A 57124-nucleotide genomic window follows, 5' to 3' on the forward strand; every position below is an offset into this window, starting at 1 on the left:
TCGCACCGCACCGGCTGGGCGTCACCGTCAGCATTCTCGGACGCATGCGGCAGCTCCCGGGCGGGTCGGCGTGGATCGACTCGACGCCCGGGCACGGCACCACCGTGTGTCTCGACTGGGACGCAGCATGATTCCCGCAGTCGATCGTGGCAGTGACGTGCGGGAACTTCTCGGGTTCCGCACCTTCGCCGCACGAGTTCTCATCGGCGCCTACGTGGCGACGTTCCTCCTGCTGGCCCTCGTGACCGCTCCGGGACGCGACCCGTGGTGGGCCGAACTGCTGGCGTGGGCGATCGTCAGTGCCGGGGCCGTCACGCTGGTCTTCCATCCATCGGATCCGCTTCCCCTCGGGGTGAGCCTCGCCCTGGTCCTGACGGGTCCCCTGGCCGTGAACCTCGTGTTCGCCGTCATCCCCGCCCCGATCGACGGCCTCCTGCAAACCTGGCCCCTGGGGGCGTCGACCGCCATCTACACGTACATGTGTGTTCGCGGACGAACCCCGCTGGCGTGGCTCGGCATGGTCGCCACCCTGGTCAGTTGTGTGCTGTGGGCGCATCGAACCGGGCAGGGAGCCGGCTACGGCCTCGGCATGTCCGTCATCAATCTGGCTCCGCTGGTGATGTCGACCTTCTTCGCGTGGACCATCCGTCCCGCCGCCCGCGACATCTACGATCTGCGCGAGCAGGCCACGCTCCGCGTCGCCGCCGACGCCGCCGACCTCGCGGTGCTCGAGGAGCGCGACCGGCAGGTCCGGCGACTCGACGAACTCGCCCGCCCGCTCCTCGAACGGATCGCCGCGAGCGAGGACCTCTCCGACGCGGACTGCACCGAATGCCGCCTGCTCGAGGCGTATCTCCGCGACACCCTGCGCGCGCCGATACTCTCCGAACCGATCGTGGTGACCGCCGCGCGAGCAGCGCGGGCCCGGGGTGTGGAAGTCATCCTGCTCGACGACCGCGGCATGGACCACGTACCCGAGGCCACTCGGCGCGGCATCCTCGAGTCGGTTGCGACCCTCCTCGACACCGCGTCGAGTGGCACCCTCACCGTGCGGGTTCTCCCGCCGCTGCGCGGCACCCTCGTCACGGTTCTCCACGACGATGCCGACGAGGTGACGCGAGTCGAGCTCGGACCGGACGGCGAACCGGTGGCCCTGCCCGTTCGCCTCGGGTGACGGCCGGGGCCGGCCGTCGGGTACGACCTGGCGTCACCGACGCAGCTTCCAGCGGGAGGCCCGCCGGCAACTCGTCGGAGTCCGGCGGGCCTCCCGTGCCGAGTAGGCGGTCTCACTCGGAGGGATACTTGTAGAACCCCTCGCCGGTCGCGGCTCCGAGCTTGCCCTTGTCGATGTAGTTCTCCTTGATGTACTCGGCGAACCGCCGCTGGCCCTCGTCACCGGCCGCGGAGATGTTGTACGCGGTGGTCAGGCCGACGACGTCGTAGATCTGGAAGGGCCCCATCGGCGCTCCGGTGCCGATACGCCAGGTCTTGTCGATCATCTCCGGCTCCGCGATCCCGTCCACCACCAGCTGCCCGGCCGCGGAAAGGAACGGCACCAGAAGGGAATTCAGAAGGTAGCCGGCCTTCTCCTTCTTGATCTCGATCGGAACCATGCCGATCGCGGCCGCGAAGTCCACCACCCGCCGGTACACCTCGGGGTCGGTGCTGTCGGTGCCCATCACCTCGGCGGTGTTCTGCGCCCACACGTGATTCGCGAAGTGCAGCGCCAGGAACTTCTCGGGGCGGCCGGTGAAGCCCTTCAGGTCGCTCGGCAACAGGGTCGAGGAGTTCGTCGCGAAGATCGTCTTCGCGGGGGCCACCTCACCGAGTTTGGTGTAGGTGTCGCGCTTGAGGTCCAGGTTCTCGGGGATGGCCTCGATGACCAGGTCCGCGTCCTCGACGGCGTCCGCGAGGTCGGCGGAGTAGCGAATCCGGTCCAACGCTGCGTCGGCCGCACCGTCGGCGGCACCGTCGACTTCCGCCTTGTAGGTCTGCGCCAGTCCGGCGAACCGGGCCTTCGCCTTGTCCAGAACCTCGTCGCTGATGTCGTACGCGACGACATCGACTCCGTGATAGGCAGTCTGGTAAGCGATTTGGGATCCGAGGACACCCGTCCCCAGTACGGTGACCTTGTTGATGGCGGTCATGACTCTTCCTTTCCCTGACTTGTGATCAGTGGCTTTCGCGGCGCGGCGTGGTATCCGGCCACGATCAGTTCGATCTGTCGATGCAGCACGTCGGATGCCATCCCGGGCGTGCGCGTCCGAGCGACAGGTGCGGCGATCTCCATGTGCAGCACCGCGAAAACGGCTCGTGCTGCAGCGATCTCGTCGGCACCGGCCCGTTCGCCGTCTGCGAGACAGTCGGCGATCAGCTCCTCGAACCGGGTGACGATCGCGAGGCCCGCGATCCGGAACGGCGCATCGGCCGGACCGAACAGCAACTCCCGTTGGTAGGCGACGAGGTTCTCGTCGCCCGCGCGCCCCGAGTAGAGGACCGGCGCGACGAGCGCGAGCACCCGCTGAACGGGATCGGCGATACCCGCCGAGTCGACCTCGCCTTGCGCGACGGCTGCCGCGAACTCCTCGTTGCGGACCATCAGGAGCAACTCGGCCTTTGTCGACGCGTACCGGAACAGCGTCCCGATCGCGATGTCGGCACGGTCCGCGACCTGCTGTGTCGTGACGGCCTCGAAGCCGTTTTCGGCGAACAACGTCCGAGCGGCGTCGGCGATGCGGGCATGCTTCTCGGCCTTGCCCCGCTCGCGGCGTCCGCCTGCGACCTCGGCCATCGGACTCACCTCCGAACAAATAATGAAATTCACTCATAAATGAGTGTACTCCGTTATTTGCGGAGACGCCTCTCCCGGTGTCGATCACCACATGGGCCGAGCCGGCGATCCCGGAGACTCACCGGGCTCGCAGGGTCAGTCGGGCAGACCACCGTCGGACGAGTCGCCACCAGGCCGGTCCGCGACCGGCCACGGGCGTCGACCGTCACCCTCGACGAGATGCCGGAACGGCTCGAGGTTCTTCAGCGACTCGCCGCGCGAGACCCGCCAATCCCATTCCCGCCGAATCGAACTCGCGAAACCCAACTCGAGCAGGAGGTTGAAGTCGCCGTCCGCGGCCTCCAACACCTGCCCGAGCACGCGATCCAACTCGTCACCCGTCACGGCATGCGTACTGATCCTGCCGACGAGGTAGATGTCGCCAACCTTGTCGATCGTGTAATGCACCCCGTACAGCCGCCGGTTGCGGCGCAGCAGGTACTTGTAGACACCCTCGAAGTTCTCGTCCGGCTTGCGGCACACGAACGCCTCCACCCGCACCCCGTGGTTGCCCACGGTCAACAGGCAGCTCGTCTTCAACTTGTGCTCGCCCGGCAGTTCGACCACGAACTGGTGCGCCGCCGGACGGGAGAAATCGAGTTCCCGCTCGGTCAGCGCGGCCTCGATCGACGTCGCCGTCTCGGTGGTGCTCACGCTCGTACCCCTCCCAGTCTGCGCAGTTTCCACAAGCCTCGGCTGCCGCGGCGCGACGCGAGGTCCGGATTGCGGCGGTATCCGGCCACCGCCCGGTGATAGCTCTCCAGCAATCCGTCCGCCGTCCGCGCCCACGAGAAGTTGGCTGCGTGGATCGGCGCGTTGCGTGCCAACTTCGTGCGCAGGTCGTCGTCGACGAGGATCGTGCGCAACGTGTCGGCCCAGTCCCGCGCATCGTGGCCGGACACCAGCAGTCCGCTGTGTCCACCGCTCACCGCGACGCCCAGCCCGCCGACGTCCGCCGCGACGACAGGGGTGCCACTGGCCTGCGCTTCGAGCGCGACGAGCCCGAACGACTCGGAGTAGCTCGGCACCGCCACGACGTCGGACGCCCGGTACACCTGCACCAGACGGTCCGGCGGTTGCGGTGGCAGGAACGTCACCCGCGCGGAGATCCCCAGCTGCGCCGCCAGTTCGATCAGGGAATCGGGGCGGTCGAGACCGGTCCCGGACGGACCTCCGACGATCAGCACCCGCAGTGGCAGCGCGGAATCGCGCTTCTGCAGTTCGGCGGCAGCCTTGAGCAGCACGTCCGGGGCCTTCAACGGCTGGATCCGCCCGACGAAGGTGACGACCAGTTCGTCTCGGGCGAGCCCGAGTTCGGTTCGGGCGGCGGCGCGGTCCCCGGGCCGGTAGCGGGTCAGGTCGGCACCGGGTGCGACGACGTCGACACGGTCGCGGTCGGCGCCGTAGATGTCGACCAGCTGGTCGGCCTCGGCCGAGGTGTTGGTGACGAGGCGGTCGGCCTCGGCGACAACCTGCTGCTCGCCGATCTGCCTCGCCGCGGGCTCCGGCGTGTCCCCTTCCGCGAGTGACGCGTTCTTCACCGCGGCGAGGGTGTGCGCGGTGTGCACGAGCGGCACACCCCACCGGTCCCTGGCCAGCCAGCCGACCTGGCCGGACAACCAGTAGTGCGAATGGATCAGGTCGTAGTGGCCGGGCTCGTGATGCGCTTCCTCCCGCAGCACCCCGGCCGTGAACGCACACAACTGCGTCGGCAGGTCGTGCTTGTCGAGGCCCTCGAACGGTCCCGCGACGACGTTGCGCACCAGCACACCGGGCGCCGCCTCGACGACCGGCTCGTCGGCCGACGACGTCGCGCGGGTGAAGATCTCCACCTCGACGCCCCGCCGCGCCAGTTCGACCGCGCTCTGCAGGACGTACACGTTCATCCCGCCCGCGTCACCGGTCCCCGGCTGAGCCAAGGGCGAGGTGTGGACCGACAGGACGGCGACCCGCCGCAGTCGGTGGTTCAGTGCTGGCGTCACCCCTCCATCTTGCCTTGCTGTCGGTCGGGCGATCGACGCAGGACCCGCCGCGAAGTGATCCAGCACGTGAGTGACCCAACGCACTGTCACGAATCCGGCGCGGGCGGTGTCCAAGGGTCGACAGTTCGTTTTCACGTGATCGAGAGGAGCGGAAGCACCATGAACAGCACACCCCACGTGGTGATCGTCGGAGCCGGGTACGCGGGAGTCACGGCGGCGAACCGGATCCGCGCCGGCGCACATCCCGACGTGACGGTCACCGTCGTCAACCCGGTCCCCGACTTCGTCGAACGGATCCGGCTGCACCAGTACGCGGCGGGCAGTGGCACCGCCACCGTCCCCCTGACCGACGTCCTGCATCCCGATGTCCGACTGCTGGTCGATGCGGTCGAACGCATCGGCGACCGATCGCTGACCCTCGTTGGCGGCACCGTCCTCGACTTCGACCACCTCGTCTACGCCGTGGGCAGCGGCCCTGGAAGTGGCGTGCCCGGCATGGATAACGCGCACACCGTCGCGTCCCTCGACGACGCCAGGCGGCTGCGGGGCCGGCTCGACGCGACCTCCCCGGGTGCCGTCGTGACCGTGGTCGGCGGCGGCCTGACCGGGGTCGAAAGCGCCGCGGAGATCGCCGAACAGCACCCCGGCCTACGGGTGCGACTGCTGACGTCGGGGCGGGTCGCGACCGGGCTCTCGGAGTCGGGCAGGAAGTCGGTCGTCCGAACCCTGAGCCGGCTCGGCGTCGAGGTCGACGAGGTCGCCACCGTCGCCGCGATCGACCGCGGCGCCGTCGTCCTCGCGGACGGCACCACCGCACCCACCGACGTGACCGTCTGGGCCGGACCGTTCGCCGTCCCCGACCTGGCGCGCCGCAGCGGACTTCCCGTCGACGACCTCGGACGCCTTCGCACCGACGACACCCTCGCCGCCCTCGGACACCCGAACGTGGTCGGCGTCGGGGACGCCGTCGCACCCCCGGAGCGGGTCGCGCGACACCTGCGCATGAGCTGCCAGGCCGCGATCCCCCTCGGCGCGACCGGCGCCGACACCGTCCTCGCCCAGCTCACGGACACGGAGCCCGCACCGCTCTCGATCGGCATGGCACTGCAGTGCATCAGTCTCGGCCGTCACGCGGGCGTCGTGCAGGTGGTGCGCACCGACGACAGCCCCCGCCGGCTCGTCCTGGGTGGGCGCATCGGCGCCTTCGTCAAGGAACGAGTGTGCCGGTCCACGGTGCGCTGGATCGCCCGCACGGGCACCTATCGTTGGCTGTCGGGACCGGCGGTGGCGCCGGAGGGAGCGGAGGTGTCCGCGTGAGTTCGGTCGAGGTGTTCACCGAGTACCGTCCGTTGCTGTTCACCATCGCCTACGAGATCCTCGGCAGTGCCGCCGACGCCGAGGACGCCCTGCAGGAGAGCTACCTGCGCTGGTCCACCGTCGACGAATCAGAGGTGGAGAACCCGCGTGCCTACCTCGCGCAGATCGTCACCCGGCAGGCCCTCAACCAGCTCCGCTCAGCCCGTCGGCGACGCGAGGAGTACGTCGGGAGCTGGCTGCCCGAACCGATCCGCACGCAGCCCGACGCGTCCGAGGACGCGGTTCTCGCCGAGTCCGTGACGATGGCGATGCTGCTGGTCCTCGAAACCCTCGGCCCCGACGAGCGCGCCGTGTTCGTGCTGCGGGAAGTGTTCGGCTTCAGCCATCGCGAGGTCGCCGAGTCCGTCGGCAAGACCGAGGACGCGGTGCGTCAGATCGCGCACCGCGCCCGGTCCCATGTGCACGCACGACGGCGGCGGTTCACGCCGCCCAGCGACGAGGCGCAGGCGGTGGTGGGGAAATTCCTGACCGCTGCGGTGACCGGTGACGTGCAGGCGTTGATGGACCTGATGGCACCGGATGTCGTGGAAATCTCCGACGGCGGCGGCAAGGTCAGCGCCGCGCGGCGGCCGATCGTGGGCCGGGAGCAGGTGGCGCGATTCATGGCCGGGCTCACGCGGTTGGCGCCCGCAGGTCTGCGGTTCGAGCCGGCGGTGTTCAACAACGTGCCGTCGATGATCGTCCACACGGCCGACGGTCTCGACCTCGTCGCGATGTTCGAACTGACCACGTCGGGCAGCGACTCGGCCGGGTTGATCTCGGGGATCTACCTCGTCCGCAACCCCGACAAGCTGGAGGCGGTGGACCGGGCGCGGACGCTGGCCCGCTGAGCGGGGTCTGCGTCGTCGCCCCACATCGACGTCGAACGCCAGGTGGTCGAGTGCGGGCCTCGTCGGCCCGCACCTCGACACGGCCCTGTGCCGCGCCGGTCGCAGCCGGTGTAGGTCATTCGTACGCATTTGTGTGCATGTTTTTCGAGATTTGCTCTTCCGTTGCCAACCGTGCCCTTATCGTGACCTCGAACCTCGCCGACTCGGACACAAGTCCCGGTCCGAGGCAGCGATCTTGAGCAACGAAAGGTTCAGCGAGTTGAGGAAGAAGAACACTCGTCGGCTGGTCGCCGGCGCGAGCACAGCAGCATTGGCGGTGGGTTTCGCCGCGTCCTTCGGCGTGGGGGCGGCATCAGCTGCGCCCGTGAATCAGTCGACGAACTCCGGCAGTTGGACGTTCAACCGGACCATCAGCAACGGCACGCCGGCGCCGGGCGAGACGATCACCGTCACCAACGCCATTCGATGGAACGGGGGCCTCGCGCCTACCATCAGCGCCTTCAGGGACTTCCACCCGAGTTGCCTGACCTACGTCGCGGGTTCGTCGCGAGTGGCAGGCAGCACCGTCACCACCAACGCCGCTGACCCCAACTTTGTCAGCATGACGGGATCGTGGATTCGCAGTGCCGTCAACCGGAACATCGACTACACCCTCAACTACACCGTCGGCGCGAACTGCGGCCGTGACCTCGCCCTGACCACGGGCACCGGCATCTCCGCGAACCAGAGCACCGGCAGCGAAAACCAAACCGCGGGTCCGTCCCTCACTGTTCCCAAGTCCGCCTCGACTGCCAGCGTCGCGGTGTCCCCGGCCCCGCAGGTCGGCGCCGCCACCACGCTGACGGCGACCGTCACCGCGGGCGCCACCGGCACCGTCGAGTTCGCCGACAACGGCACCGTGCTCGGCACCGGCACCGTCAACAACGGCACCGCCACCTACAGCTGGACGCCCGGCGCCGCCCAGCCGTACTCCATCACCGCGAAGTACCTCGGCGATGCCACCTTCGCGCAGTCCACCTCGGCCGCGAAGACCGGTACCGTCACCCCGGCCCCGACGGCACCCGCAGCCCCGACCGACCTCGCCGCCAACCCGGCCACGGTCACCGCGGGCGGCACCGTCTCCGTCTCCGGCAAGGCCGAGGCCAACTCGAACGTCACCGTCACCGCAGGCGGCAAGACCTGCACCGCCACCGCTGACGGCGCCGGAAACTTCGCCTGCGACATCGTCACCGACGCCGTCGGCACCCTGACCGTGACCGCGGTCGCCGCCAACAACGTCGGCACCAGCCCGGTCTCGGCCCCGATCTCCGTCGAGGTCAACGCCACGGCCACCACCACCGATCTCGCGGTCGCCCCGGCCCCGCAGGTCGACGCCGCGACCACGCTGACGGCGACCGTCAGCGCGGGCGCCACCGGTGACGTCGAGTTCGCCAACAACGGCACCGTGCTCGGCACCGGCACAGTCAACAACGGCACCGCCACCTACAGCTGGACCCCCGGCGCCGCCGACTCCGACCAGGCGTACTCCATCACCGCGAAGTACCTCGGCGACGCCACCCATGCGCAGTCCACCTCGGCGCCGCAGACCGGCACAGTGACCCCGGCCCCGACCGCACCCGGCGCACCGACCGACCTCGCCGCGAACCCGGCCACGGTCACCGTCGGCGGCACCGTCACCGTCTCCGGCAAGGCCGAGGCCAACTCGAACGTCACCGTCACCGCTGGCGGCAAGACCTGCACCGCCACCGCTGACGGCGCCGGAAACTTCTCCTGCGACATCGTCACCGACGCGGCCGGCACCCTCACCGTGACCGCGGTCGCCGCCAACAACATCGGCACCGGCCCGGTCTCGGCCCCGATCTCCGTCGAGGTCAACGCCACGGCCACCACCACGGATCTCGCGGTCGCCCCGGCCCCGCAGGTCGACGCCGCCTCCACGCTGACGGCGACCGTCAGCGCGGGCGCCACCGGCACCGTCGAATTCGCCGACAACGGCACCGTCCTCGGCACCGGAACCATCGACAACGGCACCGCCACCTACAGCTGGACCCCCACCGCCGCCCAGCCGTACTCCATCACCGCGAAGTACCTCGGCGACGCCACCCACGCGCAGTCCACCTCGGCTCCGCAGACCGGCACCGTGACCGCGGCACCTACCGCGCCCGGCGCACCGACCAACCTCGCCGCCAACCCGGCCACGGTCACCGCAGGCGGCACCGTCACCATCACCGGCAAGGCCGAAGCCGACTCCAACGTCACCGTCACCGCCGGCGACAAGACCTGCACCGCCACCGCTGACGGCACCGGCAACTTCGCCTGCGACATCACCACCGACGCAGCCGGCACCCTCACCGTGACCGCGGTCGCCGCCAACAACATCGGTAGCAGCCCGGCCTCCGCCCCGATCTCGGTCGACGTCACCGCGGCACCGACCGCACCCGGCGCACCGACCAACCTCGCCGCCAACCCGGCCACGGTCACCGCAGGCGGCACCGTCACCATCACCGGCAAGGCCGAAGCCGACTCCAACGTCACCGTCACCGCCGGCAGCAAGACCTGCACCGCCACCGCTGACGCTGCCGGAAACTTCGCCTGCGACATCACCACCGACGCAGCCGGCACCCTCACCGTGACCGCGGTCGCCGCCAACAACATCGGTAGCAGCCCGGCCTCCGCCCCGATCTCGGTCGACGTCACCGCGGCACCGACCGCACCCGGCGCACCGACCAACCTCGCCGCCAACCCGGCCACGGTCACCGTCGGCAGCACCGTCACCATCACCGGCAAGGCCGAAGCCGACTCCAACGTCACCGTCACCGCCGGCAGCAAGACCTGCACCGCCACCACTGACGGCGCCGGAAACTTCGCCTGCGACATCGTCACCGACGCAGCCGGCACCCTCACCGTGACCGCGGTCGCCGCCAACAACATCGGCACCAGCCCGGCCTCCGCCCCGATCTCGGTCGAGGTCACCGAGGTTCAGTCCGGGACTGCGGTCATCTCCGTTACCCCGGCCGCGCTGACCGCGGGAACCGAGGCGACCATCACGGTCACCGGCGCCGATGCGGGAACCCCCGTGACGGTCAAGGTCGGCACCACGACGGTGTGCACCACCACCGTCGCCGCTGACGGAACGGCATCCTGCCAGTGGATCCCGGCCGCGGGCGCCCAGACGCTGACCGCCGAGGTCGTCGTCGACGGCACCGCGACCACCGTCACCAAGGCCGTCACCGTCGCACCCGAGGGCAACCCGGGTGACGGCGCCGGATCGCTGTCCAACCTGTTCGGGTCGTAAGCCAGACCTGACCGGGCCGGATCAGGTCTGATCCCACGGCCCGCTCGACACGAAGAGCCCCACCGGAGTCATCCGGTGGGGCTCTTCCCGTGAACACGCGAGGGCGGCCGATCGAAGCCGGTGCGCCAGCCAGGCGTGGGTCAGCCGAGGCTGCTCACGAAGGCGATGATCTCGGCGACGAAGCGGTCCGGGTCCTCGACGAACGGGCCGTGGTCGCAGCCCTCCCAGAACGACGCGGTCGCGTTCGGGATCAGTTCGGCCGCGTGCCTGCCCGCGGACACGTCGACAACCCGGTCGGCGGTGCCGTGGACGATGAGCGCCGGGACGTCGAGGGCGGCGAGAAGATCGTCGTGCGCGACCTGGCGGCCGAACAGGGCGGCCCGCACCCGCGGCGGCGTCGACAGGCTCGCTCCGAACAGTGCCTGCGACTGCGGGCCGACGCCCTCGGTGTCACCGGTCAGCGCGGTCCCGAAACTGCCGAGGGCGCGGATCGCGTCCCCGGGGTTCTCCGACAGTGCCGCCGGCATCGCGTCCCGCATCGCCGTGCCGACCCGGCCGCCCTGCTGGCCACGGCCGATGCTCGTGATCGCGCCGACGAGAACGATGCCCGCGACGGCGTCGGTGCCGCACTCCGAGAGGTAGTCGGCGATCACGAGCCCGCCGTACGACCAGCCGACGAGAACGGCGTCACTGGTGATGTCTTCCGCGGCGAGGATCGCGGCGACGTCGCCTGCCCAGATCTTCGAATCGTCGTAGCCGATCTCCGGCGCACCCGAGTAGCCGTGACCCCGCAGGTCGACGGCGATCACCCGGTAGTTCGCGGCGAGGGCGTCGAGGACGCCCGATCCCCAGCAGTTCATCGACTGCGCCCAACCGTGCAGCAGCACGAGTGCACGCCCGTCCTCGATGCCGGTGACGCGGTAGGCGAGTGGGGTGCCGTCGATTCCGTACGCTTCGCGAAGAGCCATGCCGCCACCGTAACGCGACCGCAGCTCCGTCAGGTTCCGCCCCCTGTCGGGTGCGACACCGCATGCAGCATTCCGTCCCACACGTCGACGAACGTGGCGAGTTCGACGCCGTCCGGTGCGGTTCCGGCCCGGTCGTACCGGGAGAGGGTGCGCAGTGCGCTCTCGTACACCATGCGGATCCGGACACCGCGGACACGGTCCGGGAGGTCGGGAAGGGCGGCGCGCATAGCCTCGTCGACGGTCTTCGCGCTCGCCGTCAACGAGGGGTCCGCGGTCGCGAACGCATCCGCCAGGATCCCGGCGTCCATCAATCGGTCGAGCAGGCCGACGTAGTGGAACCCGTTCTCCAGACACGACACGAGCGGCCGCACCACCGCCCACAGGGCGTCGCGTGTGGACAGAGCACCGCCTGCCGCCCGCATCTCGCCGACGAGACCCATCCGTTCGGCGCTGATCGCGGGCAGCCGATGTTCGAAGATCGCGCGCAGCAGGTCTTCCTTCGAGCCGAAGTAGTAGCGGATCACCGATGCGTTTCCCTGCCCTGCAGCGCAGCGTATCTCGGCGAGGGTGACACTCTCGTAGCCGCTGCGCGCGAACAGTCGTTCCGCCGCCTCGATCAGCAGGATCCGGGTCTGTTCGCCCGCGTTGTAGCGGCCGCGCCGCGCGGACTGGAGAGTCACCATGACCGCTTCCCTACCGGACGGCACCGATGGGGGTCAACGAATCTACGCACGGCGATCGCATCGGTTCCCGAATTAACAGCGCGCAATTACTTTCGTCCGCATCGACACAGCGGCGTAGCACCTCCGCAACCGCGACCCCCAATCCTCCGAGGAGAAGCCTTGACCACCACCGAGATTCGACCGGAAACATCGCACGACATCTACGCCGCAGGCGGTATCACCGTCACCAAGCTGGGCGAGAACATCGGCGCCCTGATCGAGGGAGTCCACGTCGACGGGGACATTTCCACCGAGACCGCGTTCGCGATCCGCTACGCCCTCGCCGCGAACAAGGTCGTCGTGTTCCGCGGCCAGCACCACCTCACCGACGACATCCAGTACGAGTTCGCCCGCACTCTGGGCTCGCCGACCACCACGCACCCCACCCTGACGTCCGAGGACAACCGCACCCTGGTCATCGAGGGCGCCGCCAACAGCTGGCACACCGACGTCACCTTCATCGATCGCATCCCCAAGGCCTCGATCCTGCGGGCCGTCAACATCCCGCCCTACGGCGGCGCCACCACCTGGGCCTCCACCACCGCCGCCTACGACCAGCTCCCGGCACCGCTCAAGGCACTCGTCGACAACCTCTGGGCCGTGCACAGCAACGAGTACGACTACGCGGGAGTCCACGCCGATCGCGGCGGACCGGAGCGGGACGAGCGGATGAAGGAGTTCACCCGCACCGTCTTCGAGACCGAGCACCCCGTGGTCCGCGTCCACCCCGAGACCGGCGAGAAGAGCCTCCTTGTCGGACATTTCGTGAAGAACTTCATCGGACTCAAGAACGACGAGTCCGCGGCACTGTTCCAGCTGCTGCAGAACCGCATCATCCGGCTCGAGAACACCCTGCGCTGGGCCTGGACCCCCGGCGACCTGGTCATCTGGGACAACCGCGCCACCCAGCACTACGGCATCGCCGACTACGGCACGCACAAGCGCAGCGTGCACCGGGTCACCCTCGCGGGCGACGTTCCCGTCTCCGTGGACGGCGCCACCAGCCGCATCCGCACGGGCGACGCCTCGCACTTCTCGGTGATCGACACCCCCGACCGCTTCCCCGGCTTCGACGCCTGACGAAAGCGGACACGGTGGGCGTCCCGCGTGCGCGGGGCGCCCACCGTGTCCATTTTCGGATGTGCGGCCGTTCCAGGGTCTTTCGCTCCGGCCCGGCCGGAAACAGAGCCTGAGACCCGTGGATCGGGGACACCCCCGGAAGGTGACCCCCTTTGTCCCGGTGCGCATCCCGCGCATCACCGGTCCCCGCCGACCACGTACGCCTACACTCGCGTGCCATGGAGCTCCAGACGCGCCAACTCCGCTACTTCGTCGCCGTTGCCGAGGAGCTGAGCTTCACCCGCGCCGCGCAGAAGCTTCACATCGCGCAGCAGGCACTGAGCGCGCAGATCAAGCAGTTGGAGCAGACCCTCGGCGTCGTGCTGCTGACGCGCACCACCCGCAGCGTGACGCTCACCGCTCCCGGTGCCGCGTTCTTCGAGGACGCGGCCGCGCTGCTGGCGGCGATGGACGCCGCCGCCGAACGCGCACGCTCGCTCCAGCGCAGCGAGAACGCACGCCTCGTGCTGGGATTCCTGGAGGGTGCGGCGCTGATCCTGACCGAGCCGATCATGTCGGCGTTCCGCGATCGACACCCCGGGGTGACGATCGAGATGCGGCAGTTCAACTACGACGACCCGTCCGCCGGCCTGAACGACCGGTCCGTCGACGTGGCGTTCGTGCGGCGGCCACTCACGACCGACGGCGTCGAGTTCGTGCACCTGTTCACCGAGCCGCGGGTCGCGATGGTGCGCGCCGATCATCCTCTCGCCGATCGCGACAGCGTCGACGTGGCAGACCTGATCGACGAACTCATGTTCGGGGCGGTGTCCACCGATCCGTTGTGGAATGCCTTCTGGGAGTTCGAGGCGCATCGGGACGGAAAGCCCGGACGGGTCGTCTCGCGCTCGACGACGCTGCTCGAGGAGTACCAGAAAGTGGCGGCAGGCGTCGGCATCGTGGTGACGGTCGCGGCCGCGCGCTGGGTCCCCTATCCGGGGGTGACGATCCTGCCGATCGCCGATGCGGCACCGAGCGAGGTCGCGGTCGCGTGGTCCCGCGACACCGACTCGGCGCTGGTGCACTCGTTCGTCGAGGTCGCCCGGCAGGTGCGAGAGGCGCGCCCGGACCTGGTCAATCGCTTGGAGGATCCCGACCTCACCGAGCGCACGATGCCCACCCTCATCCCGTACTGACAACGAATTCTTGTCAATGCGTCCGGAAAGGGGTGTTTCTGTTCCCGGCGGCGCCAACCTAGGCTCCTTTCGTACGGACATCCGATAGGGACATCCCCCTGACGTACGCGCCGGTCACACCAGGCCGCGCGCCTGGTGACCCAGCGCCGACCTGCGCGAACCCGACCCGACACTCGCGATCACCGACACTTCCACCAACGCCGCTCGGCGCCGGCCAGACCCGGCTGGGCCGGAATTGTCGACGCCCCGTCCTGCCGTGAACGCCGCCGCGGAATCGGCAGGCTGTCACTCCCACTCGCAGCCAGTCGACGTCGTCCACCTCTTCTCGTCGCATCGGTCGGGAATCGCGACGGAAGCACTCTGCGGCGGATCCTCCACCGCGGCAATCGAATCGGAAGAAATCAAGGAGCCCTCATGGCCACGTTGTCCGCCACGATCAGCACGATCGGAACCATTCTCGACATCGTCAAGATCCTGCAGGCCCTCAGCTGACGGCTCGACCACACCCTACGAGAAGTCAGGAAATCCCATGCAGACGAAGCTCGCTCGTCGTATCGCCGCACTCGCGGCGGCGGCCACCCTGCCGACCGTCCTCCTCGGATTCGGCGCCGGCACCGCGAACGCCGCGAACCCGGACTGCAAGCAGTCCAGCCAGTCGTGGAAGCAGGACTGGAGCACCGTCGGAGTCACCCACACGTACGACAAGAGCACCGTGGCCGAGGCCGCCGCCGGGACCGACATCACCTACAAGATCGTCGTCGGCACCACCGGCATCGGGAATCCGTACGTCAACTCCATCTGGGACTACCCGCCGGCAGGCTTCGGTAAGCCGACGGCCAAGGTCACCGCCTATCACTTCCCCGGCGGACAGCAGACCGAGGACGTCACCCCGGTCCAGAACGACGACGGCAGCTGGAGCGTCAACAGCACCGGATGGTTCGTCAATTCCGGCAACCCGGTGACCGCCGAGTTCACCTACCGGATCCCGGCCGGAGCCCAGACCGGTGTGTCCATCCTCAGCGGCGGCGCCGCTGTCGGTGGCACCGTCGGTGTCGGGACGACCATCACCGACCTGACCGCCTGCTTCACCGTCCGAGAGAAGAACGCGGGTGAGTCCACGCTCGGAAGCATGGACGGCGCCGGCCTCGGCTCCACCGAAGGCCAGCTCAGCTCGACCGGTTCCCTGTCGGACTTCACCGCCGACACCATCACCAAGATCATTCGGAACCTCGGTGGCAGCTAGCGCGGTCCTCCCACTCCGCCCCTGAAAACAAACCCGTAGGCGTGGTCGCGCCGCGCCACCGAAAGGGAACACCCATGGCACATCGAGCACACCTCCGCGGCGTCGCCGCTTGTGCGGCAAGCATATTCGCGGCCGGAGCACTGGCCGCCCTCGGCACGGGCATTGCGGGCGCCGCCACCGCCTCTGTCACCTGGGACGACTGGTACACCCGCTTCACCCGAACCGCCAGCAACGCCACCCCCAACGCGGGCGACACCATCACGGTGACGACGAAGTTCGAGCGAACGAATTCGACCGACGAACGACTGATCTGGGTGAAGGACCTGCACAACGCCTGCCTGACGTACGTCCCGGGCTCGGCGAAGATGAACGACCGCGCCGTCGAGCCGTATCTCGAGATCAAGCCAGGCTTCGTGGCGGGCGACTTCAATGCCACGGACTACCAGGTGTTCGTCAAGCAGACGGAAACCCCCATCTTCAGCGTCCAGTACAAGGTCGGCGCCGACTGTCTCCGCGGTGCAAGCCTGACTGCAGGCATGGAGTACCTCGGGACTCTCGGCCCAGGAAGCTACGGCGACAAGGGCCCCAACGTGACCGTCGGCTATCTCGGAACCGGCGGCACCGGCAGCCTCGACTCCCTCCTCGGCGGCTTCGGCTCCTGACACGAAGGAACACCCATGACATACAGAGCACCCACCCGCATCGTCGCCGCAGGCGCCACCGCCGCATTCGCTGCCGGAATCGTCGCCCTGCTGGGCACCGGCACCGCGACCGCGGACCCCCGGACACTCGACTGGTGGGACGGAAACTCCCATTTCACTCGTACCATCGACAACGAAACCCCCGCCGTCGGCGACACCGTCACCGTCACGACGACATTCGAACGAGGTAACTCCACCGACGAGAAACTCGACTGGGTCAAGGATCACCACCCCACCTGCCTGACCTACGTCCCGGGCTCGGCCACGATGAACGGCAACGCCGTCGAGCCTTTCCTCGAGGTCAAGCCGGGCTTCGTGGCAGGTGACTTCAACGCCACCAGCTACCGGGTCATCGTCAAGCAGTCCGAACCCGCCACTCTCACAACCCGGTACAAGGTCGGTGGCGACTGCTCTCGCGACATCGGCCTTCAAACCGGCATGAGCTACAGCGGATCTCTCGGCGCCGGCTACTACGACACCACCGGTCCCTCCCTCACCATCGCCAAGCTCGTCAGCAGCACCACGCTGAACCCGATCGTCGGCGCCACCATCGGCAAGTCCACCACGCTGACCGCGAAAGTCAGCCCGGCAGCGGCAGGCGGCACCGTCACGTTCAAGGACGACACGGCCGTCATCGGAACCGTCTACGTCGGCGCCGACGGCACCGCCACCACCGCATGGAGCCCCGCCACCCACGGGCAGCGCACCATCACTGCGGACTACTCCGGCACCGGCACGGCCAAGGGCTCCACCACCACTGCCACCGTCACCGTCGCGCCCGCAGGCGACACCGACGCCGGCGGCTCCGGCAGCCTCGGTTCCCTCCTCGGCTTCGGCTCCTAGGGCACCCCGATACCGGGCTTCGGCGCGCGCCTTCGCGGGCGCCGAAGCCCGGACCCATCGCTGTCGCGCGGATCGAAACCCCGAGGAACCCTCCACGATGGGCGCCACGGGGCGAAGGCGCCTACCGTGGACGCATGCCGCGTCTGCTGGACGCCTACCGCCGAACGGGAGCCGACCTCCCGTTCGGCGACCCGCGTCGCGCGCACGGCGTGGCGATGGAAGGCTACTTCTGGCGTTTCACCCGCCCCGACGGCACCGTCGTGATCGCACTGTGCGGCGTGAACCGCTCCCCCACCGGGCACTGGGCCACCCTCGGACTCGCCGGCCACCCGCACGGATTCCTCCGGACCACCGCCCACCCGATCGCCGACGCCGACAGCCACACGCTCGGCGCGAGCGCCGGTGGCGCGTTTCTCGGCGACAGCGGCAGCCTGCGCGTCGACCTGGGACCGGACGCCCGACTGGACGTGGTGGTCACCGATGCCGCACCGTGGCCGCACCGGATGTTCGGTGGCTCCAGCGTCTTTCACTCGATCCCCGCCCTCAACCAGTACTGGCATCCCTGGCTGCTCGGCGGCACAGCCGACGGGGTCGCGATCCTGGGCGACCGGCAGGTCGACCTGGACGGCGCGCAGGTGTACGCCGAGAAGAACTGGGGCAAGGGCGGATTCCCCGAATCCTGGTGGTGGGGCCAGGCACAGGCCTTCGATGAGCCGGTCGCCTGCGTCGCCTTCGCCGGGGGTGACGTGAACGTCGGACCCCTGCGGACCGAGGCGACGTCCGTCGTCGTCCGACTCCCCGACGGCCGGGTGCTGCGGCTGTGCCCACCGACATCGCGGGTGCGTACGACCGTCACCGACGAGACCTGGACCCTGCGGGCACGCAGCGCCCGATGGAGCGTCGACATCGACGGGAGCGGACCCCTACGCGGCGCGCATGTCCTTCCTGTCCCGCTACCCACCGAACACCGCAACGTCGCGGGCGCGATCGAGCACCTCGGCGCGCACATGACGGTGCGAGTCAGGCGCGACGGCCGCGAATTCTGGTCCGGTACAAGCCGTCTCGCGGGCCTCGAACACGGCGGCCTCGACCGCGCGCAGGCGGAGGTGCTGCGCCGGGGCCGACACCCCGACGCAGCCGATGCCCGTCCCGTCACACCTTGAAGTTCGGAGACTTCTTGATGTCTCGAATCAGGCGTGCGCCCTGCTTCCTCGATCGCTCCAACTCGGCGCGCAACCGCGCGTCGGTGCGGGAGGCAGCGTGCGCCTTCTCCCGTTGCAGCCGGTGGTAGCTGTCGAGGCGCCGCCGGGTGAGCCGCCCGGCCTCGACGGCGGCCAGGACCGCGCAACCCGGCTCGGCGGAGTGCGCACAGTCGGAGAACCGACACTCCCCCGCCAGTTCGGTGATCTCGGAGAAGGCCTGGTCCAGTCCCTCCTCGACCTCGTGCAGGCCAACGCCGCGCAGTCCCGGCGTGTCGAGTAGGACCCCACCGGCCGGCAGCGGCACGAGCTCACGCCACGCGGTGGTGTGCCTGCCCTTGCCGTCGCTCCCGCGCACCGCGCCGGTGGCCAGGCGATCCTCACCCAACAGGTGGTTGCCGAGGGTGGATTTGCCCGCGCCCGACGGACCGAGCAGGACGATCGTCCCGCAGAGAGCTCCGACGAGCGCCTCGAGGCCGACGCCGGTGGCGACGCTGGTGACCAGCACCTCGACCCCCGGGGCCACCGCGGTCACCTCGGCCGCCGCCGCATCGGGGTCGGCGCACCTGTCGGCCTTGGTGAGCACCACCACCGGGGTGGCGCCGCTCTCCCAGGCCAGAGCGAGCATTCGCTCGATCCGCCCGTGCCGGACCGGGTCGGCGAGGGAAACGACCACCGCGACGGTGTCGACGTTCGTGGCCAGGACCTGGCCGTCGGAGGTGCGCGACGCGCTGGAGCGAACCACGGCGGTCCGCCGCTCCAGAACCTCCTCGACGGCGGCGGAGTCGGTCGTGGTGGCCGGTCGGACCGCGACCCAGTCACCGGTGCACGGCGTCAGCCGGTCCTCGGTGTCAGACGGGCGACGAACCGTCGCCCGAATCGGGCCGGACCCGGTGACGACATCGCACAGGCCGCGCTCCGCCCGCACGATGCGGCCGGGCACCAGCCCGTCCGCGCGGAAGTGAGCGAAGGAGCGGTCACGTTCGGCGTCCCAGCCGTGATCGGCGAGAGTCGAGGCGCGCTCAGGAGTTGTGAAAGTGGTGTACTCGGAAGAAGATTCGTAAATCAAGACGGAGACCTTCGTGAAGGGGCCTCGCCGGACACACGCACACCCGAGAACTCCGCCGGGGCAGAGAACGGCAGGTGTGGATCAGGACGAGGCCCGGGAAGTGGGGATGATCCGGGCGCTGCACACGGCAGCCGTCACCACGACAGTCATCAACCCACCTCGATCGGTCTCGATAGCAGCGGACTCCAGCAGTCCCACTACAAACACGCTAACAGCCTCGGCAACCGCTTTTCGGGCGCCGGATCTTGGGGATCCGCATCCGAAAAGCCACCATTGCGGCGGAGCCGCCTCTACCGTGGAGACATGTGCCGGCTCTTCGCGATGTCCAGTGCACCGGCCCGGGTGCGGGCCACGTTCTGGCTACTCGACGCCTCCGACAGCCTCGCCGCGCAGAGCAGGCGCGAACCGGACGGCACCGGCCTCGGCACCTTCACCGAGAGCGGTGAGCCCCTGATCGAGAAGCAGCCACTTGCCGCCTACCAGGATCCGGCGTTCGCAACCGAGGCACGCGAACGGGAGTCGACGACCTTCGTCGCACACATCCGCTATGCGTCGACCGGCGGACTCACCGACGCCAACACGCACCCGTTCACCCAGCGCGACCGAATCTTCGCGCACAACGGCGTCCTCGAGGATCTGCCGAAGCTGGACGCCGAGCTCGGGCCGTACCTCTCGCTCGTCCGCGGCGACACCGACTCCGAACGCCTGTTCGCCCTGATCACCAAGCACGTCGATGCGTGCGGCGACGTCACCGCAGGCATCGGCGAGGCGCTGCGGTGGGTCGCCGACGAACTGCCGGTGCTCGCCGCGAACCTCGTACTGACCACCGCGTCCGAGATGTGGGCGGTGCGCTACCCCGACACCCACCAGCTGTTCGTCCTCGAGCGCGGCGGCGACGCCGGCCGTCACCTCGAACACGCGAGCGCGGCAGGCACCGTCCGCGTGCGGTCCGGGGACCTGGCCACCGCGCCCGCCGTGGTGGTGGCCAGCGAACCGATGGACGAGAACCCCGGCTGGAGTCCACTCGCACCGGGTGAACTACTGCACGTCGCCGCGGACCTGACCGTCACCCGCACGGTCGTCGTCGACCACCCGCCCGCGCATCCGCTGACGATGGCGGACCTGAATCCGACCGCCGCGGCCTCACAGGCGGGACACTGATCCCGCCCTACCATCGGACCCATGAACCTCGACGATCTGCTGGCCTCGATGCCGTTCGCCGTACACACCGGGGTCGCGCTCACCGCCGCCGGGCCCGAGGAGACGGTCGGGACCCTCGACTGGGACGACCACCGAACCACCGCAGGCGCCGCGCTGCACGGCGGCGCGGTGATGACACTGGCGGACAGCGTGGGCGCCGTCTGCGCGTTCCTCAACCTCCCGCCCGGCGCCATGACGTCGACGACGAGTTCGAACGCCGTGTTCACCCGCGGCGTTCGCGGCGGCACCGTCACTGCGACCGCGCGCCCACTGCACGTCGGACGCTCCACGATCGCGGTGTCCGTCGAGGTCCGCGACGACGAGGGGCGCCTCGTGGCGCAGGTGACCCAATCGCAGGCCGTGCTCGCGACCTGAACGCCCTGCGTCAGCCGACCGCGGACAAGGCCACCGCGTCCGGCGTCCGACGTCGGCGCTGCAGTTCCGGATCCGGCAGCGGCACTGCGTCGAGCAGTCCGCGGGTGTACTCGTCGCGAGGACTACCGAAAACCGTTGCGGTGAATCCGGTCTCGACCACCTCGCCGCGACGAAGCACCGCCACCCGGTCGGCGACCTGATGAACGACCGCGAGGTCGTGGCTGATGAACAGGCACGCGAAGCGGTACTCCTGCCGCAGGTCGGCGAACAGGTCCAGCACCTCCGCCTGCACCGAGACGTCCAGCGCACTCGTCGGTTCGTCGGCGACGAGCAGTCGCGGCGCCAACGCCAGTGCCCGGGCCAGCGCGACCCGCTGACGCTGACCACCGGACAGTTCCGACGGCCGGCGGTCGGCGAACGCCCGGGGCAGGCGCACCGAGTCGAGCAGTTCCTCGACCCGCGTGCGCAGCAACGCTCCGGACGCCGCCCGATGCACGACGAGTGGCTCCCCGATCGAGTCCGCGATGCTCCGCCTGGGATCGAGCGACGCCGCCGGATCCTGGTGCACGAGCGCGACACCACGCCGCAATGCCCGTAGTTCGCGCGCGGACACCGTCGTCAGGTCGACGCCATCCACGGTGACCGCCCCCGACGTCGCCGTGACGACGCCGAGCGCAGCCCTGCCGAGAGTGGTCTTGCCGGAACCGGATTCCCCCACCAGACCGAGCACCTCACCCGCCGCGACGTCGAGACTCACCGAGTGCAACGCGTGGAACTCCTTGTTGCCCAGCCTCGCCGGGTACACGACGTCGAGGTCGCGGATCGACAGCACCGGCGTCTCCGCCGACGCCGCGACCTCCGCCACCTCCACATTGCCGTCGGGCAGGCGAGGGACAGCGGCCAGCAATTGCCTCGTGTACCGCTCCCGTGGGGCGGTGAACAGATCGTGCACCGCACGCTCCTCGACCAGCTTCCCGCGGCGCAGCACCGCAACCCGCTCGGCGATGTCCGCCACCACCCCCATGTTGTGGGTGATCAGCAGGATCGCGGTGCCCCGCTCGTCGCGCAGGGAACGCAGCAGCGTGAGGATCTCGGCCTGCACCGTGACGTCGAGCGCGGTCGTCGGCTCGTCGGCGATCAGGAGGTCCGGGTTCCCCGACAAGGCGAGCGCGATAACTACGCGCTGCTTCTGCCCTCCGGACAGCTGATGCGGGTACCAGTCGACGCGCAGTTCGGGGTCGGGAATCTCGACCAACCGCAACAACTCGACCGCCCGGGCGCGGGCGTCGGCGCGCGAGATCTTCCCGCGCGCCTTCAGCGCCTGCGCGATCTGCCAGCCGACCTTCTGCACCGGGTTGAGCGCGGTCTGCGGTTCCTGGAAGACCATCGCCGCACGGGTGCCGCGCAGTCGGGCGAGGTCGGCCTCCGTGGTGCCGACGATCTCGTCGCCGCCGAGCCGGATGGAGCCGGTGGCTGCGGCGCCGTCGGGCAACAGACCGAGCACGGCCTTCGCCGTCATCGACTTGCCCGACCCCGACTCGCCCACCAGGGCGACGATCTCGCCCGCCCCGACGACGAGGTCGAGCTCGGTGACCACCGGATCGGTGTCCGGGCCGAACCGGATGGTGAGGTTCTCGATGTCGAGGATCTTCTCGGTCATCGTCGTGTACTCCTGTCGAGGGTTCTCCTGAATGGCCCATTCATTCAGTTGGATTGAATGGGTGGGCCATTCAGGAAGGTAGGCAGGGTCAGGTGCGCCGGGCGGAGCCGAGTGCCTGGGCGATCAACAGGAACCCCAGCACCAGTGCCGCGATGACGGCGAGGGGGCCGATCGCGAACATGGGGTTGGCATCGAGGTTCGGGACGGCGTCGGCGACGATCGACCCCAGTGACGGTTCGGGTGGGCGGACGCCGATGCCGATGAAGCTCATCGCGGACTCGACGAACACGGCCACCGACATCGACAGCGCGAGCTGCACCGCCAACGGTTCGGAGGCGTTGGGCAGCACATGGGTGCGCAGCGTCCACCAGCGTGACGCGCCGATCACCTCGGCCGCCTCCACGTACGGCAGCTCCCTGATCCTGAGTACCTGGGTTCGGACGGTGCGGCCGAACATCGGGATCTCCGCGACGACGATGACGATGCCGACGGTCAGTGCGCCGGGACCGACGATCGCCGCCAGCGCTATCGCCAGGATCAGCGCGGGGAACGCGAGCACCACGTCGAACAGCCGCTGCGCGACGACGTCGGTGACGGGATGCAGCGTGGAGATCAGGCCGAGCAGCGAGCCGACGAGTGCACCGATCGGCACTGCGATCAGAATGATCTGCAGGTTGATCCGGATCCCGTGCAGGACACGGGAGTACACGTCCCGATTGACCTCGTCGGTGCCGAACCAGTGTTCGGCGCTCGGCCCGAGGAGGTTCGCACCCGGGATCTGGGCGTTCGGATCGAACGGCGCGATCCAGTGCGCCAGCAGCCCCGCGATCACGACACCGGCAAGCAGCAGCACACCGACGAGCCCCTGACCTCGGGTCAGGGCGGTGACGACGGGCCGTCGGCGTCGCGGCGGATCGGGCACCGTCCGGTCCGCCGCGACGACCGTGTCCATCACCGAGGTAACCGCGTCGACCTTCGTCTCCGGCACGCTCACGACGATCCTCCGATCCGGATCCGGGGATCCAGGTAGGCGTGCACGACATCGGTGACGAGCTGGACGATCACGAAGACGGACACCGCGATCAGCAGCAGCACCTGCACGACGGGGTAGTCGCGCCGACTGATGCCCTGCTCGATCAACTGCCCGATGCCGGGCCACGCGAAGATCGCCTCGACGAGCACCGCGCCGCCGAGGAGCTGCCCGGTTTGCAGGCCGAGGATGGTCAGCATCGTCGGCAACGCGTTGCGCAGTGCGCTGCGGGTCACCAGGTTCCACCGCGACACCCCGAGTGCCCGTGCGGTGAGGATGTACGGCTGCCGCATCTCGGTGCGCAGCGCCTCGGTGAGGAATCGGGTGAGGGCGGCGGCGACCGGCAGGCCGAGGCAGACGGTCGGCAGTGCGAGGTACTGCACCGAGATGTCCGGCCGGGCGAGGAACCCGTCCGGGGGAACACCGCCTGCGGGGAGCAGCGGGAGCAGCACCGCGAACACCAGCACCAGCAGGACACCGGTGACGAACGTCGGCAGCGCCACGGCCAGGGTGTTGAAGGCCGCGACGATGCCGGTCAGCCATCGCGTCGGCCACACCACGACCGCGACCGACAGCACCAGGCTGACGACGACGGCGAGCAGCAGGGCGGCGACCGTCAGTACCACCGTGTTGAGCAGGGCGTCGCCGACCAGGTCGGCGATCTGGCCACCGAGAACGTAGGACCGCCCCAGGTCGAAGGTCACCATGTCGCCGAGCCACGCCGCGTACTGGGCCGGGATCGACCGGTCGAGGCCCAGCGAATGCCGGACGGCAGCAATCGCTTCCGGCGAGGCATCCGGACCGGCGAGGGTGGTCGCCGGATCACCCGGAACGAGTCGGAGGACGAAGAAGATCAGCAGCGAGGCCAACACGAGGACCGCGACTGCGGAGGGCACCCGATGCACGAGATAGCGCACCATGACGGGCTCCTTTCTCGGATCAGGCCAGGTAGGTGTCCGTGAGCTGGATCTCGGACCGCTTCGTCCACCCGACGTCCTGGACGGCCGCCGCTGCGGCGTACTGGTTGTAGATGACGCCGATCTCGATGAGGAACAGGTTCTCCAGCAGCTGATCGCTGACTGCCCCGTACGCGGCGATCGCCTGATCACCGAAGCCGTCCGGCACCTTCCACGCGGCGTCCGCGGCCGCGACGTACGCGGGACTGTCGAAGCGGGACGCGTTCTTCCGTGCATTGAAGGGGTAGGCACTGACCGTCAGCGTCGACGGCACGTACTGCGCCCACGAGTGGAAGGTCACCCACAGGCCCGGGAACTGGGCACCGATCAGGTTCTTGACGAACGACGCGTACTCCTGCGGATCGAGCGTCGTCTGGATGCCGATCTCGGCGAGGTTCGCCTGCACGATCTGCGCCGTCGCCTCGTAGAACGGATTGCCCGCGGCGTAAGACAGCGTCAGGTTCGGCACGGCCACAACGGATTCCGCGAGGACCTGCTTGGCCTTCGAGACGTCCCGCGCGTAGGTGGAGTTGCGGGCCTCGTCGTACGCGGGTGAGGACTTCGGCCAGGGCAGGTTCACCGGGTAGCCCGAGCTCCGGAACACCTCGCTCACGATGCGCTCGCGGTCCAGCGCATGTGCGATCGCCTTGCGCACCCGCACGTCGGACAGCGCGGGGTTGGTGACGTTCGTGCCGACGTACACCTGGAGTTCGGCGCCTTCGAGCGGAATCGCCTGGTATCCGGCCGTCTTGCCGATCGTCTCGATGTCACGGTAGTTGAGTCCGTTGACGAGCTGGACCTGGCCGGACTTGAGGGAACTCAGCAGGGCCTGCGCGTCGGGGATGATCGCCACCTCGACACGGTCGAGGTAGGGCCGTTCGGGGATCCAGTAGTTCTCGTTGCGCTCGAACGTCAGCGAGGTGCTCGGCACCCGGGCTGTCAGCTTGAACGGCCCGGTTCCGATGAATGCCTCACCGGCGGTGAGCTTGTCGATGGTCTCGCTGTCGAGGATCGGAACGGTGTCGAGCAGGTCGAAGATGTTGCCGAGAGGATGCGCGAAGGTCAGGACGAGTCGGTGCGGATCGGTGGTGTCGAAGGCGGTGATCGCCGCCGCCGTGCTGCGCAGCTGCGCGGTCCACTTCGGGTCCGCGTAGGTACGGATCGAGAACTCGGCGTCCTTCGACGTGAACGGGCGACCGCTGTGGAAGGTGACGTCGTCGCGCAGATCGAGCGCCAGCGACAAGCCGTCGGGGGCGGGCGTCCACCCGGTCGCGAGCCTGGGCTGCGGCTCGACCTTGTCGTGCGGGTAGGAGATGAGGCTGTCGTAGGCCAGCCCGATGACGGTCGTCGCACCCGACGTGTTCGTCAGGAACGTCGCAGGCAGGACGTCCTCGCCGATCCCGGCCTTGAGGGTGCCTCCTCGTACGGGCTCGGACGTCCCGGCCGCGCCTGCGCTCTGCTCCTCGACGGCGGACGAGCAGGCACCGAGCAGCCCGGTCCCGAGGACGGCGACGGCGGTGAGGCCGGCGCCGCGGAAGAAGGTGCGCCGGTCGAGGGCCACATGAAGCGATGTCTTGCTCACTGAACGGAAGTCCTTCGAATAGAGGTGAGGGGATCGGAGTGCAGGGCGCTCAGCGAAACGACGCCCGCCGCGAACTCCTGGACTCGGTTGCCGAAGCCGGTGATACGAATGTCCTTGCGCGCCAATCGCGATGTCCGGGCGAACGACTCCGCGACGTGCGGCACCGCTGCCGGATACTCGGTGAACGCCTGACCGCCGAGGATGACGCGGTCCGGGTTGAACAGGTCGTGCAGCATCGCCGCCGTCCGCCCGAGCACCCGTGCCCGCTCGACCAGCAGTTCGTGCGCCGCGAGGGAACCGGACGAGGCGGCGCGGTACACGCCGCTGATCCCGGCGTCGCGCGAGTCCACGATTCCCGCCGCGAGCGCGGCGTCGGTGACCGCCCGGTCACTGACGGTCGCCTCGAGGCACCCCCGAGCGCCGCATGCGCACCGCACGTCCGAGCCGGTCGGAAGGTGTGCGATGGAGCCGGGTCCGCTCGACGGAGTGTGCACGCGTCCGTCGAGTGTCAGTGCGACCCCGGCTGTTTCGCGTGAGTAGAAGTACAGGCTGGTGCCCGCGTTGGCATTGTCTCCGGGACGGTGGGGAGCGAGAAGCAGTTCGGACGCAGCCATCGCCTCGACATGGCCCGCCACCGACACCGGTAGCCCGAGCCCTCCACCGATGATGTCACCGACCGGTGCATCCGACCAGCCCAGGCGCGGATGGTCGACACGACCCGAAGCGGCGTCCACCCGGCCGCCGAGTGCGACACCGACCCACAGGGGCCGGCGACGATGCCAGCGGCCGAGGAAGAGTCGGGCACTGCGGGTGATCTGCGCGAGTGCGAGATCCTGATGGCCGGACGGCGTCGGGATCTCGACCGAACCGAGGATGCGTCCCCGCAGGTCACCGGCGACGATCCCGGTCACCAGCGCCCCGATGTGGACGCCGACGGTCAGGTAGGGCTCGTGGTTGACCTCGAACGGCACTCGCGGACGTCCGACGACGCCGGACGCCGTCAGGTCCGCCCGCTCACGCAGCAACCCCTCCCCCAGCATCGCCGCGACCTGGCGGTTGACCGTCGCGGTGCTGAGCCCCGTCGCCTTCGCCGCGGTGTCGCGGGAGATGGGGCCCTGTGCGCAGGCAACCCGAAACACCGCGGCGGCGGGGACGTCCGAAATCCGCAGCGCGGGGGGCACGACCTGCGCCGACGTCGCGGGGCGACGTACGGCGCCGCGGGGGGCGCGGCGAACGGTCGGACGGGGATGGGTGATCGAAGTCAGGGCAGTGATGGTCACAGGGTTCCTTGCGCTTCGTCCCGGAAGGGACATGCCGACACGGTGGAGGAACGCTGCCGACCACCCCCGATTACCGGGAGCGGAACCGAATCGACTCCGACACGTCACCACTCCCTACGGGAGGCGACGTGCGGAGGAGTGCGGCAGCGTGATCAGCTACAGATACCGCGGGGGGAACAACAGAGTTCCCGCGCAAGAGGCAGGCGCGAGCCCAGTGCGGCAGTCACGTACGTGACCCGCAAGGGGGAAGGCCGGCCGGAAGTCATGGCGACAAGGTAGCACCCCGTGGAATCTCCCGACAAGACGGGGGAATCAGTCGAATTCTCCTGCGTTGGAGGGGAAATGCCCGCCACATTCCCCCGGCGCGGAGGGGAAATGCCGGGACCCATTCCCCGGAGCCGGAGGGGAAATACCGGCTTCTACATTCTCCCCGCCGCCCGGGGAAACGAATCACGGTGACCGTAACCCTGTCCCGCACTCCGGCCCTCCGGTTGCATGACACGAAGCCAGCGCCCACCGCGACGACGAAAGGTCCACCATGTCCATCGATTTCGCCTCCAACCCCAGTGCGACCGCCGCGCCGACCGTCACCAAACTCGGCGCACACATCGGTGCCCGAATCGACGGCATCACTCTCGGCGGCGACCTCGACCCGGCCGGTGTGGCACTGGTTCGCAAGGCACTGCTCGAGCACAAGGTGATCTTCTTCCGCGGCCAGCACCACCTGACCGAGGAGTCGCAGTACGAGTTCGCCCGGCTGCTCGGCGACCCGACCACCGCGCATCCGACCGTCACCTCCAAGGGCGAGAAGATCCTCCCGATCGACTCCGAGTACGGCCGCGCCAACAGCTGGCACACCGACGTCACCTTCGTCGACCGGATCCCGAAGGCATCGATCCTGCGTGCCGAGGTACTCCCCACCTACGGCGGCTCCACCACGTGGGCGTCGAGCACCGCCGCCTACGAATCGCTGCCGGAACCACTCAAGGCCCTCGTCGAGAACCTGTGGGCAACCCACACGAACGTCTACGACTACTCGTCCCAGACGACGGAGGCACTGGACTCGAACACCGAGGAATACCGTCGCGAGTTCCAGTCGACCTACTACGAGACGCAGCACCCCGTGGTCCGTGTGCACCCCGAGACCGGTGAACGCACCCTGCTGCTCGGACATTTCATCAAGAACTTCGTCGGCCTCTCCACCAGCGAGTCCCTGGCACTCTTCCAGCTCCTCCAGGCGCGAGTCACCAAGCTGGAGAACACGACTCGCTGGAACTGGGAGGCCGGAGACGTCGCGATCTGGGACAACCGCGCGACGCAGCACTACGCCATCGACGACTACGACGGCCAGCGTCGTCGCCTCACCCGGATCACCCTCGCCGGCGACGTACCGGTGAACATCCACGGCGAACGCAGCAGGATCGTCACGGGCGACGCCTCGCACTTCTCGTCCATCGACAACCCCGTCCTGGCCGACGCCTGATGACCGTTCCATCACACGCCCGGGGCTACGAGGGCTTCACCGGCCGCATCGCCCGCACCGCCGACGACTCGATCCCGTCGTGGCCCGAGGAGAACTCGGCCACGCCGGGGTCCCCGAACATCGTCGTCATCGTGATCGACGACATGGGATACAGCGACATCGGACCGTTCGGATCCGAGATCGACACGCCCAACCTCGACCGTCTCGCCGCCTCGGGTGTTCGGTTGTCGAACTACCACACGACACCGCTGTGCTCACCGTCGCGCGCAGCGTTGCTGACCGGCGTCAACCCGCACCGGGCCGGATACGGCTTCGTCGCGAACGCCGATCCCGGATTCCCCGGACTGCGACTGGAACTGTCCGACGACACCCAGACGCTCCCCGAGATCCTACGCGCAGGCGGGTACGCGACGTACGCCGTCGGCAAGTGGCATCTGGTGCGGGACACGAACATTCGACCTGGAGGCAATCGCGACTCGTGGCCGACGCAGCGGGGGTTCGACCGCTACTACGGGTCGCTCGAGGGACTGAACTCGTTCTTCCACCCGAATCAGCTGGTGTCGGACAACTCCGCCGTCGACGTCGACGAGTACCCCGAGGGCTACTACCTGACCGACGACCTCACCGACAAGGCCGTCTCCTACCTGCAGGACCTGCGCGCCCACGAGCCCGACAAACCCTTCTTCCTCTACTTCGCACACGTCGCGATGCACGGCCCGTTGCAGGCCAAGGACTCCGACATCGCCAAGTACCGGGGAAGGTACGCCGCGGGCTGGGACACGGTGCGGGAGAAGCGATTCGCCGCCCAGCTGGCGCAGGAGCTGTTCCCCGAGGGCACACAGGCCGCACCCCGCAACTCCGAACCCGGATACGACGTCCCCGCTTGGGAGTCGCTGTCCGACGAACAGCAGCAACGATTCGCCCGGTACATGGAGGTCTACGCGGCGATGGTCGACTCGGTCGACCAGTCCGTCGGCCGCATCCTCGACACCATCGAGGAACTCGGCGAACTCGACAACACCATCGTCGTGTTCACGTCCGACAACGGTGGCACCGCAGAGGGCGGAGCCGAGGGCACCCGCAGCTACTTCGCGGAGTTCGCGCGCGTCCCGGATCCCGACTGGGTTCGGGACGTGCCGCACGACGAGGAGCTGATCGGGTCCGCGAAGCTGGGCGTGCACTACCCGCGCGGCTGGGGTCAGGTGTCGAACACCCCGTTCCGGTTCTACAAGGGCCAGTCGTTCGCGGGCGGTGTCCGCGTGCCGTTCGTGCTGTCGTGGCCTGCGGGGCTGCCCAGGGGGTCCGAGGACAACGGCGTCCGGGACCAGTTCGCGTACGTCACCGACCTCGCTCCGACGCTGCTCACCCTCGCCGGGGTCACCGTGCCCACCGAGCGGAAGGGCCTGCCCGTCAAGACGTTCGACGGGGTCGACGCGTCTGCCCTGCTCCGCGACCCCTCCGCCGCCAGCGACCACACCGAGCAGTACACGGAGATGGTGGGTAACCGCGGCTTCTACCGGGACGGCTGGAAGCTGCTCGCCCTCCATCCGGGACTGGACGTCGACCGGCCCCAGTGGCAACTGTTCGACGTCCGCACCGACCCCACCGAGATCCACGACGTCGCGGACCGGTACCCGGAGAAGGTCGCCGAGCTGGCCGCCGCCTGGGACGACTCGGCGTGGGCGAACACCGTGTTCCCGCTGATCACCCCGGCAGCCCTGTTCACGCGCAGGCCGGCCGAGGCGGCGCTCGCGCGGCCGGTTCGCATCCTGCCCGGCACACCGACGCTGGAGCGGTACCGCTCGTCGAAGCTGATCTCTTTTCGGGACTTCGACATTCGCGTCGAGCTCTCCGGGTACTCGCCCGGCGCAGAAGGGGGCGGCTCCGCAGGCTTCGCGCCCGGCGCAGAAGGGGGCGGCTCCGCAGGCTTCGCGCCCGGCGCAGAAGGGGGCAGCTCCGCAGGCTTCGCGCCCGGCGACGAGGGCGTCCTGGTCGCGCACGGCGATCCGCAGGGCGGCTACCTGCTGTACGTCGAGGACGGACATCTGGTGTTCGGTGTCAACAGCTACGGCCGCTACACGTCCGTCGACGCCGGACCGCTGCCGACCGGTGCCCGGGTGGTGGAGGTGTCCGCTGTCGTGGCTCCGCGCCTGCGGTGGGACTTCACCATCCGTGTCGACGGCGCTCCCGCCGCCGAACTGCTCGGACAGGTGCAGCTCGTCGGGATGGCGCCGTGGACCGGCATCTCGGTCGGGGTCGACGCCCGCGGGCCGGTGTCGTGGGATCTGCGCGAGCGTCGCGGACCGTTCCGCTACACGGGCGGCTTGACGGCAGTGACCTACTCCCCTGGCCCGATCGGTGTCCCGCCCGCGGCGGTCGAGGCGATCGAGCGTGAGGCCGAGTTCGCGGCCGACTGAGGCACCTGCGCCGCTCGTGCGTTTTCCGGGGTCTCCAGACCCGTGAACCGCGCACGAGCGGCGGAGCCGCCTAGGGTGAGGACATGACCATTTCGCCTGATGCACAAGTCGCCGTCGTCACCGGAGCGAGCTCGGGAATCGGCGAGGCCACCGCCCGGACGCTCGCCGCGCAGGGCTTCCACGTCGTCGTCGGCGCCCGCCGCCTCGACCGCCTCGAACGCCTCGCGAACGACATCGGCGGCACCGCACTCGAACTGGACGTCACCGACGAGGACTCCGTCGACGCGTTCGCCGCGGTCCTGCCGCGCGTCGACGTCCTGGTCAACAACGCGGGCGGCGCCAAGGGCCTGTCCACCGTCCTCGACGCCGACCTCGACGACTGGCGCTGGATGTGGGAAACCAACGTCCTCGGCACCCTGCGCGTCACCAAGGCACTGCTGCCCAAGCTGATCGCGTCCGGCGACGGACTGATCATCACGATCACGTCCGTCGCGGCGCTCGAGGCGTACGACAACGGGTCCGGCTACACCACCGCCAAGCACGCCCAGGCCGTGCTGCACCGCACACTGCGCGGCGAACTCCTCGGGCAACCGGTGCGGCTCACCGAAATCGCGCCCGGCGCCGTCGAGACCGAGTTCTCCCTCGTCCGTTTCGACGGCGACGAAGAGCGCGCCGCGAAGGTGTACGAGGGCATCACCCCGCTCGTCGCAGCCGACGTCGCCGAGGTGATCGGGTTCGTCGCGACCCGACCCTCGCACGTGAATCTCGACCAGATCGTCATGAAGCCACGCGACCAGGCGTCGGCCGGCCGGTTCTCCCGCGCCTAGCCGTGCAGCGCGAACTGACGCCCGGCGACCTCCTCGACGGGCACGGCCGACTCGGGCAGGCCGGCTGGTCCAGGTCCGAGGTGCGCCGGTACGACCGGAGTGCTGTCGCCGCGAGCCGGCTGCGCATCAAGGAATGGGACTACTACTGCGTCCTGACCCCGGATCACGGGCTGGCGCTGACCGTCGCCGACAACGGGTACATGGGTCTGCTGGGGGTGTCGTGGCTGGACTTCGCTGCACGCACCGAGGTCACCGAGAACGTGATCACGCCGTTCCCACTGGGGCGGATGCGTCTGCCCGCGAGCGCGGACACCGGCGACGTCCTGGCCGCGCACCGCGGGCTGCGGATCGAGTACCGGCACACCGCGGCGGGCCGCATCCTCACCGTCGACCATCCCGGTTTCGACGACGGCCGCGGCCTGCACGGTGAACTGGTCCTCGCGCAGCCGTCGATGGACCGGATGGTGATCGCGACCCCGTTCCCCGACGCGCCCAAAGCGTTCTACTACAACCAGAAGATCAACTGCCTGCCCGCGAGCGGCACGATCACCGTCGGTGAGCAGTCCGTCCGCTTCGAGCCGGACAGCGCGTTCGGCGTCTTCGACTGGGGTCGCGGCGTGTGGACGTACGACAACACCTGGTACTGGGGTTCGGCATCCGGTGTCGTCGACGGCAGGCCGTTCGGCTTCAACATCGGGTACGGATTCGGTGACACCTCCGCCGCCACCGAGAACATCGTCTTCGTCGGCGGGGTCGCCCACAAGCTCGACGCGGTGACGTTCCACCTGCCGCCGGGAACCGACGACGGCGGCCCGTACGACGACTCGGACTGGACCTTCACCAGCAACGACGGACGCTTCGAGATGACGTTCACGCCGATCCTCGACCGCGCCGCGACGACCGACCTGAAGGTCCTCGCGTCGATCCAGCACCAGGTGTTCGGCCGCTACTCCGGCAGCGTCGTCCTGGACGACGGCAGTCGCGTCGAGGTCCGCGACCTGCTCGGGTTCGCCGAACAGGTCCGCAACCGCTGGTGATCCCCCTTCACCCCAGGGTGAGGGGTGTCAGGGGGCGGGGAGGGCGGCGGCCGTGTCGTTGCCTGCGGGCAGTTCGGACATCGACTTCCAGGTCTCCCAGTCGAACGCCCAGTCGTAGATGTCGCCGTCGGCGGGCGACAGGTCGATGCGGGTGCCGGTCACCTCGACGGGGTCGCCGTACATCGCCGTCCCGAAGTACTCCTCGGCGTCGGACAGCGACAGGTTGATGCACCCGTTGGTGACGTTCGCCGACCCCTGGACGCCGGTCGTCGCGGGGTTCGCGTGGATGAACTCGCCGTTGTTCGAGATCCGCACCGCCCAGCGTTCGCGGACGTTCTCGTAGTACGGCGGGTTCGACATCAGGAAGTCCTCGTGCATCTCGGTGACGACGTGCACGCCGCTGCGAGTGACGTTGCGATCCTCGTTGCCTTCGCCGTAACTGACGGGAATGTCCATGATCGTCGCGCCGTCCCGGACCACCTGCATGCGGTGGCTGGTGGCGTCGGCCTTCACGATCTGGCTGCGGCCGATCGTGAAGTCGAGGGTGAAGTCGGACTCTCCGTACGCGCCATCGCCGTAGTCCGTGCCGTACAGGTTGCCTGCGACGTGGACGGTGGTTCCCGGCGTCCAGTAGCTCTTCGGACGCCAGTGCACACGGGACCCGCCGTCGTCGGCGAGCCACGCCCACGACCCGACGGTCGGCGGGTTGGTGGTGATGGACAGGGCCTTCTCGACTGCAGCCTTGTCCGCGACGGGCGCGTCGAACTTGAGGATGACGGGGGCGGCGATGCCGACCTCCTGCCCGTCCGCGATGTAGGTGGTCACCGAGGTGACGGACTCCGGCTCGACCGTCGTGAACGACCCGTCGACCGGGGTGGTGGCGCCGTCGGTGCCGACGGCGGTCCCGGACCAGGTGTAGGTGGCGCCGTAGCCGAGCGGTTCGGTGACGGTGTACGTGCTCCGATCCGACGACAGCGTGCCCTGCACGACCTTGCCCGCCGGGCTGGTGAGCGCGACGTTCTGCAGGGTTCCGCCGGACGCGGTGACGCTGACCGGCGCGGAGGGTGCGACATCGGATGCGCCGACGGCCGGCTCCTGGGTGACGGTGACCGTGGCGTCGGGTTCCTGCTGCGCGACCGGCCCGGCGGCGCCGCCGTTGGAGCAGCCCGCGATCAGCGCGACCAGCGCGGTCAGCAGTGCCAGCAGTGCGAGGACAGCCCGCCCGCGTGTCCGATTCGTCCGTTTACCCCGTATAGCCACGCACTCCACGGTACCGACGCCGCAGGTGTGCTCGGCGTCACAACCTGGGGATACCCGGCGCGACGACGGTTCAGACCGTGCAGCCGACCGTCACCGGTTCCGGCTCCAACCGCACACCGAACGCGTCCTGCACCCCGGCCCGCACCTCGCGAGCGAGTGCCAGCACGTCACCCGCAGACGCGGCGCCGCGATTCGTCAACGCCAGCGTGTGCTTCGTCGACAACCGGGCCGCCGCAGCGGGACCCGGATACCCCTTGGCGAATCCCGCGCGCTCGATCAACCAGCCCGCCGACAGCTTGACGCCGCCGTCCGCGGGGAACTGCGGAACCGGGACGTCACCCACCCGCGCCGAGATCGCGTCCAACACCGCGGGCAACTGCCCGTCCGGGACCACCGGATTGGTGAAGAAGGAGCCCGCACTCCAGGTGTCGTGGTCGGCCCCGTCGAGGACCATGCCCTTGCCCGCGCGCAACCCGAGAACCACCTCGCGCACCTCCGCCGCGCGGCGACGCTCACCCTCGGCCGCGCCGAGCGCGGATGCCAGTTCCCGGTAGCGCAGGGGCGCGCTGAGCCCGTCCTCGGTCGCGGTGAACTCGACGGCGAGGACGACGGCGGTGTCCGTGTGCTTGAGCATGCTGGTGCGATAGCCCAGTCCGAGTGCGTCGGGCCGCACCCAGCGCACCTCCCCCGACGCCCGGTCGAGCAACTGCACCCGCCGAAGCAGCGACGACACCTCGACGCCGTAGGCACCGACGTTCTGCACGGGTGTCGCGCCCGCGGACCCCGGGATCCCGGCCAGGCACTCGAGCCCGCCGAGTCCCCCTGCCACCGAGCGCGCGACGACCTCGTCCCAGACAGCGCCTGCCTCGGCGGACACCACCTCACCGTCGAGCCGGATGGCGTCGTTCGCGACCCGGACGACGACCGCGTCGACCCCGGAGTCGTCGACGAGCAGGTTGGATCCGCCACCCAGGATCAGCACGGGCACCCGCGCAGCATCGAGGGCACGGACGACGGAGACGAGCGTGTCGGTGGAGCGGCAGGTCAGCATGGCGTGCGCAGGACCCCCGACACGCAGCGTCGTCAGCTGCGACATCGGCGTGTCCATGTCCAGTTCGGCGCCGTACTCGGCTGCCACGTCCTCCGCTACCCGCACGGGTGGACACGGTAGCGTGCCGAACATGGCGCGCCGTATTCCGCATTCGGTCAGTTACCCACAGTCGGTCACCGACGTGCACGCCGCGCTGACCGACGAACGATACTGGCGCGATCGGATCGCCGAGGTCGGCGGCGACAACGCCCGCCTCGACCGGATCGAGGTCGGCGACGGCACGGTGTCCGTCGAGATGACGCAGTCGATCCCCGCCGAACATCTGCCGGCGGTCGTGACGAAGATTCGGCCGGGCGATCTCGAGATCGTGCGCACCGAAGCGTGGCAGGAGCTCGACGGGGAGCGCGCGACCGGCACCGTCACCGCGCGGGTGACGGGGCTGCCGGGCGAACTGACGGGCACGGTGACCCTGTCGCCTGCGGGCACCGGGTCCACTGTCGCGCTCGACGGCGAGGTGCGGGTTCCGCTTCCGCTAATCGGCGGCAAGGTCGAGGCGGTGATCGCCGACCGGATCGCCGAGATCTTCGAACACGAGGATGCGTTCACGTCCGGGTGGCTGAGCCTTCGTGAGTAACCGCACAAACATGTAATCTGCCCGACTATGTCACGCCGAATCGAACTCACCCTCACCTACAACGCGCCCGCAGCCGCAGTCCACAGCGCACTCACCAACCGCGACTTCTGGTTGGGCCGACTCGAGAAGAGCGCCGACAACGGCGTCACCCTCGATCACCTGAACGGCGGCGACGGCACCGTCGACGTCGCGATCAGCCAGGTGCTGGACAAGGACGCGCTGCCCGGGTTGGTATCGAAGGCCGTCAAGGGCGACCTGGTCCTCACCCGCGGCGAAGCATGGGGTCCGTTCGAGAACGGCCAGGCCAGCGGCACTTTCACCGTCACCACCACCGGCCTTCCCATCACCGCGAAGGGTTCCGCTGTCCTCACCGACGCCGGCGCCCAGTCGACGCTGACCCTCGAGGGTGACGTCGAGGTCGCGATCAAGCTGATCGGCGGCGCGATCGAGGGCATGGTCGCCGACCAGGTCACCGACATCCTGCGCCGCGACCAGGAAGCCATCGAAGGGTGGGTCGCCGCCAACGCCTGAGCGCTCCCGCGCATCTGATCGGGCGTGCATGCGCCCGATCAGGACAGGCAAGGTCCCATCGGAAATCGTTGTGGTCGATGCGTGCCGAGCCGGTAACCTCACCGTTCATGGCTCGCCGCATCGACTACTCCGCTCGCTACACCCACTCGACAGAGGAGGTGTACTCCGCGCTGTCCAACCGGGACTACTGGGAGGCGCGGATGATCGAACTGCGGAAATTCTCGGACAACGAGGTCGAGTCGTTCGAGGTGACCGAGGACGGCATCGACCTCGTGTTCAATCACCTCATTCCGCGCAGCGCACTGCCCGACGCCGCTCAGTCCGTGATGAAGAAGGACATGGTCATCACGCGCAAGGAGCGGTACAGCGCATTCGGTGAAACCGTGACCGGCACCTACGAGGCCTCGATCCCGGCGGGACCGGGCAGCCTCAAGGGCACCATGTCCCTGTTCGCCACCGACTCCGGATCGACCATGCGGACGTCCTCCGAGGCGAAGGTGTTCATCCCCTTCATCGGCGGCAAGCTCGAGCAGTTGATGCTGGTCAACGTGGTCGACCTGCTTCGTACCGAGGCCCGGGTCACCTCGGACTGGCTCGCCCAGCAGTAGTCTTTCTCTCGGATCTCCCGGCATGAACCGCGTTGCCAGACCCGACGGTGTCATCACCCGCGGCACGACGGGGATCAACCGTCTGCGTCGCAGTGACCGCTGGCTGACGCACCGACCCCAGGTCGTTGACCTGCTTCGCTGCGCCCCGAACCCCCTGGTCGTCGACCTCGGCTACGGCGCACGCCCCGACACCACCTTCGAACTGGCGTCCCGCTTGCGGACGGTGCGGCCGGACCTGCGTGTCGTCGGCCTCGAGATCGACCCGGACCGTGTGGTCGAGGGGCGTGACGGTGTCAGCTTTGCGCGCGGCGGGTTCGAACTCGCCGGCCTGCAGCCGGTTCTGGTCCGCGCGTTCAACGTCCTGCGTCAGTACCCGGAGGACGCCGTGGCGGGGGCCTGGTCGAAGATCCGGTCGTCACTGGCCCCCGGTGGTCTGCTCGTCGACGGCACGTGCGACGAACTCGGTCGCCGCTGCGCGTGGGTGCTCGTCGACGCGCAGGGCCCGCTGTCGTTGACGCTGGCGTGGGACCCGTTCGACGTCGAGCGGCCCGGCGACGTGGCCGAACGTCTTCCGAAGGCGTTGATCCACCGCAACGTTCCCGGGGAGGGCGTGCACGGACTGCTTCGCTCGGCGGACCGGGCGTGGGCGACGGCGGCACCGCACGCGCCGTTCGGTCCGCGGGTGCGGTGGCGAGCGGCCCTTGACCTGTTGCGCGACGAGGGCATTCCGGTGGAGGTTCCGAGGCGGAGGCTGCGGGACAACGTGCTGACCGTCCCCTGGTCGGTCGTCGCACCCTCCTGAGTTTCGATGGGGCGGTCAGGCCCAGGCCGACAGCGCGCGCCGCACCCGTTGCCGCACACGCGGTGTGCTGCCGTCCGAGCCGGCCTCGAGCTCGTCGCGGTCGAGACGCCCGATCGCGAGACCGTCGCCGACGACCTCGTCGAGCACCCACTGAGAGACGCCACCTTCGGCGAGGTCGAGGACCGTACGCAGCGGGGTGGTGATCCGGAAGGCGCCGGTGTGCTCGGTGTCCCCGGCGCCGAGGTCGTGGTGGTGCACCGCGACGCGGTCGATCCGCAGGTGCGCCTCCTCCGATGCCGTCACGTGCAGAAAGCTCGGATGCAGGTGACCGAGCCCGTGGAGTTCCGCCGCGCTCTGGTGGGAGACGACCGCGCCGTCGAGGCGGACGCAACAGCGCGCCACTTCGTCCAGGTCACCCGACCTCCAGGTAGCGAGCCGGAACAGACCGGGGTCGGGCTGGGACCAACTGCCTGCGACGACGGCGTCCGCCATCTCCTCGGCCGAGTACCCGCAGGACCGCGCCTGCCCGGCGGTGAAGTAGCCGTCCTGAACCCCGGCCCGCTCACGCAGGGCGCGTTCGCGTAGGTCTGACTCACGGGTCTCGTCCATGCGAACAGCGTACGGCCAAAATGTGTTACACGTCACATTCGAGCCGGAGTGGCGGATTCCACACACTTTCTTCGGGTGAGTTCTCAGAAGCGACACAGGAAACTCGGGAAGAATCCGACGAATGGCTTCCACCACGACCGCCCCCACCGCGAGCGCACGACCCAAGCGCAGTCGCGCCCTGATCGTCGCCCTCGTCGTGATCGTCGCGCTCGTCGCCGTCCTGATCGGCGGCGAACTGTACGTTCGCCACAACGTCAAGCAGTGCATGGCGGACCAGTTCGAAAGCCAACTCGGATCTCAGGTCGACGTCGGACTCAGCGCCAAACCGGTGCTGCTGCAGGCGATCGACAAGAGCGTTCCGCACATCACCATCGACAGCGACGACTCCAGCTTCGGACCCGCGAAGGACATGCGCGTCCACGCCAGGGTCAACGACATCGACCTCACCACCAGCGAGACGTCCGGCGGCACCATCGGAAGCTCGACCGCCGACATCGACTGGTCCTCCGACGGGATCGCCGCGACCATCGCGGCTCAACCGTTCGGCACGCTCGTCACCGGCGTCACCACCGACCCGACAGCGGGAACGATCCGGTTCGCACTGCTCGGCAACCTCGCCGAACTGACGGTGCAGCCCACGATCTCGGGCGGTGTCGTGCACGTGGAGACGATCGGTGCGGAACTGTTCGGGCTCGGTCTGCCGACCGACCTGGTCAGCGGCGTCGTCGACATCCTCACCACCAGCCTGCAGACGTTCCCGCTCGGCATGACCGCCCAGTCGCTGACGGTCACGGACAGCGGACTTCAGCTGTCACTGGCCGGCGGCCAGTACACGATGCCCGCTCCCGAACCGGGCGCACAGGCACCGGAGGGCTGCTCGGTTCTGATGTAGTCCGGTCCCGAACACTCCGGTCAGTCGGGGAACCCGTCCAGCACCGCGCGGGTCCCCGACAGACCGAGCCGGGTGGCGCCCGCGTCCAGCATCGCGCGGGCGGCGTCGGAGGTGCGGATGCCGCCGCTCGCCTTGACCCCGAGCCTGCCGCCGACGGTCTGGGCCATCAACCGGACCGCGTCGACCGTGGCACCACCCGCCGGATGGAAGCCGGTGGACGTCTTGACGAAATTCGCGCCGGCGCGCTCCGCGGCCAGGCAGCACTCGACGATCGCCTCGTCGGACAGGGCCGCGGTCTCGAGAATCACCTTGAGCACCGTCGACTCCGCGATGCCCTCCCGCACTGTCAGGATGTCGGCGAGCACCGCGTTGTAGTCACGTGCGACGGCGGCGCCGACATCGATGACCATGTCGACCTCGTCGGCGCCCTGCTGCACCGCCAGCCTCGCCTCGGCACCCTTGACCAGCGAATGGTGCTTGCCGGACGGGAAGCCCGCGACGACGGCGACCCGCAGCCCCGCCGCGCGCAGCGGGAGCATCGACGGGGAGACGCACACGGCGTACACGCCCAGCTCCCGTGCCTCCTCGACCAGTGCGGCGACGTCGGCGGGCGTCGCTTCGGGCTTGAGGAGCGTGTGGTCGACCATCGCGGCGACCGCGGCGCGGGTGAGGGTGTCCGACATCGGTCGAGCTTGGCACAGTGCCCCACCCCGAGAGCGGACAGGGAGTATTGCGGTTGCCGACGCCGCCGACGATTGTCGACACTGGTGCCCATGCTGATTCGCCGCGAACGCCCCGCCGACGTCGACGCCATCGCCGACGTGCACCGCGCTGCCTTCGCCCACGAGACTCCCCCCGGCGCGACCGAACCGGTCGAGGTGGCGCTCGTCGAGGCGCTCCGCCGCTCGGACGCCTGGATCCCCGCCCTGGCGCTGGTCGCCGAGGACACCGCGGGCGCCGTTGTCGGTCACGTGTGCCTGACCCGCGCGACCGTCGGCGGCAGACCCTCGTTGGCACTCGGTCCGATCGGGGTGCTCCCCGGCCGCCAGCACACCGGTGTCGGGTCCGCGCTGATGCACGCGAGCCTCGGTGGCGCGGATGCGCTGGGAGCGACTCTGGTCGCACTGCTCGGCCACCTCGACTACTACCCCCGCTTCGGGTTCGTGCCGGGCGCGTCACTGTCTGTCGATCCGGGAGTTCCGGAGTGGGTCAGCCACTTCCAGGTCCGCCCCCTCGACGCCTACACCTCGGACGTGACCGGCGAGTTCCGGTACGCGCAGCCCTTCTACGACCTGTAGACGGTCCGGCGTCGGGCGCGCTGCGGGTCTACCCTTACGACATGAGCGACTCCGCCCGGGTGGCGGCACAGCAGTCCGACGAACGTGTGGGCGTCACCGACGACAGTGCGGCCGTTGCCGAGCAGCTTGCCGTGGTGTTCGATGCCGGAGCCCGCGAGTTCGACCGGCTGACGCCGACGGTGTGGGGACCTGCTGGGCAGGCGTTGGCGTTCCAGTTGCGGCTGCGCCCCGGGGACACGGTGCTCGACGTGTGCGCAGGCGCAGGCGCCTCGGCGATCCCGGCGGCCGCCGCGGTCGGACCGACCGGCCTCGTCCACGCCGTCGATGTCGCCGACGACCTGCTCGAACTCGGCAGGGTGACCGCCTCCGACCGGGCGCTGCGCAACATCGAGTTCGTCCGCGCCGACGCGACACGGTGGGAGCCACCGAGCAACGTCCCGGGCGGCCGGTACGACGTGCTGTCCTGCTCGTACGGCATCTTCTTCCTGCCGCATCCGAATCACGCCACGGCCCGGCTGCTGCAGCTGCTGCGTCCGGTTGCCCGGGTCGGTATGACGGTGTGGCGGCGCGGCGCCCTCGAGCAGGTCACCCGCGCCTACTTCGACGCCGTCGCGCGGCACGTGCCCGACGCGCCGCGGGCGGGACGCCCGTCGCCGCTGGAACTGTTCGACACCCCGGACGCGTTGCGGGCGTGGCTGTCCCGGTTCGGCGCGGCGTCGGTCGAGGTGAACGAGCTGTCGAACCTGATACCCCTGTCCCCGGAGTTCGCGTGGGACCTGGTGCTCGGCAGCGCGTTGCGGGCGCCGCTGCTGCCGCTGGGCCCCGACGTCGTGGAGGCCGTACGGCTCGACTACCTGTCGCTGCTGACCGAACGGGACGTCGAGGTGGTGGACGCGAGCACCCTGGTCGCGACGGCAATCGTGGTGCGCTGACAACCTCCGACGAGACATTCGTGCGGTCCGAGCTCAGGCCAGCGGCGCACCTGCCAGACTGTCGGGCATGAGTACGCCCTCCCGTGACGACGACCGTCGCTATGTCCTCACCCTCGGTACACCCGATCGGACCGGCATCGTGGCCCGCATCTCGACGTTCCTTGCCGAGGTCGGCGGTTCCATCGTCGAGGCCGCGTACCACGCCGATCAGGACTCGGGCTGGTTCTTCACCCGGCAGGCGGTGCGGGCGTCGTCGATCGATCTGAGCCTGGGCGAACTGCGCGAGCGGTTCGCCGCGGTCGCCTCCGAACTCGGACCGGACACGGAGTGGACGCTGCACGACACCGGCCTGCGCAAGCGGATCGTCCTCCTGGTCAGCAAGGAGGGGCACTGCCTGCACGACCTGCTGGGACGCGTCGCGGGCGGCGAACTGTCGGTGGACGTCGCCGCGGTGATCGGCAACCATCCCGACCTCGAGGAGGTCACCCGCAGGCACGGCATCGACTTCCACTACGTGTCGTTCCCGAAGGACCCCGCCGAGCGCGGTCCCGCGTTCGAGCAGGTCCGCAAGCTCGTCGACGCCCACGATCCGCACGCCGTGGTGCTGGCCCGCTTCATGCAGGTGCTGCCACCGGAACTGTGCGACCACTGGGCAGGCCGGGCGATCAACATCCACCACAGCTTCCTGCCGTCGTTCGTCGGCGCCCGCCCGTACCACCAGGCGTTCATCCGGGGTGTGAAGCTGATCGGCGCCACCTGCCACTACGTGACCGCCGAGCTCGACGCGGGCCCGATCATCGAGCAGGACGTGATCCGCGTCGACCACGCCGACGAGGTACGCGACATGGTGCGTCTCGGCCGCGACATCGAGAAGCTGGTCCTGGCCCGTGGACTCCGCTGGCATCTGGAGGACCGCGTTCTCGTCCACGGACGCAAGACCGTCGTCTTCAGCTGAGCACCTGCAGCGCCCGCGAGTGAATTTCTCCCCAAAGGGGACCCCATCTCATGGGGGTGAAATTCACTCAGAGCGCGCGGAGGCGCCTGATCTCGGCGTTCACCTCGCCCGCGGCCTCGATCGTGCTCATGTGCCCGATCCCGGGCATCCGGATGAGGCGGGCGAGATGGTCGTGGGCGTCGAGTCGGTCGGCCATCCGCACCGCGTGCGACTGCGGCGTGAGCCGGTCCGCGGTCCCGACGACGACGGTGGTCGGCACGGTCAGGTTGTCGAGAGCGTCGCCGACGTCGAGGGTGCTCAGTGCGCGACCCCAGCCTCCGCGGGTGGCGGGCGCACAGTCGCGCACGATGCGGGCGCAGAAGTCGACTTCCTCCCGGCTGGATCCGGGCGCCAACGCGACGTACTGAAGGCCGCGCCGGGTGAACGGCGTCTCGATGAGCGGCATCGTCGACCCGAGGATCGCGCGGGCGACCGGGACCGGCAGGGCGGGAACGCGTTTGGGCAGCGGGATGACGGTGGTCTCGGCGACGAGTCGGTCCGATCCGGTGCTGGCGAGCATCACGGCGGCGACCTTCTCCTGCACGCGCTGCGGGTACTTCAGCGCCCACGACATGATCGACATGCCGCCCATGCTGTGCCCGACGACGACGGCACGGCTGCCACTCGGGACGGTCGCCTCCAGCACCGCGTCGAGGTCGTCGCCGAGCAGTTCGGGGTCGAGCCGGCTCGGTCCGATCGGGCTGCGTCCGTGCCCACGCTGGTCGTAGACGACGACCCGGAACTCGTCGGCCAGGTCGTTGATCTGCGGGTACCAGTAGGCGGTCGAGCACGTCCAGCCGTGGGCGAACACGATCGGCGGCGCCGACGGGTCACCGTACGCGAGCACGTGAATGCGGTGACCGTCCGCCGACACGACGGACAACTCCTCCGGATGTGACATCGGATCCGCGAGAGCAGGGTTCGGCTCGGCGGAGAGTCGTGCCGCGGCCTTGCGGCGACGCACGGCCACTGCGGTGCCCGCGACCGCGGCGAGCGCGGCCGTTCCTACCAGAATGCGTCGTGACGATGGGGACACAGAACAACCTTTCGAGAACTGGAACTGGTGGACGTCAGATGATGTGGGCTCGCCGGAGCAGGACCGTGGACGGGCCTCCGATCAGCCCGATCCCGTCGAGGAATTCGACCGTCTTCGCGCAGCCCTCACGAATCTTGTTGTGGTAGTGCTGGTTCGACGCCGCCGCGGCCCTGGCGCGATGCGGATCAAGTCCGGCGGCCTCGTACACCTTCGGATTGACCAGGCTGGTCACGACTAAGTAGGCCGTGACGCCGAGAGCGAGTCGGATACGCGCGCGGGTGAACGCGGAGATGTTCGCGGCGCGCCTCGTCGCTTCGTCCCGCGCGAACTTGATGTGCCGCGCCTCCTCGGTCACGTGGATCCGGCTGACGGTCCGGGTGATGGGCTGGACACGGTCGTCCTTCATGAAGTCGCGCTGCATCATGTCGAGAATCTCCTCGGCGAACAGCGTGCCGCCGTACGCGAGCGATCCGGTCGCGGTCGCCTTGAACAGGCGCGCGGACTGCCGGATCCACTGCTTCGGCTGATACGACGGAACCCCGAGGCGCGTCGCGGACCTGGCGAACATCGTCGAGTGTCTGCACTCGTCGGCGATCTCGGTGAGCGCGAACTGGAAGTGTGCGGTCGCGGGGTCGTGGGTGTAGACGTCACGGAGCAGCATCTGCATGAGGATCATCTCGAACCAGATTCCGGTGCCCGCGATGCTCGCGGCCTCGTGTGTGGTGAGGGTGATCCGCTGCTCCTCGGTCATCGACTCCCAGAGGTCGGTGCCGTAGAGGCTGCACCATTCGGGGGTCATGCCGTACAGGTCGGACGGTATCGGCGCGTCCCAGTCGATCTCGACGAGCGGGTCGTAGGACTTGCGCGCCGCGGACGCGAGGAGCCGGGACGCGGTGTCCTGACGGGTACCGACGTGAACCTGACGGGACGGGCCTACGTGGCCGATCGACATGGCGACGCTCCTCCCCGAGTGCTTGCGGGTGGGTGCGAACGGGGGTCCGCACCGGGCGATCACCTCAACAATGCGTCGTCCCGATACCTGTTGTCAACGGTATCTGTGACTCGAATTCTCACAAATCGTCACCAGCGGGGACCGCGCTGGACCTCGTCCACCCGGGGACGCACATCCACGAGGTACACGCAGATCGCGACCACCGACACCAAACCGAACAGGGACACGACACTCCTCGCCAGGAACATGATGAGCACGGCGGCGACGAGAATTCCCACCCAGATCGGCTTCGACAGCTTGTCGACCGCTGTGAACGCGTCCGGGCGCTGCCGGACCGCATGGAACAGGGCGAACGCCCCCGCGGCGAGCCCCAGCAGCCACAGCGCGAGGAGGATCAGCCCGGACAGGGTGTAGGCGGTGGTCACGTTTCCATCCTAACGATCGGACGCCGGCGCCCAGCGGAGCCGCGTTTCATACGCTTCGACCCCCGCACGACAATGCCGTGCGGGGGTCGACCCAACCTTGGGACGCGTCAGGCGTCGGTCGACTTCGGGGCGACCTTCTTGGCAGGTGCCTTGGTGGCAGCCGTCTTCGTCGCCGGCTTGGCGGCAGCCTTCGCCGGAGCCGTCTTCGCCGGAGCCGTCTTCGCGGGTGCGGGCTTGGTGGCGGCGGCCTTCACAGGTGCAGCCTTCGCGGCAGCGGGCTTGGCCGGCGCCTGCTTCGCGGCAGCAGGCTTGGCCGGGGTCTTCGGCGCGGCAGCCGCGACCTTGGTCGCCGCGGATTCCGTCGTCGCCTCGGCCTTCTCACCTGCACCGACGAACCGGCTCGCAACCTGCTCGCCCGCATCGGCAACGGCGTCGGAGACCTCGTCTGCAACGTCGCTGATCTTCTCGGCAGCACGGCCCGCAAGCTTCGCGGCCTGCTCACCGACTGCCCGAGTCTGACGTGCCACCGTGCCGAGAGCCTCCTCGGTCAGGTTCGCGGCGTCGCCGAGCACGGACTCGGCGCGATCGATGCCCTCCTCGAGAGCCGGCTGCTTGCGGATCCGCTCGACGGTCTCCTCGCCGCGCTCGGCGAGGGAGGTGTAGATGTCGGCGGCAACCTTCAGGTACGCCTCGGCGACCTTGCGGAGCTCCTCCGACGTGAACTTCTCACGCAGGTCGGCCAGTTCCTCGGGCAGCTCGGCCGGGAGGCCGGCGAGCCGCTCACGCAGCGCCTCGACGCCCTCGGTCAGGTCACCGGTCAGCTTGTCCAGCCGCTCGCGTGCCGCGTCGACCGTGAGGTCGCCGGACAGCTTGTCGAAGCGCTCACGCGCCGCGTCGACGGTGAGGTCGTCACCCGCGGTGGTGGCTCGCTCGCGCACCTGGGCGACGATGTCGGCGACAGCCTGCACGACGACGTCTCCGGCACCGACAGCGGCGTAGATCGGCGTCTTGACGGTGTCGAAACCCTTGAGATCAGTCATGAGATTTCTCCTGTTTCCTCGGGTTGAATGTCCGTTCCCGGCGCGTTCTCACGTCGGAAGGATTCGTAGATTTCGAGGAGCACCTGTTTCTGGCGCTCCGTGAGAGAGGTGTCGGCGAGCAGCGCGTCACGCACCGGCCCGGACGGCCGCTCCTCGAGCAGTCCGGCCCGCATGTACAGCACCTCCGACGACATGCGGAGGCCCTTGGCGATCTGGCCGAGCACTTCGGCGGACGGCTTGCGAAGCCCACGCTCGATCTGGCTGAGGTACGGATTGCTGACCCCGGCCAGTTTCGAGAGTTGGCGCAGCGACACCTGCGCGGCTTCACGCTGCGACTTGATGAAGCTGCCGATGTCCTGCGCGGCGTTCGTGACCACCCGGGCCGCAACGTCGCCGGCACTGTCGCCGGTCGACCGGGTGTCGTCGGTCACTGTGGCCGCCTCTCTTCCCTGTGTGCGCCTTCCACGCTACGACAGGGTGCTAGCTGTTGCAAGCACTCTGCTAGCAGTTGAGGCGCGGATCACCCGAACAGCAGGTTCGACACCGTGTAGATCGCCAGCCCCGCGAGCGCACCGACGACGGTGCCGTTGATCCTGATGAACTGCAGGTCACGTCCGACCTGCAGTTCGATCTTGCGGCTCGCCTCCTCCGCATCCCAGCGCGCAACGGTCTCGGTGATGATTCCGGTGATCTCGCCGCGATAGTTGGCGCTGACGTAGCGCGCGGCGGTGTCCAGCCAGCCGTCCACCTTCGCGCGCAACTCGGCGTCGTCGCGCATCCGCTCCCCCAGCCGGATCACGGTGTCGCGGGTCTTCGCACGCAACGCGCTGTTCGGGTCGTCCGCCGACTCGAGGATCATCCGCTTGGCGACCTTCCACGCCGCCTCGGCGGCTCCGGTCACCTCCTTGCGTCCCATCAGCTCCGTCTTGACCTTCTCCGCCTTCGCCATCGTCGCGGGGTCGTGCTGCAGGTCGTGGGCGAACTCGATCAGGAACCGGTTCGCGGCCTGACGGACCTCGTGGTCCGGGTTCGAGCGGACCTTCCATGTGAAGTCGACGAGTTCCTTGTGGATCCGCTCGCCGAGCAATAGGTCGACGAACTTCGGCGACCACGACGGGCTGTCCCGGTCGATGATCCGATCGATCGTCTCCTGGCTGCCCAGCGCCCACTGGTGCGCCCGCTCGGCCAGCATGTCCAGCAGCGGCAGCTGACGGTTCTCCGCCAGCAGTTCGGCCAGCACCTTGCCGATCGGCGGCCCCCACGCGGGCTCCGCTATGCGGCGCACGATCGTGTTGTCGATGATCTGCTGCACGTCCTCGTCACGCAGCACGCCGACGAACCCGCGCAGCAATGTCGCCGTCTCCGCCGCCACCCGCTCGGCGTGCGCGGGCTCGGCAAGCCACGTTCCCAGCCGCAGCGGCACCTGCGCGGCCTGCACCTTCTGCGACACCACGTCGGGTGCGAGGAAGTTCTCCCCCACGAAACTGCCGAGGCTGGACCCGAGCTGGTCCTTCTTCCTCTTGATGATCGCCGTGTGTGGGATCCGCAGCCCCAACGGGTGCCGGAACAGCGCCGTCACCGCGAACCAGTCGGCCAGCGCACCGACCATCGCCGCCTCCGACGCGGCCCGCACGTAGCCGACCCAGTCCCCCGCGCCGCGGGATTCCTGCCACCGACAGAACAGATAGACGACCGTCGCGAACACGAGAAAGCCTGTCGCGATGGCCTTCATCCGGCGCAAATCACGCCGTTTGTCGGCGTCGTCGACACCCAGCAACTGCATCACCTGCTCAATTGTGCCGAACTCCGACGCGGCACCGGCGCCGCAACTCACCGACGCGGACGGCCGCGACACCGGGGATGGCGACAACCAGCAGGTCCGTCGGCCGTAAACTGGCCTGAACATCGATCGGAACGGATGTGGCAACAACAGTGCCGAAGAAGACAACACCCGACCTCGACACAACCGAGGTCGTAGACGTCGGCGCCACCACGCCTGGCGCCAAGCCCGAGAAGACCGACGGCCGCAAGCGCCGGTGGCGGGAACACAAGATCGCACGCCGCGAGGAACTGGTGGACGGCACCCTCGCCGCGATCCGGGTCCGGGGACGCGACGTGGGCATGGACGAGATCGCATCCGAGATCGGCGTGTCGAAGACCGTGCTGTACCGGTACTTCAACGACAAGAGCGACCTCACCAGCGCCACCATGACCCGATGGGTGGAGACGGTGCTCGCGCCGCGGATGTACGCGGCGATCGGCGCCGACATGGACGAGTACGAGCTGGTCCGGGTCGCGATCACCGCCTACGTGGAGACGGTGTCCGAGGACACCGAGGTCTACCTGTACGTGATGGCCAACAGCTCGGGCGCCAACCGCGACGTGGTCGCCGAATCGGAACGCATGATCGCCGAGGCGCTCTCCGCGGTCCTGGGCGTCAAGCTCCGCCAGATGGAGATGGACTCGGGTGGCGCCCTGCCGTGGGCATACGGAATCGTCGGCGCGGTGCAGCTGGCCACCCACTGGTGGATCTCGAACCGGTCGATGACGTCGAACGACCTGATCGACTACCTGACGATGATGACGTGGGGAGGCGTGACCGGGATCGCCGCGGTCGCCGGCTCCCCGGCCCGGTTCAAGTCGATGCCGCACCCCCTGCTCTCCGACCGGCCGGAAGCGTTGTAGTTCCACCGGCACGGCGCCTGCGCATGGGAGAGTCACGACCATGAGCACGAGTGAGGGCTGGCGGATCCCCGCGGTGGAGGCACTGCGCGTCACCGAGGCGACACGCGTCGCCGACCTGAACACCAACGGCACGCCCGGTTTCGACGGCGACAAAGCCCTCGGCGCCCGCTTGCTCGAGCAACGCGGGGCCGTGTTGTCCGGGCTGCAGGAAATGCTGTTCGCGGGTGCCCGCACCACCGACGAGCACCGGTCGGTGCTGCTGATCCTGCAGGGCATGGACACCGCGGGCAAGGGTGGCGTGGTCCGGCACGTGATCGGCCACGTCGATCCGCAGGGCGTCGACCACGCCTCGTTCGGTGTGCCCACGCCCGAGGAGAAGCGTCACCACTACCTGTGGCGAATTCGCCGGGAACTGCCCAGGAAGGGCCAACTCGGAGTCTTCGACCGCTCACACTACGAAGACGTCCTCGTCGTCCGTGTGCACGATCTGGTCCCCCGCACCGAGTGGGAGACACGCTACGACGAGATCAACGCGTTCGAACGTGACCTCGTCGAGTCCGGGACCACTGTGGTCAAGGTGGCGATGTTCGTCTCGCTCGACGAGCAGAAGGCGCGCCTCGCCGAGCGACTCGACCGCCCGGACAAGTACTGGAAGTACCACCCCTCGGACGTCACCGAACGCGGCTACTGGCCGAAGTATCAGGAGGCGTATCAGGCGATGCTCGACCGCACGTCGACAGAGCACGCGCCCTGGTTCGTCATCCCCTCCGACCGCAAGTGGTTCAGCCGGCTGGCCGTGACGGAACTGCTGATCGACGCGCTCGAACGACTCGACCTGTCGTGGCCACCCGCCGACTTCGACATCGAGGCGGAGAAACTGCGCTTGGCGCGATCCTGACCGGCGGCGCTTCGCGGGGAGTCGGGACGTTCAGGGCTTGACCGGCCAGGCGGTGCCACCGGGCAACGGGAAACGAGGCGTGTGCCTGCGCTGACGGTGGTCGTGCCGCACGGTTCCGCCGACCAGGGCGAGAGCGAGCGTCACGGCGATCATGAACGTCACCGCAGCCACGACCGCCCACCCCGCGAAGCCGGACGCCGCCGCGACGATGGCCAAGGCGAACGCGATGACGGCCAGGAGACCGAGCGTGTAGCCGATCCACTCGGCGAACAGATGAAGCTTCATGTGCACTCCTCCTCGGTAGAGGAAACGGCTCTGGATTCCGACGCTACGCCCGGCGAACGGCAGGCGACAAGGGCGATCATCTCCATCCGACGGCCTCGGGTTGCTGGGTGAACTTCCCGACCAACGCGGTGCAGAAGCTGTGGAGATCGGCCGTGCCGCGGCTGGTCACGAGGTTGCGGTCGACGACGACCTTCTCGTTCACGTAGGTGCCGCCCGCGTTGACGATGTCGGTCCGCAGGCTCGGCCAACTGGTGAGAGTGCGGCCCGACACCGCACCCGCCTCGATCAGCAGCCAGGGGCCGTGGCCGATCGCCGCGACCGGTTTGCCGATGTGCATCGCGTGCCGCACGAACGCGACCGCGTGGTCGTCCGTTCGCAACCGGTCCGGCCCGAGAGCACCGCCGGGCAGGATCAATCCGTCGTAACTGTCGAGATCTGCTCGCCCGACGAGCAGGTCGACGGGGAACCGATCCTCAGCGTCGACGTCGCCGCGGTACGCCTGGATCTCGCCGAGTGCGATGGACAGCAGTTCCGTGCTGCCACCCGCCGCCTCGACCGCGCGTCGCGGCTCGACCAGTTCATCCTGTTCCACACCGTCGGCGGCAAGGAATGCCACCCGATGTCCGTCCAGTTGACCGCGCATCGTCTCGACCCCTCACCAGACGTGATCTGCGTCACTTTCATTATGCGCCCCCGCGCGTGGTCGACGAGTCGCGGTTTCCCGTCGACCACACGGCGGCGAGTTGCGTCCGAACAGTCGCGTGGGCGGGCGTGTCAGAAGGTGGCCGCGTCGATGACGAAGCGGTAGCGCACGTCGCTGCGCAGCACCCGGTCGTATGCCTCGTTGATCCGATCGGCGGAGATCAGTTCGATCTCGGAGACGATGCCGTGCTCCGCGCAGAAGTCGAGCATCTCCTGGGTTTCGCGCAGGCCCCCGACATTGGAGCCTGCGAGGCTGCGACGGTTACCCGCCAGCGAGAACGCGCGGACGGAGATCGGCTTCTCGGGGAGGCCGAGGAGGACGAGAGTGCCGTTGAGCGCGAGCGTCCCCAGGTAGGCGTCGAGATCGAGGTTGACCGACACCGTGTTGAGGATCAGGTCGAATCGGCTGCGCAGTTCCTTGAACACCGCGGGGTCCGCGGTCGCGTGGTAGTGATCGGCGCCGAACCGCAGGCCGTCCTCCTGCTTGGACAGCGACTGGCTGAGCACTGTGACCTCGGCACCCATCGCGTGCGCGATCTTGACGCCGACGTGCCCGAGTCCGCCCATGCCGACGATGGCGACCTTCTTGCCGGGACCCGCGTTCCAGTGCCGCAGCGGCGAGTAGAGGGTGATGCCCGCGCACAGCAGCGGAGTGGCGGCGGCGAGGTCGAGCGAGTCCGGGATGGAGACGACGAAGCCCTCGGTGACGACGATGTGGGTGGAGTAGCCGCCCTGGGTGACCTTTCCGTCCTTGCCGACGGAGTTGTAGGTGGCGGTGACGCGGTTGGCGCAGTACTGCTCCTCCCCTGCCTCGCAGGGTGCGCAGGTTCCGCAGGAGTCGACGAAGCAGCCGACGCCGACGCGGTCGCCGACCTTGTGCCGGGTCACGTCGGGCCCGACCTCGGTGACGAAGCCGGCGATCTCGTGACCGGGCACCACGGGATAGCGGGTTCCGCCCCACTCGTTGCGGGCGGTGTGGATGTCGGAGTGACAGATCCCGGCGTACTTGATCTCGATGAGGACGTCGAGCGGACCCAGGTCCCGACGCTCGATGGTGGTCTTCTCCAGCGGTGCGTCGGCGGAGTTCGCGGCATACGCGGAAACGGTGAGCATGCCCCTATGTGTAGCGCTGGTACCGATCAGCCGCAACGGCGGCACCTGCGTTCGGAGGCGAATTTCGGCGATCCGTCCGCATGGGCGACAACGAACGGCTAACCTTCCGTCACTTTCTGGACAATTGTCCAACATGGCGGTGAAGGAGTGCCTGTGCCCTGGTTGTCGTCCATCCGTTTCGCTCCGATCGCCGCGGTCGCCGCGATTCTCGGGGCACTTCTCTGCGCGACACCCGCGACCGCCGTCGCGGAACAGGGTTTACAGAGCCGACTCCAGATCCAGGGCGGCGACATCGTCGACGAGTTCGGCCGGGTCGTACTCCTGCACGGCGTCAACAACGTCGACAAGGAGGCGCCGTACGTCATCCCCGGCGACGGCCTGACCCTCACCGCGGACGACGCGGATCTCCTCGCCGGGCACGGCTTCAACACCGTACGACTCGGGGTTTCGTTCGACGGCCTCATGCCCGACCGCGGCGTGATCGACCCCGCCTACATCGACCGGATCGCGACGGTCGTCGACATGCTGGGATCACGTGGCATCTCCGTCCTTCTCGACAACCACCAGGACGGAATCGGAAAGCCCTGGGGTGGCAACGGTTTCCCGGAATGGTCGATCCGTGCACGCCCACAGTCGTGGGAGCCGAACCCGGGCTTCCCCCTGAACTACCTGATGCCCAGCATGAACGTCGCGTGGGATGCCGTGTGGGACAACGAGGACGGAGTACTCGATCACCTCGGTACCGCTCTGGCCGCGCTGGTGGACCGCGTCGAGGGAATGCCGGGTGTGCTCGGTGTCGAGTTGATGAACGAGCCGTGGCCCGGCTCGCCGTTCCTGACGTGCTTCCCGAACGGATGCCCCGAATTCGACCGCAAGTACCAGGACGCGATGCAGCGGCTGACCGACCGCATCCGACTCGCCGACCCGACCGTGCCGGTCTTCTGGGAGCCGAACGTGACTTGGAACGAGACAATGCCCAGCAACCTGGGCAACCCTCCGCACACACCGGCGATCACCGACCCGAACATCGGCCTGTCCGTGCACGATTACTGCATTCCGAGCCAGCTGAGCATCTACGTCGGCCTCCCCACCGGACTCGTAGCGTCGTGCCCCGCCCAACACGACAAGACGTGGTTCAACGTTGACACCCTCGCTGCCCGAACCGGTCGGCCGGTGCTGGTCACCGAGTTCGGCGACGTCGATCCGGACGTCCTGGCGGCGACGGTCGCCCGCGCCGACGAGCGGTTCATCGGCTGGCACTACTGGCACTACAGGTCGAAGTTCGGACCCGGCGGGGGCACCGACCCGTTCCGGGGCGGGGTGGGATCGCAGTTGGTCCGCACCTACCCGCAGGCGACGGCGGGGATCCCCGGCACCCTGCAGTTCAACCCTGACGGCGGCGACTTCCGGTACACGTACACGGCACGCGCCTCCGCGAAGCCCACCGAAATCTACGTCTCCGACCTCCACTACCCCGAGGGCGTCGTGGTCGCCGTCGACGGGGGACTCGTCACCTCTGCGCCGGGCGCACGCATCGTCACGGTGGAGGCGGATCCCGGCGCCGCGGTGACGGTCTCGATCCACTCCACCGACTCCGACGGGACGAACCTGCCCGGTGCGGCCGGCAGTGCCGCGGCATCGTCGGACGGCAGCTCCGGATCCTGACATCCCGCCCCCTGACGCGGACACAGAAAGGCCCCGAACCGACGGATCGGTTCGGGGCCTTTCCATCCCGGACGACGGTGCGGTCCGGGCCCCTCGGGGCGTTCCGTCCGCGGCCGCGACCACTCACGGGCCGCGTACGGAACGCACGATCTTCTCGCAGCGTCAGGCTTGCTGAGCCGCGCGGCGCCGCAGTCGACGAGCCGCTGCCACCAGGTTCCGCAGCGACGGCTCCAACTGCCAGTAGTGGCGGGTCTTGAGGCCACCGTCGGGATTCGCCCACAGTCGGTCGAGATCGACCGACTCGGCTGCCTCGGTGAGCAGTTCGTCGAGTTCGTCGATGTCGGGGATCCGCGCGGAACGGGACTCGTACACGCCCGGACCGACACCGTGGGTGAGCTTGCGTTCCTTGAGCGCGTCGAGCACCCAGTCGATGGACCTGGTGGCGACGATGGCCGTCACGTCGCAGTCCATGCGCTCGATGGCGTCCACCACCTCGATGCGGCTGGTGTACGCCAGGTGCGTGTGGATCTGCGTCTCCGGCTTCGCTCCTCCGGTCGCCAGTTTGAACGCGTCGACCGCCCAACCCAGGTACTCCGAACGGCCTCCCGCGCGCAGGGGCAGCAGCTCGCGGATCGCGGGCTCGTCGACCTGGATGATCGCGACGCCCGCCTTCTCGAGGTCCGCGATCTCGTCCCGGACGGCGAGCGCCAGTTGGTCCGCGGTTTCGTGCAGCGGCTGGTCCTGCCGCACGAACGAACGCGACAGCATCGTGACCGGACCGGTGAGCATCGCCTTGACCGGCTTGTCCGTCAGCGACTGCGCGAACCCGATCCACTCCACGGTCATCGGCCCGCGACGCCGCACGTCACCGAAGAGAATCGGCGGACGCACGCACCGCGACCCGTATGCCTGCACCCAGCCGTTGTGTGTGAACGCGAATCCGTCCATCAGTTCGGCGAAGTACTGGATCATGTCGTTGCGCTCGTGCTCACCGTGCACGAGGACGTCGAGCCCGATGTCCTCCTGGAGGCGGATCGTGCGCTCGATCTCCTCCTGGATGCGCTTGACGTAGTCCGGGTACTCGATCCGGCCCCGTCCGAGTTCGTAGCGCACCTTGCGGATCTCGTCGGTCTGCGGGAACGACCCGAGGGTGGTGGCAGGCACCAGCGGCAGGTTCAGCCGAGCCTGCTGCGCGTCGCGACGCTCCTCGTACGGCGCGCGGACACGCTGCTCGGGGCGGATCGCGTTGACCCGCGCCCGCACGTCGTGCTTCTGCTTGAAGTGCACCGACGTCGGCTTCTTGCGCCACCGTTCGGACGGGCCCTCGGTCAACGCCTTCGCCAGCGATACGACCTCGCCGACCTTCTGCTTCGCGAACGCCAGCCGGTCCGCGACGTCACCGTCGAGGTCCCATTCGGCGAGCACGTCGCAGGGCACGTGCATCAGCGAGCACGACGTCGACACCACGAGGTCGGGGATCACCTCGGTGAGCTGCGACAGGTACTTCAGCGTCACCATGTTGTCCGCGCGCCACACGTTGCGGCCGTTCACGACGCCTGCGTACAGGCGCTTGCGCCGCAGTCCGGGGATCTTCGCGAGTTCGTCGGGCGACACGCGGCCGTACACCAGGTCGAGCCCGATGGCCTCGATGCCCGTGCTCGCCAGGATCGGCAGTGCGTCACCGAGATTGCCGTACGGGCCGGTGACGAGGATGCGCGGTCGCAGCGGTGCGTGCGAGAGCGTCTGGTACGCCCGCTCCAACGCCGCGAGATCCTCGGCCGTGCGGTCCTGCGTGAACATCGGCTCGTCGAGCTGGATGCAGGTCGCCCCCGCCTTCGCGAGGAGCTCGAACAGCGCCGCGTACTGCGGCAGCAGGCGGTCCAGCAGGTCGAGAGGCGAAAAGCCCTCGGCCGCATCCGGTCCCGCCTTGGACAGCAGCAACAGAGACACCGGTCCGAGCACCACGGGGCGCAGTTCGATGCCGCGCGCCTTCGCCCGCTCGAACTCGTCCAGCAGCGCGGCGGCGTGGAGCGCGAACGGCGTCGACTCGGCCAACTCCGGCTGCCGGTAGTAGTAGTTGCTGTCGATGTAGCGGACCAGTTCGAGCGGCGGGAAGTCCGGCCGACCGCGCGCCATCGTGAAGTAGAAGTCGAGCTCGTCGAGCTCGCCCTTCAGGGGCGCGAAACGGGTCGGGACCGCGCCGAACAGCAGTGCATTGTCGAGGACGTGGTCGTAGTAGGAGAATGTGTTGCCCGGCACCTGCGTCAGGCCCGTCGCAGCGAGCTCACTCCACGTCTGCTCCTGGAGGTCACGTCCCACCGCGACGAGTTCGGCCTGCGTGGACCGGCCGTGCCAGTACGCCTCGAGTGCCCGCTTCAGTTCGCGCCGAGGGCCGATTCGGGGATATCCCAGGACACTGGAACCGTAAGTAGCTGCGCTGCTTGACATTCGTGTCGACCCTTCCCTCATGCGTTGCGCAGCCGTGCCGCCGATGCGCTTCGCGTCGATGTCACTGATGCGCTTCGCGCCCATGTCGCCGATGCACTTCGCGCCCGTGCGCGTTCCTTACCCGACTGGGGGAGATTCACGCACGGGCGCCGAAGGTGCCGATCTCGCTAGCTGGCCTTCTTGGCCACGCGCCCGTTGTCGGCGTACTCGTAGAAGCCGCGGCCGACCTTCTTGCCGACGAGACCCGCCTCGACCATGCGCAGCAGCAGCGGCGGCGCGGAGTACAGCGGCTCCTTGAACTCCTCGTACATCGAGTCCGCGATCGACTTGACGGTGTCGAGACCGACCAGGTCCGTCAGCGCGAGCGGGCCCATCGGGTGCGCGAGGCCGAGAACGGTCGCCTTGTCGATGTCCTCCTTGGTCGCGAATCCGGACTCGACCATGCGGATGGCCGAGAGCAGGTACGGCACCAGGAGCGCGTTGACGACAAAGCCGGAACGGTCGGCGGACCGGACGACCTGCTTGCCGAGGACCTCGCCTGCGAACTGCTCGGCGCGCGCCGTGACGGCGGCGCTGGTCTTGAGGGTGGTGACGAGTTCCACGAGCGGGAGCACCGGCACCGGGTTGAAGAAGTGCATGCCGATGACACGCTCGGGCCGGCTGGTGGTGATGCCGAGCTTCATGATCGGGATGGACGAGGTGTTGGAGGCGAGGACCGCGTCCGGGTCGGTGACGATCTGGTCGAGCTCGGCGAAGATCTCGCTCTTGACCTTCTCGTCCTCGACGACGGCCTCCACGACGAGCTGCCGGTCAGCGAAATCGCCGAGATCGGAGGTGAAGCGGAGGCGCCAGGCGGCTTGCTCACGCTCACGCTCGGTGATCTTTCCACTGCTCACACCGCGGTCGAGCGAGCGCAGAATGCGCGCGCGTCCGGCGGCCGCGAGCTCGCGGGTCTGCTCGTACACCAGGACGTCGACATGCGCACGGGCGCACACCTCGGCGATTCCGGCGCCCATCTGACCGGCGCCGATCACGCCGACGCGCTGAATCTTCTCGCTGGTCACGTCAGCTCCTCATCGTGTGGTGGCTCGTCATCGTCATGC

Annotated in this window: 55 protein-coding genes (1 of these 55 running past the window's edge); 28 read left to right on the plus strand and 27 right to left on the minus strand. The window is 68.8% G+C overall.

The features are described from left to right. Together FFS72_RS09145 and FFS72_RS09150 are read left to right on the plus strand one after the other, a co-directional pair. A protein-coding gene (locus FFS72_RS09145) for a sensor histidine kinase (protein WP_137873631.1) crosses the window boundary here: on the plus strand, positions 1-131 show its 3' portion. 1045 nt of this gene lie to the left of the window's left edge; the window shows 131 of its 1176 coding nt (coding positions 1046-1176); its start codon lies off the left edge, out of view; its stop codon occupies positions 129-131. Continuing rightward, entirely contained in the window at positions 128-1174 is a 1047-nt protein-coding gene (locus FFS72_RS09150) for a DUF8320 family protein (protein ID WP_137873632.1), read from the plus strand. Before FFS72_RS09145 ends, FFS72_RS09150 begins: the two co-directional genes overlap by 4 nt. 112 nt (positions 1175-1286) lie before the next feature. Here FFS72_RS09150 and FFS72_RS09155 read toward each other — a convergent pair whose 3' ends face one another. From FFS72_RS09155 to mshA, 4 genes are all read right to left on the minus strand, one after another. After that, the gene (locus FFS72_RS09155) at positions 1287-2147 is read right to left on the minus strand and encodes a 3-hydroxyacyl-CoA dehydrogenase (protein ID WP_137873633.1); all 861 of its coding nucleotides are present in this window, start codon (positions 2145-2147) and stop codon (positions 1287-1289) included. Beyond that, complete coding sequence (locus FFS72_RS09160; RefSeq protein ID WP_137873634.1) at positions 2144-2791, minus strand: TetR/AcrR family transcriptional regulator; 648 nt, start codon at positions 2789-2791, stop codon at positions 2144-2146. Before FFS72_RS09160 ends, FFS72_RS09155 begins: the two co-directional genes overlap by 4 nt. Positions 2792-2926: 135 nt before the next feature. Further along, on the minus strand, positions 2927-3484 hold the full coding sequence (locus FFS72_RS09165; protein WP_137873635.1) for a type III secretion system chaperone family protein: 558 nt from the start codon (positions 3482-3484) through the stop codon (positions 2927-2929). Then, positions 3481-4812, minus strand: a complete 1332-nt coding sequence (gene mshA, locus FFS72_RS09170; protein WP_137873636.1) for a D-inositol-3-phosphate glycosyltransferase — start codon at positions 4810-4812, stop codon at positions 3481-3483. The genes FFS72_RS09165 and mshA overlap by 4 nt, the downstream gene beginning before the upstream one ends. 159 nt (positions 4813-4971) lie before the next feature. Here mshA and FFS72_RS09175 point away from each other — a divergent pair, with 159 nt between their 5' ends. The 3 genes from FFS72_RS09175 (at position 4972) to FFS72_RS09185 (ending at position 10314) form a co-directional block, all read left to right on the plus strand. After that, positions 4972-6129 carry an NAD(P)/FAD-dependent oxidoreductase gene (locus FFS72_RS09175; RefSeq protein ID WP_171018607.1) on the plus strand — a complete coding sequence of 386 codons (1158 nt, stop codon included), beginning with the start codon at positions 4972-4974 and terminating at the stop codon, positions 6127-6129. After that, a complete protein-coding gene (locus FFS72_RS09180; RefSeq protein WP_137873637.1) occupies positions 6126-7019 on the plus strand; it encodes an RNA polymerase sigma-70 factor in 894 nt (297 codons plus the stop codon). The genes FFS72_RS09175 and FFS72_RS09180 overlap by 4 nt, the downstream gene beginning before the upstream one ends. 259 nt (positions 7020-7278) lie before the next feature. Beyond that, positions 7279-10314 (plus strand): beta strand repeat-containing protein, encoded by a 3036-nt coding sequence (locus FFS72_RS09185; protein WP_137873638.1) that lies wholly within the window; start codon positions 7279-7281, stop codon positions 10312-10314. A 140-nt stretch (positions 10315-10454) separates the two neighbouring features. Here FFS72_RS09185 and FFS72_RS09190 read toward each other — a convergent pair whose 3' ends face one another. After that, positions 10455-11282 (minus strand): alpha/beta fold hydrolase, encoded by an 828-nt coding sequence (locus FFS72_RS09190; protein ID WP_137873639.1) that lies wholly within the window; start codon positions 11280-11282, stop codon positions 10455-10457. A gap of 29 nt (positions 11283-11311) precedes the next feature. Further along, positions 11312-11965 carry a TetR/AcrR family transcriptional regulator gene (locus tag FFS72_RS09195; RefSeq protein ID WP_137873640.1) on the minus strand — a complete coding sequence of 218 codons (654 nt, stop codon included), beginning with the start codon at positions 11963-11965 and terminating at the stop codon, positions 11312-11314. A 159-nt stretch (positions 11966-12124) separates the two neighbouring features. On the opposite strand from FFS72_RS09195, the gene FFS72_RS09200 reads away from it, so the two are divergent. The 6 genes from FFS72_RS09200 (at position 12125) to FFS72_RS09225 (ending at position 18209) form a co-directional block, all read left to right on the plus strand. Beyond that, positions 12125-13084: a TauD/TfdA dioxygenase family protein gene (locus FFS72_RS09200; protein ID WP_137873641.1), complete on the plus strand. Its 960-nt coding sequence runs from the start codon at positions 12125-12127 to the stop codon at positions 13082-13084. A 218-nt stretch (positions 13085-13302) separates the two neighbouring features. Next, positions 13303-14259: a LysR family transcriptional regulator gene (locus FFS72_RS09205; RefSeq protein WP_137873642.1), complete on the plus strand. Its 957-nt coding sequence runs from the start codon at positions 13303-13305 to the stop codon at positions 14257-14259. A 529-nt stretch (positions 14260-14788) separates the two neighbouring features. Beyond that, entirely contained in the window at positions 14789-15502 is a 714-nt protein-coding gene (locus FFS72_RS09210; RefSeq protein WP_137873643.1) for a hypothetical protein, read from the plus strand. Between the two features lie 74 nt (positions 15503-15576). Continuing rightward, positions 15577-16164 carry a hypothetical protein gene (locus FFS72_RS09215; RefSeq protein WP_137873644.1) on the plus strand — a complete coding sequence of 196 codons (588 nt, stop codon included), beginning with the start codon at positions 15577-15579 and terminating at the stop codon, positions 16162-16164. A gap of 15 nt (positions 16165-16179) precedes the next feature. Next, positions 16180-17046 carry an Ig-like domain-containing protein gene (locus FFS72_RS09220; protein ID WP_137873645.1) on the plus strand — a complete coding sequence of 289 codons (867 nt, stop codon included), beginning with the start codon at positions 16180-16182 and terminating at the stop codon, positions 17044-17046. 134 nt (positions 17047-17180) lie between these two features. Further along, positions 17181-18209 carry a tocopherol cyclase family protein gene (locus FFS72_RS09225; protein ID WP_137873646.1) on the plus strand — a complete coding sequence of 343 codons (1029 nt, stop codon included), beginning with the start codon at positions 17181-17183 and terminating at the stop codon, positions 18207-18209. Here FFS72_RS09225 and rsgA read toward each other — a convergent pair. Continuing rightward, a complete protein-coding gene (rsgA, locus tag FFS72_RS09230) occupies positions 18199-19314 on the minus strand; it encodes a ribosome small subunit-dependent GTPase A (protein ID WP_137873647.1) in 1116 nt (371 codons plus the stop codon). The two genes, FFS72_RS09225 and rsgA, sit on opposite strands and share 11 nt — an antisense overlap. Before the next feature lie 303 nt (positions 19315-19617). Here rsgA and FFS72_RS09235 point away from each other — a divergent pair, with 303 nt between their 5' ends. Both FFS72_RS09235 and FFS72_RS09240 read left to right on the plus strand, forming a co-directional pair. Then, positions 19618-20475, plus strand: a complete 858-nt coding sequence (locus FFS72_RS09235; protein ID WP_137873648.1) for a class II glutamine amidotransferase — start codon at positions 19618-19620, stop codon at positions 20473-20475. Positions 20476-20496: 21 nt separating this feature from the next. After that, a complete protein-coding gene (locus FFS72_RS09240) occupies positions 20497-20889 on the plus strand; it encodes a PaaI family thioesterase (RefSeq protein WP_137873649.1) in 393 nt (130 codons plus the stop codon). A gap of 10 nt (positions 20890-20899) precedes the next feature. On the opposite strand, the gene FFS72_RS09245 is transcribed toward FFS72_RS09240, so the two are convergent. The 5 genes from FFS72_RS09245 to FFS72_RS09265 all read right to left on the minus strand — a co-directional run bounded on the left by FFS72_RS09245 (position 20900) and on the right by FFS72_RS09265 (position 27397). After that, a complete protein-coding gene (locus FFS72_RS09245; protein ID WP_137873650.1) occupies positions 20900-22549 on the minus strand; it encodes a dipeptide ABC transporter ATP-binding protein in 1650 nt (549 codons plus the stop codon). 88 nt (positions 22550-22637) lie between these two features. After that, positions 22638-23501 carry an ABC transporter permease gene (locus FFS72_RS09250; RefSeq protein WP_137873722.1) on the minus strand — a complete coding sequence of 288 codons (864 nt, stop codon included), beginning with the start codon at positions 23499-23501 and terminating at the stop codon, positions 22638-22640. A gap of 38 nt (positions 23502-23539) precedes the next feature. After that, a complete protein-coding gene (locus FFS72_RS09255) occupies positions 23540-24499 on the minus strand; it encodes an ABC transporter permease (protein WP_137873651.1) in 960 nt (319 codons plus the stop codon). Between the two features lie 19 nt (positions 24500-24518). After that, the gene (locus tag FFS72_RS09260) at positions 24519-26117 is read right to left on the minus strand and encodes an ABC transporter substrate-binding protein (protein WP_249353205.1); all 1599 of its coding nucleotides are present in this window, start codon (positions 26115-26117) and stop codon (positions 24519-24521) included. Then, entirely contained in the window at positions 26114-27397 is a 1284-nt protein-coding gene (locus FFS72_RS09265) for an ROK family transcriptional regulator (RefSeq protein WP_249353206.1), read from the minus strand. Before FFS72_RS09265 ends, FFS72_RS09260 begins: the two co-directional genes overlap by 4 nt. Positions 27398-27935: 538 nt before the next feature. Between FFS72_RS09265 and FFS72_RS09270 the strand changes: the two genes are divergently transcribed. The 4 genes from FFS72_RS09270 to FFS72_RS09285 all read left to right on the plus strand — a co-directional run bounded on the left by FFS72_RS09270 (position 27936) and on the right by FFS72_RS09285 (position 33161). After that, positions 27936-28880: a TauD/TfdA dioxygenase family protein gene (locus tag FFS72_RS09270; RefSeq protein WP_137873652.1), complete on the plus strand. Its 945-nt coding sequence runs from the start codon at positions 27936-27938 to the stop codon at positions 28878-28880. Further along, on the plus strand, positions 28880-31297 hold the full coding sequence (locus FFS72_RS09275; protein WP_249353207.1) for an arylsulfatase: 2418 nt from the start codon (positions 28880-28882) through the stop codon (positions 31295-31297). The genes FFS72_RS09270 and FFS72_RS09275 overlap by 1 nt, the downstream gene beginning before the upstream one ends. An 83-nt stretch (positions 31298-31380) precedes the next feature. Then, complete coding sequence (locus FFS72_RS09280; protein ID WP_137873653.1) at positions 31381-32124, plus strand: SDR family NAD(P)-dependent oxidoreductase; 744 nt, start codon at positions 31381-31383, stop codon at positions 32122-32124. Positions 32125-32126: 2 nt separating this feature from the next. Beyond that, a complete protein-coding gene (locus tag FFS72_RS09285; RefSeq protein ID WP_137873654.1) occupies positions 32127-33161 on the plus strand; it encodes a DUF2804 domain-containing protein in 1035 nt (344 codons plus the stop codon). A gap of 27 nt (positions 33162-33188) precedes the next feature. Here the strand turns inward: FFS72_RS09285 and FFS72_RS09290 are convergent, their stop codons facing one another. Further along, positions 33189-34421: a L,D-transpeptidase gene (locus FFS72_RS09290; RefSeq protein ID WP_137873655.1), complete on the minus strand. Its 1233-nt coding sequence runs from the start codon at positions 34419-34421 to the stop codon at positions 33189-33191. 70 nt (positions 34422-34491) lie between these two features. Beyond that, positions 34492-35604, minus strand: a complete 1113-nt coding sequence (locus tag FFS72_RS09295; RefSeq protein ID WP_137873656.1) for a UDP-N-acetylmuramate dehydrogenase — start codon at positions 35602-35604, stop codon at positions 34492-34494. On the opposite strand from FFS72_RS09295, the gene FFS72_RS09300 reads away from it, so the two are divergent. The 4 genes from FFS72_RS09300 to FFS72_RS09315 all read left to right on the plus strand — a co-directional run bounded on the left by FFS72_RS09300 (position 35603) and on the right by FFS72_RS09315 (position 38047). Next, positions 35603-36106, plus strand: a complete 504-nt coding sequence (locus FFS72_RS09300) for a DUF2505 domain-containing protein (RefSeq protein ID WP_137873657.1) — start codon at positions 35603-35605, stop codon at positions 36104-36106. The genes FFS72_RS09295 and FFS72_RS09300 overlap by 2 nt on opposite strands. 27 nt (positions 36107-36133) lie before the next feature. Beyond that, positions 36134-36637 (plus strand): DUF2505 domain-containing protein, encoded by a 504-nt coding sequence (locus FFS72_RS09305; protein WP_137873658.1) that lies wholly within the window; start codon positions 36134-36136, stop codon positions 36635-36637. Positions 36638-36744: 107 nt separating this feature from the next. Next, complete coding sequence (locus tag FFS72_RS09310; RefSeq protein ID WP_050065562.1) at positions 36745-37245, plus strand: DUF2505 domain-containing protein; 501 nt, start codon at positions 36745-36747, stop codon at positions 37243-37245. Positions 37246-37267: 22 nt separating this feature from the next. Continuing rightward, positions 37268-38047: a class I SAM-dependent methyltransferase gene (locus FFS72_RS09315; RefSeq protein ID WP_137873659.1), complete on the plus strand. Its 780-nt coding sequence runs from the start codon at positions 37268-37270 to the stop codon at positions 38045-38047. Between the two features lie 15 nt (positions 38048-38062). On the opposite strand, the gene FFS72_RS09320 is transcribed toward FFS72_RS09315, so the two are convergent. Continuing rightward, positions 38063-38656 carry a type IV toxin-antitoxin system AbiEi family antitoxin domain-containing protein gene (locus FFS72_RS09320; protein WP_137873660.1) on the minus strand — a complete coding sequence of 198 codons (594 nt, stop codon included), beginning with the start codon at positions 38654-38656 and terminating at the stop codon, positions 38063-38065. A gap of 121 nt (positions 38657-38777) precedes the next feature. On the opposite strand from FFS72_RS09320, the gene FFS72_RS09325 reads away from it, so the two are divergent. Continuing rightward, positions 38778-39548, plus strand: a complete 771-nt coding sequence (locus FFS72_RS09325; protein WP_050065559.1) for an LmeA family phospholipid-binding protein — start codon at positions 38778-38780, stop codon at positions 39546-39548. Between the two features lie 20 nt (positions 39549-39568). Here the strand turns inward: FFS72_RS09325 and deoC are convergent, their stop codons facing one another. Then, complete coding sequence (deoC, locus tag FFS72_RS09330) at positions 39569-40231, minus strand: deoxyribose-phosphate aldolase (RefSeq protein WP_137873661.1); 663 nt, start codon at positions 40229-40231, stop codon at positions 39569-39571. Positions 40232-40321: 90 nt separating this feature from the next. Between deoC and FFS72_RS09335 the strand changes: the two genes are divergently transcribed. The 3 genes from FFS72_RS09335 (at position 40322) to purU (ending at position 42733) form a co-directional block, all read left to right on the plus strand. Next, positions 40322-40846 (plus strand): GNAT family N-acetyltransferase, encoded by a 525-nt coding sequence (locus FFS72_RS09335; RefSeq protein ID WP_137873662.1) that lies wholly within the window; start codon positions 40322-40324, stop codon positions 40844-40846. A 41-nt stretch (positions 40847-40887) separates the two neighbouring features. Continuing rightward, on the plus strand, positions 40888-41778 hold the full coding sequence (locus FFS72_RS09340; protein ID WP_137873663.1) for a class I SAM-dependent methyltransferase: 891 nt from the start codon (positions 40888-40890) through the stop codon (positions 41776-41778). Between the two features lie 67 nt (positions 41779-41845). After that, positions 41846-42733: a formyltetrahydrofolate deformylase gene (purU, locus tag FFS72_RS09345; RefSeq protein WP_137873664.1), complete on the plus strand. Its 888-nt coding sequence runs from the start codon at positions 41846-41848 to the stop codon at positions 42731-42733. Positions 42734-42800: 67 nt separating this feature from the next. Here the strand turns inward: purU and FFS72_RS09350 are convergent, their stop codons facing one another. The 6 genes from FFS72_RS09350 to FFS72_RS09375 form a co-directional block, all read right to left on the minus strand. Beyond that, positions 42801-43808 carry an alpha/beta fold hydrolase gene (locus FFS72_RS09350; RefSeq protein ID WP_171018608.1) on the minus strand — a complete coding sequence of 336 codons (1008 nt, stop codon included), beginning with the start codon at positions 43806-43808 and terminating at the stop codon, positions 42801-42803. A 34-nt stretch (positions 43809-43842) separates the two neighbouring features. Continuing rightward, the gene (locus FFS72_RS09355; RefSeq protein WP_137873665.1) at positions 43843-44760 is read right to left on the minus strand and encodes an AurF N-oxygenase family protein; all 918 of its coding nucleotides are present in this window, start codon (positions 44758-44760) and stop codon (positions 43843-43845) included. A gap of 128 nt (positions 44761-44888) precedes the next feature. Beyond that, positions 44889-45185, minus strand: coding sequence for a DUF2516 family protein (locus FFS72_RS09360; protein WP_137873666.1), 297 nt, complete (start codon positions 45183-45185; stop codon positions 44889-44891). Positions 45186-45292: 107 nt separating this feature from the next. Beyond that, on the minus strand, positions 45293-46225 hold the full coding sequence (locus tag FFS72_RS09365) for a heparin-binding hemagglutinin (protein WP_137873667.1): 933 nt from the start codon (positions 46223-46225) through the stop codon (positions 45293-45295). Beyond that, the gene (locus FFS72_RS09370; RefSeq protein ID WP_137873668.1) at positions 46222-46656 is read right to left on the minus strand and encodes a helix-turn-helix domain-containing protein; all 435 of its coding nucleotides are present in this window, start codon (positions 46654-46656) and stop codon (positions 46222-46224) included. Before FFS72_RS09370 ends, FFS72_RS09365 begins: the two co-directional genes overlap by 4 nt. A gap of 89 nt (positions 46657-46745) precedes the next feature. After that, positions 46746-48008: a DUF445 domain-containing protein gene (locus FFS72_RS09375; protein WP_137873727.1), complete on the minus strand. Its 1263-nt coding sequence runs from the start codon at positions 48006-48008 to the stop codon at positions 46746-46748. Positions 48009-48145: 137 nt separating this feature from the next. On the opposite strand from FFS72_RS09375, the gene FFS72_RS09380 reads away from it, so the two are divergent. Both FFS72_RS09380 and FFS72_RS09385 read left to right on the plus strand, forming a co-directional pair. After that, positions 48146-48910: a TetR/AcrR family transcriptional regulator gene (locus tag FFS72_RS09380; protein ID WP_249353208.1), complete on the plus strand. Its 765-nt coding sequence runs from the start codon at positions 48146-48148 to the stop codon at positions 48908-48910. Positions 48911-48950: 40 nt separating this feature from the next. Next, positions 48951-49808 (plus strand): polyphosphate kinase 2 family protein, encoded by an 858-nt coding sequence (locus FFS72_RS09385; RefSeq protein ID WP_137873669.1) that lies wholly within the window; start codon positions 48951-48953, stop codon positions 49806-49808. A 30-nt stretch (positions 49809-49838) separates the two neighbouring features. Here the strand turns inward: FFS72_RS09385 and FFS72_RS09390 are convergent, their stop codons facing one another. The 3 genes from FFS72_RS09390 to FFS72_RS09400 all read right to left on the minus strand — a co-directional run bounded on the left by FFS72_RS09390 (position 49839) and on the right by FFS72_RS09400 (position 51908). Next, the gene (locus tag FFS72_RS09390) at positions 49839-50093 is read right to left on the minus strand and encodes a hypothetical protein (RefSeq protein ID WP_137873670.1); all 255 of its coding nucleotides are present in this window, start codon (positions 50091-50093) and stop codon (positions 49839-49841) included. A gap of 76 nt (positions 50094-50169) precedes the next feature. Then, positions 50170-50736: a type 1 glutamine amidotransferase domain-containing protein gene (locus FFS72_RS09395; protein WP_137873671.1), complete on the minus strand. Its 567-nt coding sequence runs from the start codon at positions 50734-50736 to the stop codon at positions 50170-50172. A 131-nt stretch (positions 50737-50867) separates the two neighbouring features. Next, complete coding sequence (locus FFS72_RS09400) at positions 50868-51908, minus strand: NAD(P)-dependent alcohol dehydrogenase (RefSeq protein WP_137873672.1); 1041 nt, start codon at positions 51906-51908, stop codon at positions 50868-50870. A 153-nt stretch (positions 51909-52061) separates the two neighbouring features. On the opposite strand from FFS72_RS09400, the gene FFS72_RS09405 reads away from it, so the two are divergent. Then, a complete protein-coding gene (locus FFS72_RS09405) occupies positions 52062-53573 on the plus strand; it encodes an endoglycoceramidase I (protein WP_249353209.1) in 1512 nt (503 codons plus the stop codon). Between the two features lie 162 nt (positions 53574-53735). On the opposite strand, the gene metE is transcribed toward FFS72_RS09405, so the two are convergent. Both metE and FFS72_RS09415 read right to left on the minus strand, forming a co-directional pair. Further along, positions 53736-56021 (minus strand): 5-methyltetrahydropteroyltriglutamate--homocysteine S-methyltransferase, encoded by a 2286-nt coding sequence (gene metE / locus FFS72_RS09410; protein WP_137873673.1) that lies wholly within the window; start codon positions 56019-56021, stop codon positions 53736-53738. A gap of 167 nt (positions 56022-56188) precedes the next feature. Beyond that, positions 56189-57085, minus strand: coding sequence for a 3-hydroxybutyryl-CoA dehydrogenase (locus FFS72_RS09415; RefSeq protein WP_137873674.1), 897 nt, complete (start codon positions 57083-57085; stop codon positions 56189-56191). Between the last annotated feature and the right edge of the window lie 39 nt (positions 57086-57124).

Source organism: Rhodococcus sp. Q (assembly GCF_005503035.1).
Lineage (GTDB): Bacteria > Actinomycetota > Actinomycetes > Mycobacteriales > Mycobacteriaceae > Rhodococcus_G.

Bases quoted from the DNA above. Each gene is read 5' to 3' on its own strand.
- FFS72_RS09150 (WP_137873632.1), top strand. From the start codon at position 128: ATGATTCCCGCAGTCGATCGTGGCAGTGACGTGCGGGAACTTCTCGGG.
- FFS72_RS09155 (WP_137873633.1), bottom strand. From the start codon at position 2,147: ATGACCGCCATCAACAAGGTCACCGTACTGGGGACGGGTGTCCTCGGA.
- FFS72_RS09160 (WP_137873634.1), bottom strand. From the start codon at position 2,791: ATGGCCGAGGTCGCAGGCGGACGCCGCGAGCGGGGCAAGGCCGAGAAG.
- FFS72_RS09175 (WP_171018607.1), top strand. From the start codon at position 4,972: ATGAACAGCACACCCCACGTGGTGATCGTCGGAGCCGGGTACGCGGGA.
- FFS72_RS09190 (WP_137873639.1), bottom strand. From the start codon at position 11,282: ATGGCTCTTCGCGAAGCGTACGGAATCGACGGCACCCCACTCGCCTAC.
- FFS72_RS09195 (WP_137873640.1), bottom strand. From the start codon at position 11,965: ATGGTGACTCTCCAGTCCGCGCGGCGCGGCCGCTACAACGCGGGCGAA.
- FFS72_RS09205 (WP_137873642.1), top strand. From the start codon at position 13,303: ATGGAGCTCCAGACGCGCCAACTCCGCTACTTCGTCGCCGTTGCCGAG.
- FFS72_RS09210 (WP_137873643.1), top strand. From the start codon at position 14,789: ATGCAGACGAAGCTCGCTCGTCGTATCGCCGCACTCGCGGCGGCGGCC.
- FFS72_RS09215 (WP_137873644.1), top strand. From the start codon at position 15,577: ATGGCACATCGAGCACACCTCCGCGGCGTCGCCGCTTGTGCGGCAAGC.
- FFS72_RS09220 (WP_137873645.1), top strand. From the start codon at position 16,180: ATGACATACAGAGCACCCACCCGCATCGTCGCCGCAGGCGCCACCGCC.
- FFS72_RS09225 (WP_137873646.1), top strand. From the start codon at position 17,181: ATGCCGCGTCTGCTGGACGCCTACCGCCGAACGGGAGCCGACCTCCCG.
- FFS72_RS09235 (WP_137873648.1), top strand. From the start codon at position 19,618: ATGTGCCGGCTCTTCGCGATGTCCAGTGCACCGGCCCGGGTGCGGGCC.
- FFS72_RS09240 (WP_137873649.1), top strand. From the start codon at position 20,497: ATGAACCTCGACGATCTGCTGGCCTCGATGCCGTTCGCCGTACACACC.
- FFS72_RS09245 (WP_137873650.1), bottom strand. From the start codon at position 22,549: ATGACCGAGAAGATCCTCGACATCGAGAACCTCACCATCCGGTTCGGC.
- FFS72_RS09250 (WP_137873722.1), bottom strand. From the start codon at position 23,501: ATGGACACGGTCGTCGCGGCGGACCGGACGGTGCCCGATCCGCCGCGA.
- FFS72_RS09255 (WP_137873651.1), bottom strand. From the start codon at position 24,499: ATGGTGCGCTATCTCGTGCATCGGGTGCCCTCCGCAGTCGCGGTCCTC.
- FFS72_RS09270 (WP_137873652.1), top strand. From the start codon at position 27,936: ATGTCCATCGATTTCGCCTCCAACCCCAGTGCGACCGCCGCGCCGACC.
- FFS72_RS09275 (WP_249353207.1), top strand. From the start codon at position 28,880: ATGACCGTTCCATCACACGCCCGGGGCTACGAGGGCTTCACCGGCCGC.
- FFS72_RS09280 (WP_137873653.1), top strand. From the start codon at position 31,381: ATGACCATTTCGCCTGATGCACAAGTCGCCGTCGTCACCGGAGCGAGC.
- FFS72_RS09300 (WP_137873657.1), top strand. From the start codon at position 35,603: ATGGCGCGCCGTATTCCGCATTCGGTCAGTTACCCACAGTCGGTCACC.
- FFS72_RS09295 (WP_137873656.1), bottom strand. From the start codon at position 35,604: ATGTTCGGCACGCTACCGTGTCCACCCGTGCGGGTAGCGGAGGACGTG.
- FFS72_RS09305 (WP_137873658.1), top strand. From the start codon at position 36,134: ATGTCACGCCGAATCGAACTCACCCTCACCTACAACGCGCCCGCAGCC.
- FFS72_RS09310 (WP_050065562.1), top strand. From the start codon at position 36,745: ATGGCTCGCCGCATCGACTACTCCGCTCGCTACACCCACTCGACAGAG.
- FFS72_RS09315 (WP_137873659.1), top strand. From the start codon at position 37,268: ATGAACCGCGTTGCCAGACCCGACGGTGTCATCACCCGCGGCACGACG.
- FFS72_RS09320 (WP_137873660.1), bottom strand. From the start codon at position 38,656: ATGGACGAGACCCGTGAGTCAGACCTACGCGAACGCGCCCTGCGTGAG.
- FFS72_RS09325 (WP_050065559.1), top strand. From the start codon at position 38,778: ATGGCTTCCACCACGACCGCCCCCACCGCGAGCGCACGACCCAAGCGC.
- deoC (WP_137873661.1), bottom strand. From the start codon at position 40,231: ATGTCGGACACCCTCACCCGCGCCGCGGTCGCCGCGATGGTCGACCAC.
- FFS72_RS09335 (WP_137873662.1), top strand. From the start codon at position 40,322: ATGCTGATTCGCCGCGAACGCCCCGCCGACGTCGACGCCATCGCCGAC.
- FFS72_RS09340 (WP_137873663.1), top strand. From the start codon at position 40,888: ATGAGCGACTCCGCCCGGGTGGCGGCACAGCAGTCCGACGAACGTGTG.
- purU (WP_137873664.1), top strand. From the start codon at position 41,846: ATGAGTACGCCCTCCCGTGACGACGACCGTCGCTATGTCCTCACCCTC.
- FFS72_RS09355 (WP_137873665.1), bottom strand. From the start codon at position 44,760: ATGTCGATCGGCCACGTAGGCCCGTCCCGTCAGGTTCACGTCGGTACC.
- FFS72_RS09365 (WP_137873667.1), bottom strand. From the start codon at position 46,225: ATGACTGATCTCAAGGGTTTCGACACCGTCAAGACGCCGATCTACGCC.
- FFS72_RS09375 (WP_137873727.1), bottom strand. From the start codon at position 48,008: ATGCAGTTGCTGGGTGTCGACGACGCCGACAAACGGCGTGATTTGCGC.
- FFS72_RS09385 (WP_137873669.1), top strand. From the start codon at position 48,951: ATGAGCACGAGTGAGGGCTGGCGGATCCCCGCGGTGGAGGCACTGCGC.
- FFS72_RS09390 (WP_137873670.1), bottom strand. From the start codon at position 50,093: ATGAAGCTTCATCTGTTCGCCGAGTGGATCGGCTACACGCTCGGTCTC.
- FFS72_RS09395 (WP_137873671.1), bottom strand. From the start codon at position 50,736: ATGCGCGGTCAACTGGACGGACATCGGGTGGCATTCCTTGCCGCCGAC.
- FFS72_RS09400 (WP_137873672.1), bottom strand. From the start codon at position 51,908: ATGCTCACCGTTTCCGCGTATGCCGCGAACTCCGCCGACGCACCGCTG.
- metE (WP_137873673.1), bottom strand. From the start codon at position 56,021: ATGTCAAGCAGCGCAGCTACTTACGGTTCCAGTGTCCTGGGATATCCC.